General features: G+C 39.0%; 52 protein-coding genes, 4 tRNA genes and 1 pseudogene (1 of these 57 running past the window's edge). 43 read left to right on the top strand and 14 right to left on the bottom strand.

What is annotated here, in order from left to right; all coding sequences use genetic code 11:
* The 14 genes from FCL54_RS20780 to rlmH all read left to right on the top strand — a co-directional run.
* A protein-coding gene (locus FCL54_RS20780) for an adenylosuccinate synthase (protein ID WP_138129064.1) crosses the window boundary here: on the top strand, positions 1-1,249 show its 3' portion. Its footprint begins 38 nt before the window's first position; 1,249 of the gene's 1,287 nt are visible here — the last part of the coding sequence; the start codon falls outside the window, past its left edge; the stop codon is at positions 1,247-1,249.
* Positions 1,250-1,385: 136 nt separating this feature from the next.
* Positions 1,386-1,754, top strand: a complete 369-nt coding sequence (locus tag FCL54_RS20775; protein WP_138129062.1) for a PilZ domain-containing protein — start codon at positions 1,386-1,388, stop codon at positions 1,752-1,754.
* A 491-nt stretch (positions 1,755-2,245) separates the two neighbouring features.
* A tRNA-Lys gene (locus FCL54_RS20770) sits at positions 2,246-2,321 on the top strand.
* 28 nt (positions 2,322-2,349) lie between these two features.
* A tRNA-Met gene (locus tag FCL54_RS20765) sits at positions 2,350-2,426 on the top strand.
* Positions 2,427-2,479: 53 nt separating this feature from the next.
* A tRNA-Asp gene (locus FCL54_RS20760) sits at positions 2,480-2,555 on the top strand.
* Between the two features lie 323 nt (positions 2,556-2,878).
* Positions 2,879-2,954, top strand: a tRNA-Phe gene (locus FCL54_RS20755).
* A gap of 205 nt (positions 2,955-3,159) precedes the next feature.
* Complete coding sequence (gene yycF / locus FCL54_RS20750) at positions 3,160-3,864, top strand: response regulator YycF (RefSeq protein ID WP_138129060.1); 705 nt, start codon at positions 3,160-3,162, stop codon at positions 3,862-3,864.
* Positions 3,865-3,873: 9 nt separating this feature from the next.
* Positions 3,874-5,673, top strand: a complete 1,800-nt coding sequence (gene walK / locus FCL54_RS20745; RefSeq protein ID WP_138129058.1) for a cell wall metabolism sensor histidine kinase WalK — start codon at positions 3,874-3,876, stop codon at positions 5,671-5,673.
* Positions 5,670-7,040 carry a YycH family regulatory protein gene (locus FCL54_RS20740; protein WP_138129056.1) on the top strand — a complete coding sequence of 457 codons (1,371 nt, stop codon included), beginning with the start codon at positions 5,670-5,672 and terminating at the stop codon, positions 7,038-7,040. Before walK ends, FCL54_RS20740 begins: the two co-directional genes overlap by 4 nt.
* The gene (locus FCL54_RS20735; protein ID WP_171016951.1) at positions 7,021-7,920 is read left to right on the top strand and encodes a two-component system regulatory protein YycI; all 900 of its coding nucleotides are present in this window, start codon (positions 7,021-7,023) and stop codon (positions 7,918-7,920) included. The genes FCL54_RS20740 and FCL54_RS20735 overlap by 20 nt, the downstream gene beginning before the upstream one ends.
* A 21-nt stretch (positions 7,921-7,941) precedes the next feature.
* The gene (locus FCL54_RS20730; protein WP_138129052.1) at positions 7,942-8,736 is read left to right on the top strand and encodes an MBL fold metallo-hydrolase; all 795 of its coding nucleotides are present in this window, start codon (positions 7,942-7,944) and stop codon (positions 8,734-8,736) included.
* Between the two features lie 130 nt (positions 8,737-8,866).
* Positions 8,867-10,096, top strand: coding sequence for a S1C family serine protease (locus tag FCL54_RS20725; protein ID WP_138129066.1), 1,230 nt, complete (start codon positions 8,867-8,869; stop codon positions 10,094-10,096).
* Positions 10,097-10,219: 123 nt separating this feature from the next.
* Entirely contained in the window at positions 10,220-10,378 is a 159-nt protein-coding gene (locus FCL54_RS20720) for a CxxH/CxxC protein (protein WP_138129050.1), read from the top strand.
* A gap of 83 nt (positions 10,379-10,461) precedes the next feature.
* Positions 10,462-10,941, top strand: coding sequence for a 23S rRNA (pseudouridine(1915)-N(3))-methyltransferase RlmH (gene rlmH, locus FCL54_RS20715; protein ID WP_138129048.1), 480 nt, complete (start codon positions 10,462-10,464; stop codon positions 10,939-10,941).
* A 39-nt stretch (positions 10,942-10,980) separates the two neighbouring features.
* On the opposite strand, the gene FCL54_RS20710 is transcribed toward rlmH, so the two are convergent.
* Positions 10,981-12,600, bottom strand: a complete 1,620-nt coding sequence (locus FCL54_RS20710) for a recombinase family protein (RefSeq protein ID WP_138129046.1) — start codon at positions 12,598-12,600, stop codon at positions 10,981-10,983.
* Between the two features lie 18 nt (positions 12,601-12,618).
* Here FCL54_RS20710 and FCL54_RS20705 point away from each other — a divergent pair, with 18 nt between their 5' ends.
* Positions 12,619-13,323 carry a hypothetical protein gene (locus FCL54_RS20705; protein WP_138129044.1) on the top strand — a complete coding sequence of 235 codons (705 nt, stop codon included), beginning with the start codon at positions 12,619-12,621 and terminating at the stop codon, positions 13,321-13,323.
* 477 nt (positions 13,324-13,800) lie between these two features.
* Positions 13,801-14,097 (top strand): hypothetical protein, encoded by a 297-nt coding sequence (locus FCL54_RS20700; protein ID WP_138129042.1) that lies wholly within the window; start codon positions 13,801-13,803, stop codon positions 14,095-14,097.
* A 63-nt stretch (positions 14,098-14,160) separates the two neighbouring features.
* Here the strand turns inward: FCL54_RS20700 and FCL54_RS24500 are convergent.
* The 4 genes and pseudogenes from FCL54_RS24500 to FCL54_RS20680 form a co-directional block, all read right to left on the bottom strand.
* A pseudogene (locus tag FCL54_RS24500) lies at positions 14,161-14,486 on the bottom strand (JAB domain-containing protein).
* A 475-nt stretch (positions 14,487-14,961) separates the two neighbouring features.
* Complete coding sequence (locus FCL54_RS20690; protein ID WP_138129040.1) at positions 14,962-15,732, bottom strand: hypothetical protein; 771 nt, start codon at positions 15,730-15,732, stop codon at positions 14,962-14,964.
* 29 nt (positions 15,733-15,761) lie between these two features.
* Positions 15,762-16,280 carry a hypothetical protein gene (locus tag FCL54_RS20685; protein WP_138129038.1) on the bottom strand — a complete coding sequence of 173 codons (519 nt, stop codon included), beginning with the start codon at positions 16,278-16,280 and terminating at the stop codon, positions 15,762-15,764.
* A gap of 42 nt (positions 16,281-16,322) precedes the next feature.
* Positions 16,323-16,526: a hypothetical protein gene (locus FCL54_RS20680; protein WP_138129036.1), complete on the bottom strand. Its 204-nt coding sequence runs from the start codon at positions 16,524-16,526 to the stop codon at positions 16,323-16,325.
* 266 nt (positions 16,527-16,792) lie between these two features.
* Between FCL54_RS20680 and FCL54_RS20675 the strand changes: the two genes are divergently transcribed.
* From FCL54_RS20675 to FCL54_RS20635, 11 genes are all read left to right on the top strand, one after another.
* Positions 16,793-17,059 (top strand): TIGR04540 family protein, encoded by a 267-nt coding sequence (locus tag FCL54_RS20675; protein ID WP_138129034.1) that lies wholly within the window; start codon positions 16,793-16,795, stop codon positions 17,057-17,059.
* 75 nt (positions 17,060-17,134) lie between these two features.
* Positions 17,135-17,920 carry a hypothetical protein gene (locus tag FCL54_RS20670; RefSeq protein ID WP_138129032.1) on the top strand — a complete coding sequence of 262 codons (786 nt, stop codon included), beginning with the start codon at positions 17,135-17,137 and terminating at the stop codon, positions 17,918-17,920.
* Positions 17,913-21,887 (top strand): Eco57I restriction-modification methylase domain-containing protein, encoded by a 3,975-nt coding sequence (locus tag FCL54_RS20665; RefSeq protein WP_138129030.1) that lies wholly within the window; start codon positions 17,913-17,915, stop codon positions 21,885-21,887. The genes FCL54_RS20670 and FCL54_RS20665 overlap by 8 nt, the downstream gene beginning before the upstream one ends.
* Positions 21,888-21,994: 107 nt before the next feature.
* Positions 21,995-22,327: a DUF262 domain-containing protein gene (locus FCL54_RS24695; protein WP_281281404.1), complete on the top strand. Its 333-nt coding sequence runs from the start codon at positions 21,995-21,997 to the stop codon at positions 22,325-22,327.
* A gap of 10 nt (positions 22,328-22,337) precedes the next feature.
* Complete coding sequence (locus FCL54_RS24690; RefSeq protein ID WP_281281403.1) at positions 22,338-22,859, top strand: DUF262 domain-containing protein; 522 nt, start codon at positions 22,338-22,340, stop codon at positions 22,857-22,859.
* Positions 22,860-23,035: 176 nt separating this feature from the next.
* Positions 23,036-24,046 carry a DUF4357 domain-containing protein gene (locus tag FCL54_RS24490; RefSeq protein ID WP_246055383.1) on the top strand — a complete coding sequence of 337 codons (1,011 nt, stop codon included), beginning with the start codon at positions 23,036-23,038 and terminating at the stop codon, positions 24,044-24,046.
* Positions 24,047-24,151: 105 nt separating this feature from the next.
* A complete protein-coding gene (locus FCL54_RS20655; protein ID WP_138129028.1) occupies positions 24,152-24,754 on the top strand; it encodes a hypothetical protein in 603 nt (200 codons plus the stop codon).
* Between the two features lie 61 nt (positions 24,755-24,815).
* Positions 24,816-25,199, top strand: coding sequence for a hypothetical protein (locus FCL54_RS20650; RefSeq protein WP_171016949.1), 384 nt, complete (start codon positions 24,816-24,818; stop codon positions 25,197-25,199).
* A 22-nt stretch (positions 25,200-25,221) separates the two neighbouring features.
* Positions 25,222-26,562: a hypothetical protein gene (locus FCL54_RS20645; protein ID WP_138129024.1), complete on the top strand. Its 1,341-nt coding sequence runs from the start codon at positions 25,222-25,224 to the stop codon at positions 26,560-26,562.
* On the top strand, positions 26,555-27,880 hold the full coding sequence (locus tag FCL54_RS20640; RefSeq protein WP_138129022.1) for a hypothetical protein: 1,326 nt from the start codon (positions 26,555-26,557) through the stop codon (positions 27,878-27,880). Before FCL54_RS20645 ends, FCL54_RS20640 begins: the two co-directional genes overlap by 8 nt.
* A gap of 262 nt (positions 27,881-28,142) precedes the next feature.
* Complete coding sequence (locus FCL54_RS20635; RefSeq protein WP_138129020.1) at positions 28,143-29,336, top strand: aminotransferase-like domain-containing protein; 1,194 nt, start codon at positions 28,143-28,145, stop codon at positions 29,334-29,336.
* 48 nt (positions 29,337-29,384) lie between these two features.
* Here FCL54_RS20635 and FCL54_RS20630 read toward each other — a convergent pair whose 3' ends face one another.
* From FCL54_RS20630 to FCL54_RS20620, 3 genes are all read right to left on the bottom strand, one after another.
* Positions 29,385-30,386: a DUF3231 family protein gene (locus FCL54_RS20630; RefSeq protein WP_138129018.1), complete on the bottom strand. Its 1,002-nt coding sequence runs from the start codon at positions 30,384-30,386 to the stop codon at positions 29,385-29,387.
* Positions 30,387-30,558: 172 nt separating this feature from the next.
* Positions 30,559-31,755: an MFS transporter gene (locus tag FCL54_RS20625; protein ID WP_138129016.1), complete on the bottom strand. Its 1,197-nt coding sequence runs from the start codon at positions 31,753-31,755 to the stop codon at positions 30,559-30,561.
* A 1-nt stretch (position 31,756) separates the two neighbouring features.
* Positions 31,757-32,152 (bottom strand): MarR family winged helix-turn-helix transcriptional regulator, encoded by a 396-nt coding sequence (locus FCL54_RS20620; RefSeq protein WP_138129014.1) that lies wholly within the window; start codon positions 32,150-32,152, stop codon positions 31,757-31,759.
* 192 nt (positions 32,153-32,344) lie between these two features.
* On the opposite strand from FCL54_RS20620, the gene FCL54_RS20615 reads away from it, so the two are divergent.
* The gene (locus FCL54_RS20615) at positions 32,345-32,989 is read left to right on the top strand and encodes a LytTR family DNA-binding domain-containing protein (protein ID WP_138129012.1); all 645 of its coding nucleotides are present in this window, start codon (positions 32,345-32,347) and stop codon (positions 32,987-32,989) included.
* Between the two features lie 142 nt (positions 32,990-33,131).
* Positions 33,132-34,655 (top strand): succinyl-CoA:acetate CoA-transferase ScpC, encoded by a 1,524-nt coding sequence (gene scpC, locus FCL54_RS20610; RefSeq protein ID WP_138129010.1) that lies wholly within the window; start codon positions 33,132-33,134, stop codon positions 34,653-34,655.
* Positions 34,656-34,713: 58 nt separating this feature from the next.
* Here the strand turns inward: scpC and FCL54_RS20605 are convergent, their stop codons facing one another.
* The 3 genes from FCL54_RS20605 to FCL54_RS24165 all read right to left on the bottom strand — a co-directional run bounded on the left by FCL54_RS20605 (position 34,714) and on the right by FCL54_RS24165 (position 36,529).
* Positions 34,714-35,484, bottom strand: coding sequence for an ABC transporter permease (locus FCL54_RS20605; RefSeq protein ID WP_138129008.1), 771 nt, complete (start codon positions 35,482-35,484; stop codon positions 34,714-34,716).
* Positions 35,485-35,487: 3 nt separating this feature from the next.
* Complete coding sequence (locus FCL54_RS20600; protein ID WP_138129006.1) at positions 35,488-36,195, bottom strand: ABC transporter ATP-binding protein; 708 nt, start codon at positions 36,193-36,195, stop codon at positions 35,488-35,490.
* A 193-nt stretch (positions 36,196-36,388) separates the two neighbouring features.
* Entirely contained in the window at positions 36,389-36,529 is a 141-nt protein-coding gene (locus FCL54_RS24165; RefSeq protein ID WP_171016948.1) for a hypothetical protein, read from the bottom strand.
* 189 nt (positions 36,530-36,718) lie between these two features.
* On the opposite strand from FCL54_RS24165, the gene FCL54_RS20595 reads away from it, so the two are divergent.
* The 12 genes from FCL54_RS20595 to FCL54_RS20540 all read left to right on the top strand — a co-directional run bounded on the left by FCL54_RS20595 (position 36,719) and on the right by FCL54_RS20540 (position 53,823).
* Positions 36,719-38,458 (top strand): ABC transporter ATP-binding protein, encoded by a 1,740-nt coding sequence (locus tag FCL54_RS20595; RefSeq protein ID WP_138129004.1) that lies wholly within the window; start codon positions 36,719-36,721, stop codon positions 38,456-38,458.
* Positions 38,439-40,274, top strand: a complete 1,836-nt coding sequence (locus FCL54_RS20590) for an ABC transporter ATP-binding protein (RefSeq protein WP_138129002.1) — start codon at positions 38,439-38,441, stop codon at positions 40,272-40,274. The genes FCL54_RS20595 and FCL54_RS20590 overlap by 20 nt, the downstream gene beginning before the upstream one ends.
* 154 nt (positions 40,275-40,428) lie before the next feature.
* A complete protein-coding gene (locus FCL54_RS20585; RefSeq protein ID WP_138129000.1) occupies positions 40,429-41,793 on the top strand; it encodes an FAD-binding oxidoreductase in 1,365 nt (454 codons plus the stop codon).
* Between the two features lie 110 nt (positions 41,794-41,903).
* Positions 41,904-42,926, top strand: a complete 1,023-nt coding sequence (locus FCL54_RS20580) for an FUSC family protein (RefSeq protein ID WP_138128998.1) — start codon at positions 41,904-41,906, stop codon at positions 42,924-42,926.
* Between the two features lie 143 nt (positions 42,927-43,069).
* Positions 43,070-45,400 (top strand): xanthine dehydrogenase family protein molybdopterin-binding subunit, encoded by a 2,331-nt coding sequence (locus tag FCL54_RS20575; RefSeq protein WP_138128996.1) that lies wholly within the window; start codon positions 43,070-43,072, stop codon positions 45,398-45,400.
* Positions 45,387-46,223, top strand: coding sequence for an FAD binding domain-containing protein (locus FCL54_RS20570; RefSeq protein WP_138128994.1), 837 nt, complete (start codon positions 45,387-45,389; stop codon positions 46,221-46,223). Before FCL54_RS20575 ends, FCL54_RS20570 begins: the two co-directional genes overlap by 14 nt.
* On the top strand, positions 46,220-46,705 hold the full coding sequence (locus FCL54_RS20565; protein ID WP_138128992.1) for a (2Fe-2S)-binding protein: 486 nt from the start codon (positions 46,220-46,222) through the stop codon (positions 46,703-46,705). The genes FCL54_RS20570 and FCL54_RS20565 overlap by 4 nt, the downstream gene beginning before the upstream one ends.
* 386 nt (positions 46,706-47,091) lie before the next feature.
* Positions 47,092-48,270, top strand: coding sequence for a ParM/StbA family protein (locus FCL54_RS20560; RefSeq protein WP_138128990.1), 1,179 nt, complete (start codon positions 47,092-47,094; stop codon positions 48,268-48,270).
* 12 nt (positions 48,271-48,282) lie between these two features.
* Positions 48,283-48,900 (top strand): hypothetical protein, encoded by a 618-nt coding sequence (locus FCL54_RS20555; protein ID WP_138128988.1) that lies wholly within the window; start codon positions 48,283-48,285, stop codon positions 48,898-48,900.
* A 159-nt stretch (positions 48,901-49,059) separates the two neighbouring features.
* Positions 49,060-50,262, top strand: a complete 1,203-nt coding sequence (locus tag FCL54_RS20550; RefSeq protein WP_138128986.1) for a class I SAM-dependent rRNA methyltransferase — start codon at positions 49,060-49,062, stop codon at positions 50,260-50,262.
* A 55-nt stretch (positions 50,263-50,317) separates the two neighbouring features.
* A complete protein-coding gene (locus tag FCL54_RS20545; RefSeq protein ID WP_138128984.1) occupies positions 50,318-51,577 on the top strand; it encodes a DEAD/DEAH box helicase in 1,260 nt (419 codons plus the stop codon).
* Between the two features lie 68 nt (positions 51,578-51,645).
* Positions 51,646-53,823 (top strand): DNA topoisomerase III, encoded by a 2,178-nt coding sequence (locus FCL54_RS20540; RefSeq protein ID WP_138128982.1) that lies wholly within the window; start codon positions 51,646-51,648, stop codon positions 53,821-53,823.
* 56 nt (positions 53,824-53,879) lie between these two features.
* On the opposite strand, the gene FCL54_RS20535 is transcribed toward FCL54_RS20540, so the two are convergent.
* The 3 genes from FCL54_RS20535 to FCL54_RS20525 all read right to left on the bottom strand — a co-directional run bounded on the left by FCL54_RS20535 (position 53,880) and on the right by FCL54_RS20525 (position 55,509).
* On the bottom strand, positions 53,880-54,074 hold the full coding sequence (locus FCL54_RS20535; RefSeq protein WP_138128980.1) for a YgaP family membrane protein: 195 nt from the start codon (positions 54,072-54,074) through the stop codon (positions 53,880-53,882).
* 89 nt (positions 54,075-54,163) lie between these two features.
* A complete protein-coding gene (locus FCL54_RS20530; RefSeq protein ID WP_171016947.1) occupies positions 54,164-55,108 on the bottom strand; it encodes an MBL fold metallo-hydrolase in 945 nt (314 codons plus the stop codon).
* Positions 55,109-55,299: 191 nt separating this feature from the next.
* Entirely contained in the window at positions 55,300-55,509 is a 210-nt protein-coding gene (locus tag FCL54_RS20525; protein WP_138128976.1) for a gamma-type small acid-soluble spore protein, read from the bottom strand.
* Positions 55,510-55,685: 176 nt separating this feature from the next.
* Between FCL54_RS20525 and FCL54_RS20520 the strand changes: the two genes are divergently transcribed.
* On the top strand, positions 55,686-56,495 hold the full coding sequence (locus FCL54_RS20520) for a class I SAM-dependent methyltransferase (RefSeq protein ID WP_138128974.1): 810 nt from the start codon (positions 55,686-55,688) through the stop codon (positions 56,493-56,495).
* Between the two features lie 70 nt (positions 56,496-56,565).
* On the top strand, positions 56,566-57,534 hold the full coding sequence (gene msrA / locus FCL54_RS20515; protein WP_138128972.1) for a peptide-methionine (S)-S-oxide reductase MsrA: 969 nt from the start codon (positions 56,566-56,568) through the stop codon (positions 57,532-57,534).
* The last annotated feature ends 137 nt before the right edge of the window (positions 57,535-57,671 follow it).

Genomic DNA, 57,671 nt, shown 5'->3' with positions numbered 1-57,671 from the left:
CGAAGGAAAGGGTAAGATTACCGATTACCTGTCAGAGAATGCAGAAGTTGTGGCACGGTATCAGGGTGGAAATAATGCAGGCCACACGATTGTGTTCAACGGAAAAAAGTATAAATTACATTTAATCCCATCCGGTATTTTTTATGATGACAAAATTTGCGTCATAGGTAACGGCATGGTTGTGGACCCTAAAGCGCTTGTTGAAGAACTCAAATACCTTCATGATAAAGGTGTTAGTACGGATAACCTTAGAATCAGTAACAGGGCTCACGTTATTTTACCGTATCACTTAAAGCAGGATGCCCTGGAGGAAGAGAGCAAAGGCGCTAATAAAATTGGAACAACAAAAAAGGGGATCGGCCCGGCGTACATGGACAAAGCAGCAAGAGTCGGTATCCGGATCGCTGACCTTTTAGACCGTGAAGAATTCGAAATGAAACTCGAGCGGAATCTTGCAGAAAAAAATCGGCTTTTTGAAAAAATGTACGAAGTAGAAGGCTTGAAAAAAGAAGACATCTTAGAAGAATACTATGAGTACGGCCAGCAAATCGCAGGCTATGTATGCGATACTTCTGTTGTTTTAAACGATGCACTTGATGCAGGACGACGTGTTTTGTTTGAAGGAGCGCAGGGAGTAATGCTTGATATTGATCAGGGGACATATCCGTTTGTTACTTCCTCTAACCCGATCGCTGGAGGCGTAACGATAGGGTCAGGTGTAGGACCGTCAAAAATCCATCACGTCGTTGGTGTATCTAAAGCATATACAACACGCGTTGGTGACGGTCCATTTCCGACAGAACTTCATGATGAAATCGGAGATAAGATTCGCGAAGTTGGTAACGAATACGGCACAACAACAGGGCGCCCGCGTCGTGTAGGCTGGTTTGACAGTGTGGTTGTACGCCATGCTCGTCGTGTGAGCGGGATTACAGATTTGTCCCTGAATTCGATCGATGTGTTAACAGGCATTGAAACACTTAAGATTTGTGTAGCTTATAAGTATAAAGGAAAAACAATTGAGGAGTTCCCTGCAAGTCTAAAAGTGCTGGCTGAATGTGAACCGGTATATGAAGAAATGCCAGGTTGGACCGAAGACATTACCGATGTTAAAGACCTTGGAAGCCTTCCGCCGAATGCCCGCCATTATATTGAGCGTGTATCACAGCTGACTGGAATTCCGCTTTCTGTTTTCTCAGTAGGACCCGATCGCAAACAAACAAATATGGTTCGTGGCGTATTTGCATAACAGAGGCTTTAGGCCTCTGTTTATTTTTTTGATTTATAGAAAGAAAAGTTTATTTTATCGGAAAATTTTGGGATATTTTCCAGGAGGATATGGTAGAATTAAAAGAAAAATATGCTATCTGTAATGGAGTGATTGCATGTCTGCTGATAATCGACAAGTATTTCGTCACCAACTTGATATTCCTATTGAAGGGAAAATGAGACTAAGCAGCAATAAAGCACAGGATGAATACCCTTATACGATCATGATTAACGATGTTGGAGGGGAAGGACTGGGTTTTACGGAAAAAACTGATTTAGCACTTAACACAGAGCTTGACTTTGAATTTAAACTAAACGAAGAAAACCTTTACGCTTCGGGCAAAGTGGTCTGGAAAAAAGGAACCAACGATAGTTTCTTTTACGGGGTGAAATTTATCTTTCAGGAACAAAAAGAAGCATCATTAATATTCCAGGAAGTAAATCGATTAGTTATTAGATTACATAAAAGAAAAATGGAAGCATAAGAACAAGGGTTTTTAAAATAACCCTTGCTTTTTTTATGTAAAGGTGATAAGATATTTTTTGTTGCTAGTTTTCTAGAAAAGCTACAATGAATAAACAACGAGAGCCATTAGCTAAGAGCGAAACTTCGCCGAGTAAACTGCGATTTGTTCCGACGCAGATTACATCGTTAGCATAAACTGGCAGAGAAAGGAACACAGTTGAATAACCTACGAGAGCCATTAGCTCAGCTGGCAGAGCAAAGAGCGACGCTACGCTGAAATGGCGGCGATTTGTCCCGACACAGCCTACATCGGTAGAAATACTGGTAGAGGAAGGGACATCGAAAATGAATAAGCTTCAACTAACCTACGAGAGCCATTAGCTCAGCTGGCAGAGCAAAGAGCGATGCTACGCTGAAATGACGGCGATTTGTCCCGACACAGCTCACTTCGATAGAAATACTGGTAGAGGAAGGGACATCGAAAATGAATAAGCTTCAACTAAACTACGAGAGCCATTAGCTCAGCTGGCAGAGCATCTGACTTTTAATCAGAGGGTCGGAGGTTCGAATCCTCCATGGCTCACCATTTTCTTTCTATCACATATTTTTATCATCGCGGGGTGGAGCAGTTCGGTAGCTCGTCGGGCTCATAACCCGAAGGTCGCAGGTTCAAATCCTGCCCCCGCAACCAATTAAATTTAACTACTGGTTAACTTCATAGCTGAATTAGTACATAAAAATAAAGGTCCCGTGGTGTAGGGGTCAACATGCCTGCCTGTCACGCAGGAGATCGCCGGTTCAAATCCGGTCGGGACCGCCATTCTAAATTTGATTTTTAAGGCTCGATAGCTCAGTCGGTAGAGCAACGAACGTTACATCGTGACAAATCGATGAGTTGTTCCGACACAGCCTGCTTCGATAGCATAAGCTAGTAGAGGAAGGAACAGAGGGTATCAGCACAGCATAAAATGATGGTCACCAATACAAACATGGCTCGATAGCTCAGTCGGTAGAGCAACGAACATTACCTCATGAATAATCGATGAGTTGTTCCGACACAGCCCGCTTCGATAGCATAAGCTAGTAGAGGAAGGAACAGAGGGTATCAGCACAGCATAAAATGATGGTCACCAATACAAACATGGCTCGATAGCTCAGTCGGTAGAGCAGAGGACTGAAAATCCTCGTGTCGGCGGTTCGATTCCGTCTCGAGCCACCACCAATTTATCAAATTAAACATACATTTAACGTACAGAGCATGCTCATTTTTAGGGCATGCTCTTTTGGTTTATTAGGCAGAATAAGTAAAACTGAAATAAGATGCTTGAATGTGATAAAATAGATTCAATTAAACTTAACCATTGAAAAAACTTCAACTTAGATAAAAACTGTTTCTTTTAATTCTAATAAGGGAGCGTTCAATAATGGAAAAGAAAATTTTAGTAGTAGATGATGAAAAACCGATTGCTGATATATTGCAGTTTAATCTGGAAAAAGAAGGCTATCAGGTAGTTTGTGCCTATGATGGAGACCAGGCGCTTGAAAAAGTAGAGCAGGAAAGACCGGATATGATTCTTCTTGATATTATGCTACCAGGAAAAGATGGAATGGAAGTCTGCAGAGAAGTTCGTAAAAAGTATGATCTTCCTATTATTATGTTAACAGCGAAGGATTCGGAAATTGATAAGGTGTTAGGGCTGGAACTTGGAGCAGATGATTATGTGACAAAGCCATTCAGCACGAGAGAACTTATTGCACGAGTGAAAGCAAACCTTAGAAGAAGGCAGCAGGAGCCTGAAAAAGAGACATCCTCTAACAGTGTCATCAAAATAGGAGCTTTAACAATTCATCCGGATGCTTATTTAGTTACAAAAAGAGAAGAAACGATCGAGCTAACACATCGTGAATTTGAACTTCTTCATTACCTTGCAAAACATATTGGACAGGTTATGACACGTGAGCATTTGCTGCAAACAGTTTGGGGCTATGATTACTTTGGTGATGTTCGAACGGTAGACGTCACAGTAAGAAGACTGCGAGAAAAAGTGGAGGACAATCCGAGCCATCCAACCTGGATCATCACTCGCCGTGGAGTAGGCTATTATATGAGAGAACCAGAGCAGGAGTAATACTTAAGCATGGGAAAAGTTACTTTTTTTAAATCAATACATTTTAAGTTCGGAATCATTTATGTTCTTCTTATCTTAATTGCGATTCAGTTCATAAGTGTCTACTTTAATGACCAGCTAGAGGAGCAGTTTATCGAGAACTTTGTTGGTTCTATTAATGAAAGGGCACAGTTGCTTTCTGACAATGTTTCCGGACAATTAAATGATAAAAAGGGCGAGGATACCTCTAAATTAAACACGCTTATCGCCAACTTTCGCAGTGAAGAAATAAGAGAAATACAAATCGTTAATGCATCTGGCAAAATTGTTGCAGCCCTGAATGCTCCTGTTGATTCCTGGTCGACTGAGGAAGCTATAACAAAAGCCTTGAACAATAATCCGCAAAGGGCCAACATTTTTGTGGACGATGGCAATCGCATTTTGAACGTTGCCTTGCCAATACTTGGGGAAAATAGTACGTCTGTAAATGGAGCAGTGTTTTTTCAAGCGGAGATGAAGCAAATTTTTGCTCAAGCAGAAGAAGTAAATAACATTCTAGCTTCCGCTGCTCTCGTTGCCTTACTTCTAACAGGCGTTTTAGGCATCATCATTTCCTTGACGATTACAAAACCAATATCAGACATGCGTAAACAGGCCCTGGTAATGGCAAGAGGAGATTTTACAAGGAAGGTTAAAGTGTACGGAGAAGATGAGATCGGTTCACTTGCCCTTGCTTTCAATGATTTAACCCGAAGACTACAGGAAGCTAATGCTATTACTGAGGGAGAAAGGAAGAAACTGACCTCTGTTCTTGCATATATGACAGACGGTGTTATAGCGACGGACAGGGATGGCATGATTATTTTGCTAAATGACCGTGCGGAAGAAATTTTAGATGTTTCACGTGAAACAATATTGGGATCTTCTTTAGTAGAACTATTTAATTTGGATGAAGAAATGTCCTGGGATGACGTGTACAGCGGTCCAGATTCGATGCTGCTAGATTTAAGTGACGATGATAAATCGTTTATCATCCGTGTCAGCTTTTCTGTGATCAATAAAGAGGACGGACCGATTAATGGCCTGATCGCAGTGTTGCATGATGTAACGGAACAGGAGCAGATTGAGCAGGAGCGCCGTGAGTTCGTTGTGAACGTGTCCCATGAATTAAGAACGCCTCTGACTACGATGAGAAGTTATCTTGAGGCGCTGCATGATGGTGCATGGCAGGATCCAGAGATTGCTCCGAGATTTTTAGAAGTCACCCAGACTGAAACAGAACGCATGATCAGGCTTGTCAATGACTTGCTGCAGCTCTCTAAGATGGATAAGAAAGAATACCGGCTCGAATTTCAAAAACTCGATTTCGTTGCTTATTACCACCACATCATCGATCGGTTTGAAATGTCAAAAGGCGAGCAGTTTGATTTCAAAAGGGAACTCCCGAACAAAGAAATTTATACAACCATTGATAAAGATAAGATGACGCAAGTACTTGATAATATTATTTCTAATGCGATCAAGTATTCTCCTGAAGGCGGAACGATTACTTTCCGCGCATGGCCTGTCGGCAAAAGGCTGCGCATCAGTGTGTCAGATGAAGGAGTAGGGATTCCGAAGAACAATATTGATAAGATATTCGAGCGGTTCTATCGAGTCGACAAAGCCCGCTCAAGGCAATTGGGCGGTACTGGACTCGGACTCGCTATAGCTAAAGAAATGGTCCATGCTCATGGCGGTGACATTTGGGCTGAAAGTAAGTGGGGGAAAGGAACAACCATTTATTTTACGCTCCCTATTAAAGGAATAAGGGAGAGTGATAGACGATGAAGTTTCAGAAGCTCTCAGTAGAGAAAACAAAAACAATCCTCTTGAATTTTCTTGTCCTTTTAAGTATTTTCTTAACATGGCAAGTGTGGACATTTGAACCAGACTATAATAGTTCAGAGGAACCTGACGCCAATGTCAAGGTAGGGGAAATCCTTGATAATTATGCTGAGGTTATTAAGCCCCATCAGCTTGTTTTCCATGACGGGAATAATCACTATACAGCTTATAACCAGAGCATCATAAATCCCATTTATTCGGACCTAGTTAATTTTATGACAGTCGAAGAAATTGAGAGTATCTCTGTTTCAAAAGCAGAAAAGTTATTATCTGATCGAAAAGGTATGGAATTCATCTTTCCTACAATGATTACGGAAGATGTCTTAAGCAAACTGTTCGACTTTAATACACAGGATACCGACATCCCAGACATAACAGATAAAATTATTGTGTTAGAGCCAAGCGCAAATGAAAAGGTCAATGATACCACAGATGTGCTGTTAGTGTATTCTGCAAAAAAAGAGATTTTTCAAGCGACTGTAAAAACTAGCTTACTAAAACAATGGTTTCTTCATCAGCCAGATGGGTTTATAGAGGCATCGTTAGTTTCTAATAATCTTAACAGTGCGTTTTTCGAAGGGATATATGCTCCTATAAATCAAATGACCGATGTTAACAAAATTAAGGGAGTTACAATAAAAACGATAAAGGCAAATGAATATAAGGAAGCGTTGTTTCCTGATCCGGAACTTGTTGAAACAAACGATATTGCCTTTTCTATAGAACAATCGTATACAGATGGCACTAGAAATTTGAAAGTGCGAAATGATGAGATCACATTTACAAATCCAAAGCAAGCAGAAAATCGCTATGTTCCGAATGAACAACCAATCATCAGGGCTTTTGATTTTGTAAATAACCATGGAGGGTTTAAGCTGCCTCCACAGTCAGAAGAATATATGCTTTTCCATTGGAATCGCCCGGAAAAAACGGACCAGGTTATTTTCAGGTCTCAAATTACTGGCATTCCTATTATGGAAAATTATACAATTGAGGTAGACGAGCAAAACAATGATGTATTAAGATATGTTCGCTCATTAAAGTATTTCTTTGTTGTGCCTCCGCAAGCAGTTGAGGTACAGCTCGAAAGTGCTCAACAAATAGCTGAACAGCTTGAAAAAAGGAACATCAAGTTGAGCAGCGTCAAACGGATAGTGGTGGGCTATGAAACTTCGATCGATCAGGAAATCGAAAACAATACCGAATATATTCTTGAACCGGGATGGTATGTACAAGTAAACGATTCCTGGGTAAAGCTATTCCAGAACAACAATGAAGGGGTGGGGAAAAATGGATTGGAGCAGGGTTAAGACAATATTCATCCTTACTTTCCTCCTCTTTGATGTGTTTCTGGCCTATCAATTGATAGACAAAAAAAATACAAGCAGCCAGTTTGAACAATACAAAAAGGCGCCGATACAAAAAACGCTGGCGGATGCTAACATTTCCTTTAAAAAAGCATTGCCGCCTCCAGAAACGCCAACTGTCATGGATTTTATAAGCGGTGACACCCATGTTTTCACCAAAGATAAAATAAATGAAAAAGAAAAAGCAACGAATCAGAAAATCACCCCTGTCCCAGAGAATACAAAAGAAATCACCAAAATAAAATCCGAGATGAAGGGCGATCCGTTTGATATAGCCGATTCTTTAAAGGATGCCAATTTTTCCATCTTTTTAGAAACAAATGTTATCAACGGTTCTGAGTACCGTTTTTCTTACGTAGACCAGGAAGATCCGAAACATCTTGTGTTTTACCAGACATACCAGGATAACCAAATCTTTAAACAGGATCGGGGCAAGCTTGATATTTATTTAAATGATGATGGGGATATCGTTAGTTATGAGCAAACCTATTTAAATGTAAAAACCTTAAAAGAAGACCAGAAGATTGAATCAGCCATCCAAGCATTAAGTTTGCTTCATACGAATCGATATTTGCAAGCGAATGATAAAGTAACAGAGATTAAGCTTGGCTATTCGACATTCAATACGGATGCTGGAGCAAGTGAAGTACTTGTTTTCGTCCCAACCTGGCGGGTACTTGTTAACGGAGAGAAGTTTTTTTACGTAAATGCGGTGGAAGGCACGATTTCACAGTTAGAAACGGAAAAACCGAACGAAGAGGTCAGCGGGAAAGCAATCGACAATGAAAAGGCAATACCTAAGCAACTAAAAAGAAACGAGTAAGTATAGGAGAGGTTTGATAGAATGGCACTTGAATTTAGCGTGCTGGCGAGCGGCAGTACCGGCAATGCTGTGTATGTGGCCACTGAAAAGCAAAGGCTGTTGATTGATGCCGGTCTGAGCGGCAAAAAGCTTGAAGAGCTTTTTAAAAAAACAGGCTTGAACCCGAGTGAACTTGATGGACTGCTTGTCACACATGAACACAGTGACCATATTAAAGGGATCGGTATCTTTGCGAGGCGTTATAACCTTCCGATCTATGCCAACGCCAAAACATGGGAAGCGATGTCTGATTCCATTGGAGCTATTCCAACGGAGCAAAAATTTCATTTTGAAAGAGAGACCGTCAAAACATTTGATAATCTGGACGTTGAGTCTTTTGGCGTTTCCCATGATGCGATTGAGCCGCAGTTCTATGTGTTTCACCATGAGGGAAAGAAGCTTACCCTTGCAACAGATATGGGATATGTTAGTGAAAGAATCAAAGGCACGATCAAAGATTCAGATATGTTCATCTTTGAATCAAATCATGATATCAACATGCTTATGATGGGTAGATATCCATGGAATGTTAAGAGAAGAATCTTAGGTGATATGGGACACGTATCGAATGAAGATGCGGCCCTTGCTCTATCGGAGGTAATCGGAGATAAAACAAAGCGTATTTATTTAGCCCATTTAAGTAAAGATAATAATATGAAAGATCTGGCACGCTTATCCGTTCAGCAAACGTTAGAGCAAAAAGGTTTTACAATAGGGGAAGAGCTGCAGTTATACGATACTGATCCGGCTGTTCCCACAGTGTTAACTGCTGTTTAGTGCCTCCTTTCAGGGTTTTGCGATGAGACGCGGAAAAATATGAAAATTATACCATAATTTAAATCTTTCGGTAGTCTGACTTTATAATTAAAGTGAAAACCCTTATTGAATGGAAGGATTGGTGAGGTCTGTGGGCTTCTATGATGATAATTTTAGCAGTAGGCAGAGAAAGCAAAAAGGGAATCGGGGAGGCATGATTCTTGCAGGCCTGTTCGGCGCAATACTTGGAGCGATGATCATCCTGTTTTCGATTCCTGCACTCTCAGAACTCGGTGTGTTACCTGAGGACTTTGCCGTTAAAACACCGGACCAAGGAGTTGAAAACGGCAATAACGGTAACGGAGCTGAAAGTGGTACCGTTAGAAATGTAAGTATTGATGTTACAACAGATGTTACAGAAGCGGTAGACAAAATAAATGACGCTGTTGTAGGTGTTATTAATCTTCAAAAGTCTGATTTCTGGAGCGAAGACTATGGAGAAGCAGGCGCAGGGTCAGGCGTTATCTATAAAAAAGCTGATGGTAAAGCATTTGTGGTGACGAATAACCACGTTGTCGAAGGCGCGGGGCAAATAGAAGTAAGTTTAGATGAAGAGACCAAGGTCCCGGCAAAGCTTGTTGGAACAGACCCTTTAATGGATTTAGCGGTTCTTCAAATCGATTCAAAAAAAGTAAAGGCGGTCGCTGAATTTGGAAATTCGGACCAGCTTAAGCCCGGCGAACCAGCGATAGCGATCGGGAACCCGCTCGGCTTTTTAGAAGGAACGGTAACCCAGGGCATCATCAGTAACCCAAATCGTACAATTCCTGCAGACATAGACCAGGATGGAGTAGTGGACTGGAACGCGGAAGTTATTCAAACAGACGCGAGTATTAATCCGGGAAACAGCGGCGGGGCATTAGTTAACCTGTCAGGGCAGTTAGTAGGGATTAACTCAATGAAAATTGCCCAGCAGCATGTAGAAGGGATAGGCTTTGCCATCCCGATAAATATTGCAGAACCGATTATCAATGATTTGGAGCGGTATGGGAAAGTACAGCGTCCATTCATTGGAATAGGAATGCGGTCCCTTTCCGAAATTCCAACTTATCACTGGAAAGAATCATTAAAGCTTCCTGATAAAGTGGATTATGGCGTAGTCGTCATGAATGTCGTGCCAATGTCACCTGCTGAGCAGGCTGGCTTAAAAGAGCTCGATGTCATCGTTGATATTAATGGAAACAAAGTTAAGAATGCAGTAGACCTGCGTAAGGTTCTTTATACGAAGACTGACATTGGCGATAAGATAACGATTACCTATTACAGCGGTGGGAAAAAACAAACAACAGAAGTAACGCTTGCGAAACAGCAAAGCTCATGATAAAACAGGGGAGTATAGCTTCCCTGTTTTATTTTATGCGCGGGGAACAACGACTAAAAGGTTGTAAGTGGGTAGATAGACAAATATCCACCTGTTGATAAGCGAAATGCAAGGAGGATAAAGATGATATATTGTTGTGAAGAACACATCGACATGGCTCTCGATGATAGTGTGGATAACAGCGAACAACCGCCAATCATGGATAAATTAAGTGCAGAGAAACAATTATCCACAACATGTGAATATTGCCCAAAAAGCGCTATATATATAGTGTCAAACTAATGTTCTGATGCAAGATGTGGATATAAAATGTGTATATGTGGATAAGTTCTGTGGATAAAATGTTTATAAGGGTGGGACAACTTGTGAATATCTCGATTATTTCGGTTGGGAAGTTAAAAGAAAAGTACTTAAAGCAAGGAATTGCAGAATATAAGAAAAGGCTGACGCCATATGCGAAGGTTGAATTGATAGAAGTACTGGATGAAAAAGCTCCCGAGAACTTAAGTGAAACGGATATGGAGCGGGTCAAACATATAGAAGGTAACAAGATCCTTTCGAAGCTTTCTCCTGATACCCATGTGATCGCTCTGGCAATCGAGGGTGAAATGAAATCCTCTGAAGATCTAGCAGCTAATTTAGACAAACTTGCAACATACGGGAAAAGCAAAGTCGCTTTTGTAATAGGGGGCTCTTTAGGGCTGAGCGATGCTGTGATGGCGCGTGCGAACGACAAGCTTTCCTTCTCTAAGATGACATTTCCTCATCAGTTGATGCGTCTCATTTTGCTTGAGCAGGTTTATCGGGCGTTTAAGATAAATAGGGGGGAACCGTACCATAAATAAAGGTAAACTATTAAGGGACTCAAGCATGTCCCTTTTATATTAACCGTATGAAATTGATCTTGTTGACCAGACATCTAGCTGCTGTTCAAGGTCTGGATAAATCTTCAGCAGCAATTCATAGCTGTCTTCCATTGCATCTATTGTGAAGTCAAAGAATAGGTCCATCTTCGTAATATGTCTGCCTGTACCACGTGGTGCGTCTATACTTACCTGGATGTCTTTAATAATGGAACGGAGCAATATCTTCTGTTCTTCTGGTTTAACCTGTGAGAGTAAAACTTGAAAATCTCCTAATAATCGTTGAACAGAATCATAGTCTACTGGTGAAGTATCAGCTTCTGCTAGTTCCGTATTTCTCGCTTCAAGGCGTTCTTCCAGCTGCTTTTTTTGTTCCTGAGAAGAGATTAGCTTCGGTTTTACAATTTCTTGCGGCAGTTCCTCGTCAAGCAGAGCGTTCATTAGTTTATCAATATGCCCTCTAATCTTGTTAATCTTTGATTTTAGCAGTTTTATTTCCTCTTGAATTGGCTCCATTGAGTGGGTTCTTTGCTTATTTGTTTCTGAAATAATTTTCTTTAAGGTTGATGGGTGTGAGGCTATACGTGAAAGCTCCTCAAATACATGTTGTTCAGCTTTGTCGGCACGTATTGAATTTGGTCGACACGCCTCTTTTCCTTTGTTATGATACTGACCGCAAGTATAGTAACGATATGTCTGACCCGCAGCTCCTTTTGATCGGCTCGAAACCATTCCATGATCACAGATAGGGCATTTTAATAGTCCGCTAAGAATATAGGGTTCAAGGGATCGCGAGGGCTTTACCGACCTTTTTTGACGGATATTCTGCACTTTATCCCATTGTTCTTGAGTAATAATTGGTTCGTGCTCACCATCTGCAAGAATAAAGTTCTCATTTTTACCTCTACGGCGTTTTTCATTCCAATCCTCAACTTGATTAAAGCGTATTTTACCAATATACATTGGATTATCTAAAATTTGTTTAATTGCATTAGTAGAGAAAAGTTTATCACGTTTTGATTTGTATCCTTTTTCATTTATTCGATGTGTAATTGCTTTTAATCCTAGTCCTTGCTCTGCAAGATTAAAAATCTCCTTCACGATAATAGCTTCAGTATCATTAATGACCAAATGCTTATTAATACTATCGTACCCTAGGCAAAGTCCTCCGTTGAATTTCCCTTGCTTTGCTCGTTCTGTCATTCCCATTTTGACACGGCCAACAATGGTGTTACGTTCTAACTCGGCAAAAGAACTTATCATTTGGAACACCATTTTACCCATAGGAGTGGTCGTATCAAAGTTTTCATTTAAACTCATCAATTGAACATTATTACGTTCTAACTCATCGCTGATTTCCAAGGCATCCTTTAGTTTTCTTGAAACACGGTCTAATTTATATACCAGAACAATATCAAATTTTCTCTGACGTGCATTCGACAATAATTTTTTCATTTCAGGACGACCAGCTATGCTCTTACCACTTATGCCCTCATCTATATACTCATCAATAACTTCCATGTTCAATACTTCTGCTTGTCTGTATAGTTGGGATAACTGAGCTTTAATGCTGAATCCTTCGGTTGCTTGCTCTTCTGTACTTACACGAGCGTAAATGACTGCTTTTTTTCCTTTACTCATTAATCTTCCTCCTTATTTTTGAATAATTTTTTCCAAGTTTCGGCAGAAACGGAAATCAGGGAATACATATATGCTCTGGGGCAGCATTCATATATAGAAAAAAGATACAAACAGCATAAAGTTGCGGATGAAACTGTTGCATGGCGTTGTGGTTCAAAAGAAATCCGTTTTTATGATAAGAATAAAAAGGCGAAAGATACCGTTGAAGATGCTTATACTATCAATAATAGTAAAGGGATTCTACGATTTGAAAGTGATATCAAAAAAGCAGAGCTAAAACGGAGATTTGGGTATGCGAATATAGAGTTTGTCATAAAAGACACTAATGTAAAGCGGTTATTGATTGAACATCTTAAAATGGTTGGCAAATGGAATGGAATAACAACTAACGAGATAGATCTTTTTAAAACGATAAAGAATCACGTCAAAAATCAAACAAAGGCTGGCAGTATGATGTGGTACATTCGTGCCAAATCATTAGGTATAGAACTTAATCTTAGTCGTAGTACTATACAAAATTATGAAAAAGAGTTTAAGAAGATGGGAATCCTCCCTGTAATAGCTAATAAGCAATTGCCACCCTTGGAGATTAAACAAGATTTTATAGTAGAAAAGGTTGGTTCAAGTGTTATGTATACTTTTAAAAATATAGCAGCGGGAAAAGATACACTTGAAAAGGTTACAATATCAAAAAATAGGTATGTATTTGCAAAAGTTTGTTAGTAGCTGTTACAAAATAGCATACTAGCAGGTATATATAAAGACTAAGGAATTTTTGTTCAGTAATAAAAGTTGTAATTGTCAGTTAATCCTTATATCAAGGGGAAGTTAGGGAGGGATTGTTTAATTAGCATATTGGGTAACCAATTTATACTTTTTATAATAAAGGAGCCTTTTTAGGGATTTATACGTTTCCATTAAAAAACAATATGCTTTCAAACCGAATCTACCATGCTGTAATAGTCTCTTACCAAGCTACTATGTCAAAGATAGGACAAACAGTAAAGCATATAAAAGAAGGATATAAAGTGAAAAAAGGATTAATCTATGATTCCGTGGCCGATTATTAAAATAATAAAGGGACTAAAGAAATTTGTGTAGTTAACCTGCCTGGGTCTCTCATTAGTTGCAATATTAAAGTCTACCTAAATATTTTCCCTTATGCCTTAATAAACAGTACATAGGAGGAGTGAGTAAATTATGCATGAGTTTTATACTGAAGTAATTGATGAACGGAAAGGAATTTATAAGATGAAGATAGTTGAGTTGCTGAACAGTGAGACAAAAGAAAAAAGTAATTTAGTTTACTTAGCTAAAATGAAAGTAACAGGGGGAGAAGTAGAAGATGTTGAAGTACAGGGATTTATACCAGAAGATGTAAAGCATGATGCAGTATGTCTATTGTTGGATTCAATACATTTAGCTGCTAATGGTGGATTTGACCCCATCGAGATAATCAATATGAATTCAAAACATCCACCTCTAAAACTATTATAAAAGAAATGAGATAAAGAGGAGACAGCAAGAAATTTAACTGTCTCTTCTTTATCTATGAAACTTTTATAGATAACCTTTTTCCTTTAAACTCGTAAATTGTTCTTGCCCAACGATAATATGATCAAGTATTTCAATTCCAACAACCTTTCCGACTTCGTTAAGGCGCTTTGTGACTTCAATGTCCTCTCTACTTGGTTGTGAATTCCCCGATGGATGATTATGTGCAACAATAGCGCTCGCGCACTACGACGGATTAAATGTTTAAAAGTCTCCCGTGGATGCACAATTGAAGCATTCAACGATCCTATAAAATCTGATTCTCGAAATAGAACTTCATTTTTAGTGTTTAGCCCGAGTACTACAAAATGTTCTTGTGTTAGGTACTGCATATCTTTTAGGAACGTATATGCATCTTCAGGCGAACGAATAGTAAAACGTTCTTCTACAGGTGTAGGTTGCATTCTTGCTAATTTTAGAGCAGCTACGATTTGTTTAACCTTTACTTTACCAATGCCTTTTATCATCAATAATTCCTCTTCGGTTACTTCTAACAAATCTTGTATGGATGGATAGCGGTTGAAAATTTCGTTGACGACATAGCCATCTTCCTTTTCACGCATTGTTGTTGCTAATAATACCCTAAAAGTCATTTTATCGAATGTATTGTTCATCATATATTCCTCCATTTATGTTTGATTGAATTAAAATAGGAGAGACGATGATCGTCCCTCCGATTGAAAACACTTTTGAAATACGCTATATTTTAATAAGAGTATTTTGATGTAGATGAGTTCATTGGCGGATGAGCTCATCTTTTTTGTGCATAAAAAAAGCCATCGAATATATCAATATTCCATGAGCAATTCATTCTTTATCCTTTGGCGTATTCAACTCCTCCTCTTCATTAAAAACATCTTTTAAATGAAATAAGTGTTGGATAAAATCAGAGGCCTGTATAATAGTTAGTTTTGTGCTGTGATCAACAAGGTATTTCATCTTAATCATTTCTTTTGCAACTTCATGACGCATATTGAGTTCAGCAGCGATTTGATGTATCTTGATTAGTTGGTGTTTGGTAACAGTTTTATCACCTCCTTTAGTTTTTGAACTTACTGGAAAATCTTCAATGTCTTGTGTGAAGATACCGCTAGAACGTGTCGCTGATAATACCGCATCAATCAATGTACGTTTTTTGGTCATCTTCAATACAGTGTTCACAATCGTATAGGCATCTTGCTGTTGAAATGCTGCTTCTTTGCTGTTGCAGGAACCAAGTCCTTCAGCTTCAATTACTCCATTGTCTTTGCGGGTTAGTATCACCTTCACTTCATAAGCGAAGATACCAGCTTCCCACTGTTCAATACGGTTAACAGCCTCTACTGTCTTTGAAAATCCGAATACATCACAAAGTTTCTCGGCGTCAGGCTTTAACAAAGTCGCTTTAGAGAATCCATTTATCTGCCCGTAGTCAACGCCTTTTATCATAACCTCTTCAACGAACGTTTTGAGTTCCTCAATTCGGTGCTTGGATTCTGAAGAGGATACGACGACATTAGGTAATGCTGATACATCAGAGTTATTACTACTAGAGAATGGAACGATATTGTTTATTTTTAAGTGTTTACCTGTCTTCATATGGTTTTTACCTCCCTCAACTCAATGAATTAGAATCTTTTTTGAATGATATCTGCCAATTTTGCTAAACCATCCGATGTTTTGTGGATGATCAATTTGCCGACTCGATGATTAAGCTGATTCCCCTTGCTTAGTGTTTTGATAGAAATCACTATTGCCTTCGTGACCACATCGCCAGCTGATTCATTTAATCTATCGAGATTGTTAGTTAATTTTGATAGAATATCTTCACCCTCATCTTCCATCGTTGTTGCTGTATCCTTAAGTGCTTTGCTTATCCGGTCAGTAATTGATATATGACTAATAAGTTCATCCTCATACAGAGATTCGATTTCATTTATTGCTGATTGTATTTTGCTTCGATTAGCTAGTAAGTGAGATAGTCTCACATAGTCATTGCGTTCGATTGCTTCCGCTACTTCTTCTGATATAGAAGCAAGTTGGTTTAATAGATTTTGGTGAATTTCCTTAACTTCTTGAAGGGAGACACTCCTCTCCGTTAATAGTCCTAATTTGTATTGCTGTCTTTTCCATACATTTTCTTTCATGATTAATTTCCTCCTTGTAATTTTTTTAAAAAGGTATTCCTGTTATTTATTAAAGTAGTGATAACCCTTTAAGGTCAGCTTTAGTTGTACGCCATCTGACTTGCTTTTCTTAGTCAGAATTAAGTCCTCATCTTCAAGGTTCAGTAAATTTACCTTTTGGATTCCGTACTTCGCCAGAAATTTAGCTGGAACCCATTGGTTTAGTTCTTTTGCCTTCAATAGAATTTTTACTAATGATTGGTTCATCTAACTACCCTCCTTTTTGTATGCGATCCTCTCACCACGCAAGTCGTCTCTGTAAAACAAAAAAACCGATATCTATCCAAAGGGATAAATAACGGTTTATAAAAAGGGGTGGGGCATGAAACGGGTGGGTACCCCTTTCGAGTATTAAAGGATGGAGCTCAGGGAATTTTTGTATATTTTTTCTTATACTGTTGTATTACTAAAGAGCTATATATAAAATAAGATTAAAGTATAAAAAAAGTAAGAAAAATAGGAGTGACTTCATAATGGAAGTTAAACTATTCCACAAAAGGCAAAGAGATTTGGCAGCATCTATTAATGAAGTAATAGATAAATACTGGCAAGACGAGATAGAAGAATCAGAAATGATAAGTTTGATTCAAAAGCTGTATACCATAAATAAAGCAAAATTAGTGAAAGATGGACGATTTACAACTATAATTCGCCAGCAGTGTGGAAAAAAGAGGTTGGATGTAGTGAGCTTTATTCTTCGTTTAAATGAGGAGAACGAAAAGTCTTTTTTATCCGTTTAACGAAATCATCGTGAAATATCAACAATTTCAAAATTACAAGAGTAGGCATTAAATCATGAGAAACAAGGTGTAATTATGAAGAATAATCAGATAAAGTCTAAAAATCGCGTATTAAAGCATGGAGAAGTGTTAACACCAACTTGGGTAGCTAATAACATGTTAGATTTGATTCCCGCTGATGGAATGAAAATAAGTAGTAGGTATCTGGAAAATAGCTGTGGTGAAGGGGCATTTTTAATAGAAGTATTAAAAAGAAAGTTAAAAATGGTATTTGAAAACTACAGTGAAACAAGAGATCGAGAGTTTTATACAATAGTTTCTATAGCTAATATTTATGGTTTAGAGCTGCTAAAAGATAATGTAGAAACTACTAAGGAATGTTTACGTGAAATAGTTATGGAATATTTTATTTATCAATATCAAGAAAATGTTACTACGCAATTCTATAAAGTAATAGACCATATTTTAGACTTCAATATTATCAATATGAATGCTCTGACAAGTCAAATACCTTTATCTAATAATAACGAACTGTTACTTGATGAATGTGGAAATATACTTTACTCAGATGAATTAAGTAGAATCTCCGAATGGCAAATAGAATACAATACAAGGGCTATAAAAAGAGTTGAGTATTATTATCGGGATATTGTTAAGGAACAGGAAGACCTTTTCTATTATGAAAAGATGTTAAAAACGACTGAACCCTTACAACTAAGCTTATTTGATTCTGATGTAGATAGTGACTTATTTGATATTGATACTTACGTTCGAGCAGCTAAGCCAATTAGATTGTTTGAACAAATTTCTTATATGAATTTAATTAATGCAGCTGTTGTGGAGGGTGAAGAGAATGAATGATAAAAATTTCCAAGCTTTTAAGCACAAGCTTATCTATATTTTTACAATCCCAGATGAAGCTCATAAAGGTAGATTAAAAATTGGTGAAACAACCTTTGAAGGTAATCCGTACGATAAAAAAGGCATGAGAGAGAGCGCCAAATATAGAATAGATCAATATACAAAAACAGCAGATGTTAAGTATGAATTATTGCACTTTGATTTAGGAATTACCAATAAAGGCACAGCTTTCGGAGACCATGAGGTTCACAATGTTTTAAAACGATCAGGAATAAACCCGACAGAAGGTAGTAGGGGAAGAGAATGGTTTAATATTGATTTAGATACTGCTACTTCTGCTATTACAGCAGTTAAAGAAGGAAAGATATCACTTGGGAATGTAAAGGTATCTGAAGGTTTTACCCCTATTAAATTCCGTCCTGAACAAGAACAAGCTATAAAAGAGACTCTACAATCAATAAAGAATGGGAAGAATAGAAAACTTTGGAACGCAAAAATGCGTTTTGGTAAAACCGTAAGTGCATTAGAACTAGTAAAACGTGCAGAGTTTAATAAAACATTAATAATAACTCACCGGCCAGTAGTATCAGATGGGTGGTTTGAGGATTTTTATAAGATTTTCAGGTCAGATTATGATTTTGGGTCAAAAGCAAAAGGAGAAACATTTGAAAAATTAGTTGAATCAAATAAACCATTTATATATTTTGCTTCTATGCAGGATTTACGTGGTTCTTCTTATGTGGGTGGAGAATTTGATAAGAACAATCTTATTTTTGATACTACATGGGATTGCGTTATTATTGACGAAGCTCATGAAGGAAATAAGACAGAGCTGGCTAGAAATGTTCATGAACATATAAAAAAATCTTTTACACTCGCATTATCAGGAACACCTTTTAATTTATTTGAGGATTATGAGGAAGAAGAAGATATTTATACATGGGATTACGTTATGGAACAAAAAGCCAAATATGAATGGGATGAAAGTAATTTTGGTGATTCAAATCCTTACGTAAACTTGCCAAAACTATCTATTTTTACCTATAAATTAGACAAGGAATTTAGTGGGAAAAGATATGTTGATATAGAAGACAAAGCATTTAATTTTAGGGAGTTTTTTAGAACCTATAGCAACGATGATCCTAATGTTTCAATAAGAGATAAGTTTGTACATGAAGAAGACGTTCTGAAATTTTTAGATATAATATCCCATAAAGATGAAAGCAATCAAACAAACTTTCCTTTTTCCACAGAGTATTATCGTGAGAATCTAAAGAACACTCTGTGGTTGGTGCCTGGGGTTCCAGAAGCAAGAGCGCTAAGTAAGCTCATGAAGAGCCATGATATATTTGGTAGTTTTGAAATTGTTAATGTTGCTGGGGCAGGTGATAGTGAATCCGAAAATATAGATGCCCTAGAAAGAGTTAAGGAGGCAATCGGCGATGATCCAGAAAATTCATACACGATCACTATCACCTGTGGAAAGTTAACTACAGGTGTAAGCGTTCCTGCATGGACTGGTGTTTTAATGCTTTCAAACACAACTTCTCCAGCTACCTACTTACAAACAGCATTTCGTGTGCAAACACCCGCAAATATAGGAGGTAAAGTAAAAACGGAATGTTTTGTTTTTGATTTTGCACCTGATAGAACACTAAAAATGGTCGCACAGGCTGCGAGTTTAAATACTAAAGCTGGTAGTTTAAACTCACATAAACAAAAAGAGGCTATGAATATTTTCTTGAATTATTGTTCCGTGATAAGCATGGGTAACAGCAAAATGGATAAAATTGATGTTGAACATATGTTGCGTCAGTTGAAGAAAGCTGCTGTTGATAAAGTAGTAACAACAGGTTTCGATGATGTTAACTTATATAATGATGAACTTCTAAAATTAAATGAAGTAGATATTCAAGATTTTAATGATTTAAAAGCAATTATAGGAACTTCAAAACAAGCTAAGAAACCTCTAGATGTTACTGTTAATAATCAAGGTTTTGATGAAGAAGAATGGGAGAAAGCTGAAGAAACTGAAAAGAAACCCAAAAAGCAAAGAACCCCAGAAGAACAGGCTTTATTTGAAAAGACACAAGAGTTACGCAAACAACGTAAAACGATGATTAGTATCCTAAGAGGTATTAGTATTCGTATACCAATGATGATTTATGGAGCAAATATTGATCACGAAAAGGAAATTACTATTTATAACTTTGTACACTTAGTAGATGATGAATCTTGGGGTGAGTTTATGCCGCAAGGAATTACTAAGGAGATTTTCAATAAATTTACCAAATATTATGACGCAGAAGTGTTTGTAGAAGCAGGATTAAGAATTAGGAGGAAAGCAAAAGCAGCTGATGCAGCTCCTACCATCAGGGATCGGGTAATGAAAATTGCTGATATTTTTTCAACCTTTAAAAACCCAGATAAAGAGACAGTATTAACACCTTGGAGGGTTGTGAATAGACATTTAATGGATACACTAGGTGGAGAAACATTCTTTGATGAAAATTTCGAGTATCCATTACATGATGGTGAGGATACAAAGTTAGTTTCAAAAGGTGATATTACTAAAAATTCTTTAGCAAATACAGGTTCAATAATCCTTGAAATAAATTCAAAGTCGGGATTATATCCTTTGCTAGCTTGTTATAACATTTATAAGGAGAAAATTCACTACTGGCGTTCAACAAATCTTGGTAGTAAAGATAGTCACGAAATCAAAAATGAAATCTGGCAAAAGGTATTAAAGGATAATATTTTTGTTATTGCAAAAACCCCCATGGCAAAATCAATCACTGAAAGAACTCTAAGAGGCTATAATAAATGGCATACAAATGTCATTTACTATAAGTCAATAATGGATGATGTTAGTAATAAAAGAGATCAAATTCTTAATATTATCCAATCGATGTTTAACTATAAAGGAGAGAATAAATTGAAATTTGATGTCATTATAGGAAATCCTCCTTATCAAGAAATAGACGGTGGTGCACAAGTAAGCGCAAGACCAATCTATCACAACTTTGTACGTGCTGCTAAAGCTATGAATCCTCAATATATATCATTAATTACACCGAGTAGATGGTATGTAGGTGGGAAAGGTTTAGACGACTTTCGCGATGAAATGTTGAATGACCCTCATCTTAGAGAACTACATGATTGGCTAACACCTGAAGATATCTTTCCGAATACCAATATTAGAGGAGGTGTAAGCTATTTCTTATGGGATTCTAAATATAATAGTAGCGTTAGCCAAACCCGTGTTGTCACTTATGAAAATAATGAAATCATCAGTGATACATTAAGACCTCTTAAGTTTAAGGATTCCGATATCTTTATCAGAGATTCAAAGGCTATTACTATTCTGAATAAAATTAATGTTGATGATAAAAATAGTCTGATGGCATATGTATCTGCCCGTAATCCGTTTGGTTTTTCCACTAATTTTACTAAAAATAGTAAATTTAAACATGATAAAAATCTATCGGAAAATCCAATTAAATGTTATGCGAATAAAGGCATAGTTGGATATATAAGTAATGAAGAAATTAAAAAAAATACCCATTGGATTAGTAATTGGAAGGTTTTAACTCCGTATTCAAATAATATTGGTACTGAGTTGAATGATGACAACTTAAACACAATAGTTGCAAGTCCTAACAGTATTTGTACGGAAACATACTTAGTCGTCGGTGCTGACTTAAAATTAGATAACCATGGTGCGGATGCTTTATCTAAATATATGCAGTCTAAATTTTTTCGTTTTCTACAGAGTTTAGCAAAGAATAGCCAACATGGTACTAGAAATACTTACAGATTTATTCCCTTGCAAGACTTCAAGAGTAATAGTTCTATTAATTGGTCTGTATCAAATGAAGAAATAGATGATCAGCTTTTTAATAAATACAATTTAACAAAAGATGAAGTAGACTATATAAATAGAAAAATCAAGCCAATGAAATAAATTTAACCTCTTAAATGAATTTATATTGTATACAAGGACTGAGAGGGTATTCCCTCTCTTTTGTTGAAATGGAAGGGTTAATCAAAGGGGAATTGGAGGAATGTTTAGTGAAAACAAAATTAACAGCTCAAGAAACTCCTTTACATAAAGTCTTCTCTGATGATTATTTGTTTACTGTTCCATCTGTGCAACGCCCGTATTCCTGGACAACAGACGAGGCAGGGGAACTTTTGGACGACATAATTGAATTCATTAATCACTATGGCATTAGAGAGAATAATATAAGCAATGTTGACCAACCTTATTTTCTGGGAAGTATTGTTTTAGTAAAAAAAGACGGTCCTAAGTCTGAGGTATTAGATGGCCAACAGAGATTGACTACACTTACTATTTTATTCTCTGTACTACGCGACATTCTTAGCGATGACCTTCGCCGATGATATTGAACAAATGGTCGTACAGAAGGGCAGTAAGATCTTAGGTACAAAGGATACCTATCGACTACATCTACGTAAAAGAGATGATGAGTATTTTGAAAAATACATTCAACAAAAAGGAATGACACACAAGGTAACAAAAGACACGCCATTTAAGACAGATAGCCAAAAAGCTATTCGAGACAATGCAATATATTATATGGAACGCCTTAATAAGTTAGATGAAGACACAGTAAAAACACTACCATTAGTATTGGCAACTTTATGTTTTATTGTTGTAGTCTCTACGCCTAATTTTGATTCTGCTTTTCGTATATTTACGGTATTAAATGACAGAGGCTTGGATTTACTCCCAAGTGATATCTTCAAAGCACGCGTTATTGGAGCAATCCCTGATAGTGAACAAGACGCCTACACAATGAAATGGGAGGATGTTGAAGTTTCATTGGGGCGTGATAGATTCAATAAGTTGTTTGATCATATCAGAATGATAATTCAAAAAAGAAAAGGTAGTGCAAATAATAAAGATGAATAGATGATATCTTCTCTAAAGTAACCGGGAAAAACTTCATTGATGATATATTAATTCCTTATAGTGAAATTTATCTAAAACTAGTTGATTATCGATCTTTTTACAGCCATCACCCAAAGATAATAAAATTACTAAGCTTGCTTACTCGCATTGATAATAATGACTGGATTCCTGTAGCAATGTATTATATTCATGAATATAACGAAAAACTGGATGAGTTTTTAAATCTACTTGAACAGTTTGCAGGTAGTAGCATGGTGCTAAGGAAAAATTTCAATTGGCGAATGTCCAAGTACTCACAAATCCTAAGGCAAATGAAAAAAAGAGTTGATATGTTTTCTGAGGAATCTTTATTAAAGGTATCAGATGACGATAAAAGAGCTGTTTTAGAAAAATTAAATGGAGATGTATATACAGAGTTAAAAGATACTGTAAGAAGATACGTACTGCTACGACTAGATTCATTACTTACAAACGGACAACCTTTCTATGACCATTCAGTTATTACTGTTGAGCACGTACTTCCACAAACACCTAAAAAGGATAGTGAGTGGTTGGTAAACTTCTCAAATCCAGATGATTATGTGCATAAACTAGGTAATTTAGTACTTTTAATTAGATCTAAAAACTCCCAGGCCAGAAACTATGATTTTAATAAAAAGAAAACATCTTATTTCCAACCAAAGAGTGGAGTTACTACTTTTGCCTTAACTACTCAAGTTGTTCAAGAAAGAGAATGGACGCCTGGGGTTCTTGAAAAAAGACAAGAGACTTTGATTAACCTGATGCGAAATGCATGGGATCTTCATTTAACCAATAACAGAAGTTCACCTAACAATGGGGATAAAAACAATAACTCCAAAAAGAGTATATATGAAAAGTATTTTATTAATGCAGCTAGGGGAGCAAATGCACTTGGTACCCCTGTATCTAACGGTTTTAAGGTTTTTAAAGGCTCATTATTTGCTGGTTCGGTCAGCGATTCGTATCAACAAGGGTATGTAGATTTAAGGGAAAAGTTAATTGACCAAGGTATGTTTATAACTAAAGATGGTGGTGAGTTATGTCTTGTAGATGATTATATTTTTTCTAGTGCATCAACTGCTGCAGCTTTAGTTATGGGACGTAGTGCCAATGGATTGGCGGAATGGAAGACAGCGAGTGGTGAGCTGTTAAGGGATAATGGATAAAATTAATAAACAAAACAATCATTCATGAAAATTTCTTAAATTGAACAATATATTATATAATTGGTATAAGAAGAACTTTCATAATTCACTTTAAGGAGTGATAAAATGAGCGGTAAGATAACAGGTGCAGACTATTTGTTGCTTTTGTTTTATTTAAAGGGCAAAAGTAGTGAAAAGGCCGAGCCTATTGAAGGCAGAACTAGGATTACAAAAATGATGTTTATTTTTAATAAAGAAATATTTAAAAAGCTAAAATTAAATGAATTTTCCTTTGAAGAAGATCTGCCATCATTTGAGGCGTATCATTATGGCCCTTTTTCATCTGACGTACATGAACAATTAGATTTATTTACTAACATTGAGCTACTTAAAGAAGAAACAAGAAAATTTGGGAAAGTAAATGAGTGGGATTATGATAATGACTTAAAGTCTCTAGAGGATATGGAAGACAATATACAAGAGGATAATAATGACTTACTAGAAGATAACGGTATGACTGTTTCTGTATATAGTTTAACTCCCATGGGGATTGAATATGTTGAAAACGAGATAATACCTCAGTTACCTAATCAAGAAAATCTCATACCTTTTCTTGAGCAATTTAAAAAGCAGATTAACACAACAGACTTAAATAGCTTACTAAGCTATGTATATAATAAGTATCCAGAATATGCATCAAAGTCAAAAATTAAAGGTAAGGTGAAATAAAGTGAACACCGCGTTAAATACCTTATCCAAATTAACGGAATTTCAACAGGTTGAACTTAGTATGAAGATATTAACGGAAAGGAATCTTAAAATTTTTAAAGAGGTTCCTTTATTTTCGTCCTCAATTGATATGATAACAATTAACAACAATGAGGAAGTATCAGCAATAGAATTTAAGTTAAGGAACTGGAAGAAAGCAATAGATCAAGTAAAGAAACACAGTATTGCTGTGGATTATATGTCCATTTGTATATTAAAACCTAAGAATAGAATAACCAGAGAGAAAATAGAAGATGTATGCAAACAGGAAAACACCGGATTGCTATATTTTAACTTAGATGAAAAAGGAAATCCTGAATTATTTGAAGCAGTCAAACCTATAAAATCAGATTTTTATTGGGATGTACAAAGGGAAAGCCTGCTTAACATGCTATTAGAGTCATAAAGGTAGTGGAGAGGAGAGAAATATGGAACAAAATTCTGCTTTGAAAATAATTAGATACGGTACATCAGCTGAACAGAAGTTTATTGATGAATTTAAAAATGAATTTGACCTTTTGGTTATTAATGGAAATATGATATCTCATGCTTCTAAAGCTATTTCTAAATTCGTAGCAACTCGTAAGTTTAGCTATATTATCGATCCACTAACCCACTCTCTTCAACATGATATACAGTACATAAAAGGAAAAAATGGAAAGATAAAAAGTTCAATAAAAAAGATGGTAGATAACTACTCTGATTTTGTGAAGGAGAAAATTATTGATCAGGAAAGAGTATTGGTACCTTCTGATTTTGAAAGTGAATCAATTCTGAAAGACTTCACTTCAAAAGTTCTAGATTTTCAAAAAAACCACGTTATTGAGACCTCTAAGGAAAGGGACTATTATAAGTATTTACAATATACTAAAGTAACATTTGAACCAAAATGGTTAATCGTTCCTTATTTTATGATGAATACTAAAAATTATAAGAAGTGGATAGAGATCAATGTTCAAATGATAAATTATTCTCTTCAAGAGTATGAGTTGGATAGCTTAGCGGCACAACTTGTTATAGAAAAGGATATATTGGAAGACGCCTATTATATTGAAGATATCATAAGTAAGTATTCATCATACGGTATTAGGAACTTGCTTTTATGGGTAGATGATTTTTCAGCATTTGAATCATCAAGATTACTACTTAATAATTTTTGCAAATTAATAGAAGGTCTTTCTGATAATGGAATTAATGTATATAACTTATACGGAGATTACTTTTCTGTGCTACTGTGTCATGAGAAATCCAAGGCAAAATTACAAGGTGTGTGTCACGGTATTGAGTATGGAGAAAAAAGAGCGATTGTCCCTGTTGGCGGGGGGATCCCCGTTAATAAATATTATTTGTATCCAATCCATCAGAGAGTAGAATATGGCCGTGTAGCAACGTTGCTAAGATATTTGGGAATACTACCAGATGATTATCAAAGATATTATTCAGATATATGTAATTGTGAACAATGTACGGAAGTTATTAAAGATAATTTGGATAACTTTGCATACTACGGTGATTCCAAACCGATTGAAATTAAAAGAAAAACAGGTGCAACTATTTCAAGACAATATCCAACAACAGAAGCAAAGGCATTATGTATTAATCACTTCCTATATAATAAATTAAAAGAATGGAATTCAATTAGTACAAATGATTTATTAGATTTGATAGATGAATCTATTAAGTCTGCAGAAGAGTATTCACCTATCTTAGGTTATGACTTAGTAGGGACTTATGAGTTGTGGAAAGAAGTGTTATATACTCATGAGTAAAACAGTTTTTGTTCTTGGTGCTGGAGCTTCAATGATAGAAAATCTACCTTCTCAAGCAGAAATTTTAAAAAGTATATTTAAAAAAGAGGAGTCGGATTTTGCAACTTTTAATCCAACATTACTTAAAACTGGAGAAAGATACAGGAGAGCCCGTATAAATATTGCAGAGTTTATTATCAGGCTTTTTTCTAATAAAAACTATTTTGACTTTATTTCAGACGAATCAGCTTTAGCAGAGATAGAGACTCTTCCGATGGCAGAAAAATATAAGTTATTGGATGAGTTAAAAAAGGATAACGGTTTTTTAGAATCTATCTATGAATATATTGCTGAAAGTAAAAGCCATATCACATTAGAAGACATTTTTACCATACTGGATAAGGCTATTGCTTCTAACGAGCATATACAAGGATATGATACCTCAAAGATTATTCAACTAAGGAACGATTTTGTGTTCTGCATTATTAGGCTTTTTGTTAAGTCCAGTGTAAACCAATCCTTTGATAGTCAAACATATCTAAATTTTATAGAAAAAATTATACAAAAGAGAATTGAAGCTGAACAAACAGGGGATCCGGTGTCAATAATAACACTTAATTGGGATTTTATAGTTGATAAATATTTTTCTCATGTGGTTTCAAGTAATAGCGATTATGAAAAAGCAAAATTAGATTACTGTGTATATGACCATAATTACCACCACTTTTTTGATGATAGTGATATAGAGAGTATACCATCAACTATTTTAAAAAGGCAGGGTTATTACAATGTGAAGTTATTAAAACTTCATGGGGCAATGAATTGGCTATTATGTAAGAATTGTCAAAGGTTATTTTACTCACAAGAAAAATACATAGCATTTGAGGAATTCTATGACACAAGCGCTCCAGAATGCCCTTTTTGCACTAAAAATTATAGTTTATCAGGTGATCGAAATAACACAAAACTAACCAGTGAATTAATTACACCAACTTTGCTAAAGAATTTAGATAATGTTACATTTAAAAACATTTGGAAAAATGCTTTTGTTGAACTGGCAGAAGCAGAAAAAGTGGTTTTTATTGGATATTCTTTACCACAAGCAGATTTTGAGTTCCGATACATGCTGAAAAAGGCAATAAGACCAACTACAAATATCGATGTAGTTTTATATCATAATGATGACCCTAATAAGATAAAGGATTTGCTAAAAGACGAGGGGGATATTAGTAAGTTCACAGCTAATGTTTCCGAAACACGATTCAAATCATTTTTTGGGAAAGATGATATCAACTTTTTCTATGAGGGTATTATTGATTATGTAGAAAATCACTTATAAGTATAATATATGTGTTTATGATTCAGATAGGGAATATTAATTCTATGAGTTTGGTAATTATCCTAATATAACTGGAGAGGTTATAGAAAATACCTCTCCGGTTATTTTGTTAGTTTACCCTATCCAACGTTACGGTGAACCGTACCACAAATAGGTACGGTTTTTTACTTTTTCTTAAAGGAATGAAGGAAAAACTTTAGAAGTCATTTAGAGTAGAATCCCAAATAATCGAAACAAGATCAACAGAAAGGGGCACAACAGAATGGACATCGACTCTTTTTTTTCCGCAAATATTAAAGCAGCGCTTAAGAATGATCCGCCCGGGGAATGGATGCCAGCTCTCCCTGAGAATTGTATACGATTGAGTTCCGGCTACCCGGATCCGGCTCTTGTACCAGCTGATCAGATAAAAAAAGCAGTTGCCAGCCTGATTGAAGAAGAACGCGACCTGCCACTGCATTATCTTGGAAGCCCTAAAGTACCTAAATTAAAGCAACAGATCAAAGGAAGATTATCGGAACGTGGCATTCATGTTTCTGAGGAGGAAGTATTAATTACTTCAGGAGCATGCCAGGCGATCGATTTAATTGCGCGTATTATCATAGATGATCAAACGATCGTTGCTGTTGAATCGCCGACTTACATGGAGGCCCTGGAGATCTTTCAAAACTATACGAAACATTTTATTACTATTCCAGTAGATGAGCATGGACTCGATACGAAGCGGTTAGAAGAAGTGCTTGAAGAGAGAAGAAGGAAAGGGCTGATCCTTCCACGGATTTTATACACGATCCCTACTTTTCAAAATCCAACCGGTACGACGATGGCATTGGAGCGGCGAAAGCATGTATTGGAACTTGCTTCTGAATACAACTTTCTTATTTTAGAGGATGATGCGTACGGGGAGTTATATTTTCGTGAGCAGTCGATACCACTAAAAGCAATGGACCATGAAAGCCGTGTTCTTTATGTTGGTTCGTTATCCAAGGTGGTAGCCCCGGGAATGAGAATCGGATGGGTCACCGCGGCACCTGAATTTATTACTGCTCTCGATTGGTTCAAAAAGGATATCGGCCATCCGTTTTCTCAGGCGACCATGGCTTCCTTTTTAGAAAGAAATGATTTGAAGCAACGCCTCCCAACTTTAAGAGAAGCATACAAAAAGAAATGCGATGTGTTGCTCTCCGCATTGGAACAATACATGCCAGAATCGGTGACCTGGTATGTGCCTGAAGGGGGTTACTTCGTCTGGGCTAGAGTACCCGGAATCGATACGTCGGATTTGTTAACAGAGTCCCTCGAGGAGGGTGTGTCCTTTGTGCCCGGTAAATACTTCTTTAAGGAACAAGAAGAAGGTACGGAGTTTCTTCGCCTATCCTTTAGTTATGCTGATCAAAAGGAAATGGAGGAAGGGATAGAAAAACTAAGTAAAGTTATAAAAGAAAAGCTTTCATAAAAGTAAAAAAGGGCACAAAAAAGGCAGAGGAAGCTCTGCCTTTAAATTCTAGATTTTTCTATTCACTGGTTGAGGAGGTTGTTCTATCCACTTTTCTTTTATAAGTAAAAGAAGGCCCTGGCTGTAATACTTTTGCATATCCTTTGAAATTTTGTTTAATTCAAAAATGATATCTGTTCTTAAACAGGAGGTCATAGCCTGGCTAATCATAATAAAACAGAACATTCCAAGGCAAGTATTAACATAAAACATCATTAACTTATCTGAAAAAGGCGACATTTTTACATCATATAGTTTATAATCGCTTGATGAAGAAACGGGTATATTCTCGTCATCCAGTATTTCTCGAAGGGCATCTGAGACTTTTTCGAGTTCATCTCTACCTTTTCTGAAATACTTTTTTACTTCTTTTTCTGTCGCAAGTTGACTAAAGCCCACAAAAATCATTTTTGAAAACTGGGCTCTCTGAATAATTCTGGATAAGTTAGCAATTTCAGCAGTATTGACTGGCCTTGATCCTCCGAAAAATCCGTTAAGATAACTAACGTTTTCAACAAAATCTAATTCGCTGTTAATCGACACCTGTGGAGGCTTTAAATAGATGCCCTTTGATAGCATCAGTTCTGTTATTTCATTCTGTATCTTTATGTTGTGTTCAATGCTCATTTGAAAATAGTCTCGAATATCTTTTCTAGTGCAATCAGATAACGCACTTGGATATGTAATCATCGATAGCATTGTGAGATCATTGCAAAAGAATAGTATTAATTGATCGGAAAATACTTTTTCTGCATCATCTCTTATGTCTTTTTCAGTAAATCCTAGAGGAACTGCAAGATGATCTTTATTGAAAATCTTCTTGAGTTCGTTTATTTTTTTTTGTGAAAAATTAAACATTTTCTCTACCACTTTTTTGATGTCTTTATCTTTGGTGGTGGAAAGAAAATGTTCAAAAAACCTTAGTTCCATGCTGCTTTTTAAATAACCTGCCCAAATATTAGAGATTTCGTTTGCAGTTAATTCTATAGCTGGATCATTATTGTTAATCATGTTATCCACTCCTTTCTTATATAGTGTTACTTTTAAAGCCGAAATTATTACTCTTGCTGTGTAAAACTAGCATTGGAGAAAAATATTGTGGTTTTTTTAAAAAACAAAAATATAAAAAGCAAAAAAAAAGCAGAAGAAATTAAATGCCTCTGCTTTTTTCCAAATGATTCAATTAATGTACCGAAGCTACTCTGGAAGATTTTTCTTTTATACCATGCATGAAATAATAGAGAACCGTTGTTGCCAGCACCATGATACCCATCATGAGATATAAACTGCGATAGCCGGTAAAGGGTATGAGTAGCCCGAGAAAATAAGGCCCGAATCCAAGTCCTGCATCTAAAAAGATATAGTACGTGGAAGTTGCTAATCCCATTCGGTGTGGTGGTGTTAACTTAACGGCGATGGCCTGTGTGATCGATTGCATATTACCGAATCCAAAGCCTATCAAAATGCCCGACAATAATAATATTACGGCGTTACTGGCGGAGCTCAAAAGCAATAATCCTCCTCCAAAAAATACAAAGGCTGGATACATGACCGCATTAGCTCCTCTAACATCCATCAGGCGCCCAGTGAGCGGGCGGGAAACCAATATAGCTACCGCATATACGATAAAGAAGAAGCTCGCGATTTCCACGAGATCGATCTCGATTGCAAAGAAATTGATGAACGAAAGCACACTTGAGTAGCCAAGTGCCAGAATTAATGTCACTAATGCGATAGGCACTGCTTTTGGTTCAATAAAGCTTGATAGTGTTAGCCCTTTTCTGTCGTCGGAAGTAGATGTTTTCACCTCCGGGATATTCATGAAGGCCGCTATTATCAAGCTGATAACCCCCAGTCCGAGACAAAAGCTAAAAATCGATTGATAAGTTGCATGCTGGCTCATATATAAGCCGATAAACGGCCCTACTGCAGTCGCCAATGTTATGCTCATGCTGTAATATCCGATTCCTTCGCCTTTACGTGTTTTAGGAATAATCTGGGCAACGATCGTACCGGTTGCAGTACTGGCGATGCCGAGTGCTATACCATGTATAAAGCGGGTTAACAGCAGGATAGTGATTCCGGCATTGATAAAATATAACCCTGAAGTCAAAGTGAAAAAGATAAGGCCAATAAAAAGCATTTTCCTGTTTCCGGTCACGTTTATCATACGCCCGATAAATAGCCTGCCGATCAATGTTCCGATAATAAAGATTCCTGTCGCAAGACCTGCCTGGCTTTCTGTGACGTCAAACAATTCTACTGCATAAACAGCAATTGTCACCAACAATAAATAAAAAATTAAATACAAGAAAAAATTCACGGCCGAAACGATGATAAAATCTTTTGACCATAGTTTCGGTTTCGATGACTGATTCACGCTATCTATCTCCCCGTTTAAGAATATTGTTTCGAATTTCACCCATTATACGAATGGTCTCTTGTTGCTCTTCTTCAGAAATTCCTTCTAAAATTTCCTTTTCATATTGATCGATCGTCCGGCGCACTGTTTTGTATAGTTCACTGCCGCTCTCCGTAAGTTCCATTCGCTTTTCACGTTTATCCTTACCGGGGACATGATCGACGTATCCTAATTCTTCTAAGCTGTTAATCGTCCTTGTAATCGTAGGTTTCTCGACCCCCTGGTAGTTAGCAAGCTCGATGAGTGTTGCAGAACCGAAATTAGCGAGGTAATACACGATCGTCCACTGGGCTCTATGAAGGTTATGTTTGCTGAGCTGTATATTCAACCGATTTTCAAACGGCCGATACAACATTAATAGTTGATAAAAAAACTTCTGTGAATTCTTTATGGATAACACCTCCTAAATAGTTAGCTATGGTAATGGTTAACGAGGGTAACTATTTTAATATACCAGTATAAAGCGTTTTTTTCCAGTATTTATCTTCGTTTTGGTATGATGAAGACGAAAGAAATTAAATTTCTATTTAAGAAAGTTGTGTAAATAATGGAGCTTTTTAATGCGAGTACGTTAATAGATGTGATAGGCGAATTGTTTTCCGATGAAACATCGATCGTTTTATCTGACACAAAGGAATATCTGTATTACCAGCCGAGTAAACGAATCGATTTGAAGATAAAGCCTGGAGATCCTATTCTGGAAGGGACGATTACATACAAAGCATTACTGGCCGGCCAAAAGGTCTCTGAGTACATTGATCGTGATGTCTTTGGCGTTCCGTACTATGGGATGGCAGTTCCATATTCGAAAGAAGGAGAAATAAGAGGATGTGTAACAGCTGTTTTTCCGACGCTAACAAATGCGATGTCTGTTATCACGATTAAAAAAAGCGATGGCTGGGTGCCCGTTCCTTTCACAGACGTCATATACATTGAAGCAAAGGAACGAAAAACATTTGTTATTACGAAAGAGAATGTTGGTACACATACAAACACGTTGAATGAATTTGACTTCCTGTTGCCGAGAGATTCCTTTATCAGATGCCATCGGTCTTATATTGTTAATGTAAATTATATTAAAGAAATTTATCCTGACACACGTTCCACTTTTATTTTGAAAATGATAGATGATACCCTTGTCCCGGTGAGCCAGACACATGCGAGTTACTTCAGGAAACTACTTGGTTTTTAAAGGATTCATTGCTGTTTCACACGTTCATTTAGCCTTTTCATCGTCATTTTTAGCAATTTCATTCAAAAATAGCCTTTCCCTGAATGCAAAACGATAAAATAGTTGTAATAGTGAGAAAGATTACAAGGGAAGGTGTCATAGAGTGGAAAACAACTACGAGCGTATTCAAAACACAGCATTAAGAGATAGAGTAGTTTCGGCTGAAACGGCAGCATCCTGGATCGGGAATGGAATGACACTTGGGTTAAGTGGCTTTACTCGTGCGGGTGACGTGAAAGCGGTTCCTTTTGCACTGGTAAATCGAGCTGAATCAGAAGATTTTAAAGTTAATGTATATACTGGAGCTTCTCTGGGCTCTGATATTGATAAATTGTTTGCTGAAGCTGGAATCTTAGGTAAGCGCTTACCATTCCAGGCGGATGCTACGATGCGAAGAAAGCTTAATGAAGGTGCTTTTCATTTTGTGGACCAGCATCTTTCACATACTTCAGAGTTAATCCGTTCCAATGTGTTGGACCAAATTGATTTTGCTATTTTGGAAGCGGTTTCGATTACGGAGGACGGATTCATTATTCCAACTACATCGATAGGCAACTCGTTAGTCTTTGCACAGCACGCGAAAGAGATCATCATTGAAATAAATGTAGCCCAGCCAGAATCATTAGAGGGTATACATGATTTATTTGAACCGGGAGAACAGGGAAAACGAGATCCTATTCCATTAACAAAACCTGAGGACCGAATTGGGGCAAAGGGTATCCAGGTGGATTTGAATAAAGTAAAGGGGATTGTCTTCACGAATCAAATGGACTCCCCGTCGACCATTGTTGCTCCTGATGAAGAAACAGTAATGATCGCCGACCACTTGATCGATTTTCTTAAACAGGAAATCGAAGACGGAAGGTTAACGAAGAGCCTCGCCCCGTTGCAATCCGGGATAGGCTCGGTAGCCAATGCGGTATTCCACGGGCTGTTGAATTCTGATTTCACTGATTTAAAGGTGTATTCAGAAGTGCTGCAGGACGCTGTCTTCGATTTGATCGATGCTGGCAAGGTTCAGTTTGCATCCTGCTGCTCGATTACACTTTCTGAAGGTAAAATGGACGAGGTCTTTTCAAACTTTGAGAACTATCGCGATAAATTAGTTCTACGGCCGCAAGAAATTTCAAACCACCCGGAGATAATCCGCCGGTTGGGGTTGATCTCGATCAACACGGCTTTAGAAGCGGATATCTACGGTAATATAAATTCCACCCATGTACAGGGCAGCAAGATGATGAATGGGATCGGCGGTTCAGGAGATTTTGCACGTAATGCCCGCCTTGGAATCTTCGTAACAAAGTCAATCGCAAAAGGCGGTAAGATCTCAAGTATCGTCCCATACGTCTCCCACGTCGACCATACAGAGCATGATGTAGATGTGATCGTAACAGAACAGGGTTATGCAGACCTTCGTGGACTTGCGCCAAGGGAGCGCGTGGAATTGGTGATCGAGCGATGCGCACATCCGATGTATCGTGAACAGCTGTGGGACTATTACAACGAAGCGCTGACACGAGGAGGCCATACACCTCATGTGTTGGAAAAAGCACTATCCTGGCATATCAATTATGCAAAGGAAGGGACGATGCTGGAGTCTGAAAAGAAAGTTGGCATGAAGGTATAGCCTCAAAAGGGCATTCGCTAAAACAGCGAATGCCCTTTTGCTTTTATCAAGAAACTGATCAATCATTTTCCTTGATTTCAACAAGCTGCATATCTTTGTTAAAGAACGAACGATAAGCGATCGCTGATACAAACATAGACGTAAGTGATACGGAGGCAAATATGCTCAACGAAATAACAATCTGGTAGCGGATTGCCTCGATCGGTGAAGCGCCGCCGATAATCAGCCCTGTCATCATTCCCGGAAGCTGGACGAGACCAATTGTTTTAAGGCCATCTATACTTGGAATCATCGCGGCTTTTATCGTATTTCTGATGATAATATTAGCTGCTTTAGGCGGTGTTGCCCCCAATGAGAGAGCTGCAAGTACCTTTCCCTTATGGACGGAAAAGTCATTTTTTAGCCTCTCCAGTGCCAGAGCGGACGCAACCATGCTGTTACCGATCACCATACCGCTCATTGGGATGACCTGCTGGGATTCAAAGGGAATGATATTAAACCCGATCCACAGTATAAGCACCAGGCCTTCAATGATTGCTAAAACAGTAAAAGTGACCAAAAAGGCATTCTTAATTCCTTTTCCCCTTTGGCCTGCCTGCCAGGAAGCAGCTGAGATCATGACAAGTACAGCTAAGGTAACAGCAATCCAGTCAGTTATTTCAAACAGAAAGGTCAGCACATATCCGATCAGAATGAGCTGGATAATTCCCCTTAACGAAGACCAAATCGTCGTTTTTGCGATACCAAGAGAATAGAGGTAGGAAAGTGAAACCGGTATGAGGACGAATATAATGACAGTGAGCATCGATAGATTGGATATTTCGGGCATTACTTATTCCACCTCCAAAAAGAATTTAAGTTCTTCCGTAGCGGGGGATTCGAAAAGGTCTTCTGTTTTTCCCTGCTCAAGAATTCGGCCATCTGCTATAAAAAAAGTCTGGTCACCCAGCCGCCTCGCCTGTTCAAGATCATGGGTAATCATCAGAATCGTAATCTTTTTTTCCTTTACAAGCTGCAGCAGTTCCTCTTCGACAAGCTCTTCTGTACGGTTATCAAGAGCACTTGTAGCTTCATCCATAAGAAGCACTTCAGGATCGTTTGCAAGCGTTCTTGCAAAGGATACACGCTGCTGCTGCCCTCCAGAAATATCCTCCACATCTTTTGATAAAAATTCTTCCGGAAGCTGAACAAAGCGAAGCAATTCTTTTCCCAGTTCAGGCGTCCATTCTCCCCAGATTTCGGGTCCATACTTTAAGTTTTCTTCCACAGTTCCAGTAAAAAGGTTTGCCGTTTGGAAGACCATGCCTATCTTTTTTCGCAGTTCGGGTACCGGGTACTCTTTCACATTTTTTCCATGGAATAGAATCTCCCCCTCAAGCGGATCATTTATTCTGTTAAGAAGATTGATCAATGTACTTTTTCCAGACCCTGAAGGACCGATTATCGTTACGATCTGTCCCTTTAAAACTGTAAAGTCCATGTTATGTACTCTTTCTGTTCCTACGTTTTTTCCTTCTAAAATCACTTCATTTCCTTTCATTGAATGGGATCCTCCTTCTTTTTTAGATTCTTAAGAGGCCAGCCTATTGTCCTATATAATGAATTCACTTATAAAACGAAAGTAAACATCAGAAGAGAAGATAGAGGCTAGAATTACATTACAAAGGGGCTCAGGTATATTGTGATTAAATAAAGAAGAAGCATCAAGTCTAAACTTCTGATGCTTCTTCCTGTTATAACTGTTCTTTATTTTCCATTTCTTCCCTCATCTGTTCTTCCTGTTCTTCTACGGTGATTCTGTTGATTTGTTCCACTAAATAATGACGAAGGTAATCCATCTCTTCATTGCATTCAGTTTTGTTTTCTTTTTTCATCTTGTAGCCTCCCGACAAAAGTAACAGTAGCTTAGTAAAATTAATTTTCCCTGCAGTTTTTCACTTATGCATGATGCTGTTTTTGTAAAAGTCGAAGCCAACCTTTCCTGGAAGTCTCCTTTTTTCATTTTTTCTGCCATAACCTGTATAATTAGAGTATTATATTTAGAAAATTCAGGTGATAAATGGATGAGAAAAATACTATCTTATGTGAAGACATATCAAAAAGCAGCATGGATCGCCATCTTCCTAATGGCAGTAGAATTGGCAGTAGAGCTTGTGCAGCCGATTTTGATGGCGATCATCATCGATAAGGGCGTTGTCCCGGGTGAGCTATCCACTGTTATGACGTGGGGAGGAGTACTGGTAGGACTGTCCTTGCTCGCATTTGCAGGGGGAATTATCAGCTCTTATTTTGCATCGGAGGTCAGCCAGGGTGTCGGCCATGATTTAAGAGAAGATTTATTTGTAAAAATACAGGAACTTTCCCTGGTCCAGTTTCAAAAATTTTCAACCTCGTCCCTACTAACGCGGTTAACCATCGATGTGACCCAGATCCAGGGCTTTTTATTTATGAGCCTGAGGATCATGTTAAGAGCCCCTTTGTTTATCATAGGGGGAATTATTATGGCTTTTACAGTACATACCGGGTTGGCTCTTATTTTACTGCTTTCTGTTCCGATCCTTTTAGCAGTCATGCTCTGGATCATGACGAAAGGTGTGAAGCTTTTTTCGAGCGTTCAGGAAAAGCTTGATTCTGTGAATACGGTGATCCGCGAAAATTTAATGGGAATTCGTTTAATTAAGGTCTTTAGCCGCCATAAGCATGAAAATAAACGGTTTACTAACGTGAACGATACGCTGGCTGATATAAATAAAAGGGCACTATGGACGATGGAACTTGCGATGCCGATCGTCATGTTCGGTATGAATGCAAGCCTTGTAGCGATACTATGGTTTGGTTCGATCGAGATGAACACAGGTGGAGCGCAGGCCGGCGAAATTGTGGCGATCATCAATTATGGAACTCGAATCCTTGGTTCCTTTTCTGTCTTTTCTTTCTTATTGATGAATTTTTCAAGAGGGAAAGCTTCGGCAACACGTATTACAGGAGTACTTGATGAAAATATTGAAGAACAAAATATACATCATAATGGCGAAAAGAAACATATAAAGGGTGAAATCACATTTCAAAACGTTTCGTTTCGTTATCCTTCCTCTCCTAACCCTGCACTTAAGAATATTTCTTTTTCTGTGAAAGCAGGCGAAACGGTCGGGATCCTGGGGGAAACAGGCTCCGGAAAAACATCGATCATGCAGCTTTTACCCCGATTGGTCGATCCGACATCCGGAGAAATCAAGATCGATCAGCTAAATATATCAAGATACGAAGTGGAAGCACTCAGAACACAAATAGGATTTGTCCCGCAGGAAGCTCATCTGTTCTCGGGATCTGTCAAAGACAACATTTCCTGGGGGAAAGAAGATGCCTCAATGGAAGAAATCTCCCGGGCTGCAAAAGATGCCGGGATCCATGACTTTATTATGACGCTGCCAGAACAATATGAGACTAAACTCGGGCAGCGGGGCGTCAATTTTTCAGGTGGCCAGAAACAGCGCCTTTCCATGGCGAGAGCGTTTGTAAGAAAGCCTTCCATATTGCTTTTAGATGACAGTACAAGTGCTCTTGATGCCAAAACGGAAGTCAAAGTGCTGGAAACGTTAAGAAACCAGGCCTGTACAACATTGATTATCGCTCAGAAGATCAGTTCTGTGAAAGAAGCAGATAAAATTTTGCTCTTACAGCACGGGAAATTGATTGCCAGCGGCACCCATGAGTCTCTTTTAAACGAGAGTGATTATTACCGCAATATCTATAAATCCCAGAGACAAGAGGAAGTGATCAGCTATGTCCCGGCAACAGAATAAAGAGGCGAACACCAATCCAAACAGCCAGCAACTGCCAGGCAGACATAGAGGAGCACCGGTAAAAGCCCCAAAAGTAAAGAATATCACTGGTACCCTTTATCGAATCTGGGGATATATGTCGAACCAGAAGGGATTATTCATACTTGTCCTGTTGATGGTTCTTATCAGTTCATCTTTATCTTTACTGGGACCGTACTTGCTCGGTGTAACCGTTGATAAGCTTATTGCAAACTATGAAACAAGCTCGCTCATCACCATGCTGTCCATTTTACTCGTGATCTACCTTTTCCAATCGTTATCCGTCTGGTTCCAGAATTACTGGATGATCACGATTGCCCAGAATACCGTTTATCGAATGAGAAACCATCTATTTTCCCATTTGCAGCAACTCTCGATGGCTTTTTTTCAAAAAAGGCAAAGCGGGGACTTGATGAGCCGTTTAACGAACGATATGGAAAACTTAAGCCGGACGTTAAATTCCTCTGTTATCCAATTTTCAACGAGTGCCCTGACCATAACTGGGACTATCATCATCATGCTCTGGTTGAGCCCTCTTTTAACGTTCTTAACACTGTTGATCGTCCCTGTCATGTTCGGGGGCCTCAAGTGGATCACAAAACGAACGGGCTATTACTTTAAAGAACAACAGAGAAACTTAGGCGATATAAACGGTTATATGGAAGAAAGCCTGACAGGCCACAATATTATTAAAATGTTTTCGCGGGAGAAAAAAGTCATTGAAGAATTTAGGGTGAGGAATGCCGCTTTGAAGGATTCCGGTTACTGGGCACAGACCTATTCCGGGTTTATCCCAAAGTTGATGAACATGCTAAACAATGTCAGCTTTGCGCTTATTGTCGGAGTTGGAGGCATACTTGCACTGAACGGCATGATTTCAATCGGGGTTATCGTTATTTTTACAACCTACTCACGGCAATTTACCCGTCCGCTAAACGATTTGGCCAATCAGTTCAACATTATCTTATCAGCTGTAGCAGGTGCCGAAAGAGTGTTTAACATTATCGATAAGGAAGAGGAAAAAAGCGATGAAGCAGATGCTACCGATATTTCTTCCATACAGGGGGATATAAAATTTGAAGCCGTTTCCTTCGGTTATGAGGAAGGGCAGGACATTTTAAAAAATGTCAGCTTCCATGCCGGTCCTGGCGAAACAGTGGCTTTAGTTGGCCCAACTGGCGCTGGGAAAACAACGATCATTTCACTGCTTACCCGTTTTTATGATGCGGATGAGGGTGAAATTCTGGTTGATGGCCAAAACATCCAGAACATTACCCGTGAAAGCTTAAGAAAACAGATGGGCGTTGTGTTGCAGGATTCCATTCTGTTCGAAACAACAGTGAGGGAAAATATTCGATACGGAAGACTGAACGCATCCGATGAGGAGGTCGAACAGGCTGCAAAAAGAGCAAACGCGCACAGCTTTATCAGCAAGCTTCCGAAAGGGTATGATACCGTCCTGGACTCGGATGGGAAGAGCATAAGCCACGGACAGCGGCAGCTTCTTTCTATTGCAAGGGCGATGCTGGCCAACCCTTCTGTGTTAATCCTGGATGAAGCAACCAGCAGTATCGATACGATCACCGAGATGAAGATCAACGACGCGCTTGATACGCTGATGGAAGGAAGGACAAGTTTTGTGATCGCCCACAGGCTTAATACGATTAAAAACGCGGATCAAATTCTTGTACTCAAAAACGGAGAGATCATAGAAAAAGGCAACCACCAACAACTGCTGGATCAGAAAGGATTTTATCATGATTTGGTAAAAGCCCAGGAAAACAAAGACGTTATTTAATTTACAACCGTCATCATGTATATGGCGGTTTTTACTTTTTCACTCCTATCAAAAGTCCTATAAAAGATAAATTATACGGGAAATCGCGTTCTCAATAAAGAATTAAAATGATATAATAGTCTTAGTAAATTTTACCTTATAGGAGGTTCTTCTTTTGATTAAAGATCTGGAAGCTAAGCTGGGTAGCCGCATTATCACACCTGACCATGAGGCGTACGACGAGAAAAGAAAAGTATGGAACGGTGCAATCGACCGGAAACCGTATGCGATTGTTGTTTGTGACACGGAAGAGGATGTTGCAGCAGCTGTAAAACTGGCTACAGAGAAAAACTTGAATATTGCAATTCGTGGCGGAGGGCATCATGTTGCAGGAACTGCAGTGTGTGACGATGGGTTAATGATCGACCTGTCGGAAATGCGAAAGGTCGAAGTGGACCCTGAGAAAAAGATAGCGTTTGTGGAAGGTGGGGCAACTCTCGCTGATATTGATAAAGCGACGCAAAACTTTGAGCTTGCTACTCCGACTGGAACCGTTTCAGAAACTGGCGTTGCAGGTCTTGCATTAAGCGGAGGCATGGGTTATTTACGTGGAAAATACGGTTTAACCTGCGACAATATCGTCGGTGCACATGTCGTTACGTCAAAAGGAGAACTGCTGGAAGTTAGCGAAACACAGCATTCCGATCTTTTCTGGGCAATAAGGGGAGGTGGAGGTAACTTCGGAATAGTGACGAAGTTTATGTTCCAGCTCCATAAAGTTGGACCTGCCGTTCTTGCTTTAGATGTCATGTACGACTATAAGGATGCAAAAGCGATTTTATTACAGGCTCAGGAGTACCTGAAGCAGGCTCCGGATGAGGTTTCCTTTAACATAACTGCCGCCGAGTTGCCGCCTGTACCGTTTTTACCTGAAGCACTCCATCATAAAAAGGTTGTGATGCTTACAGGAATGTATGCGGGCGAACCGGAGCAGGGTGAGAAAGTGATCGAGCAGCTGCGCCAAATGGCCGAGCCGCTTGCCGATCATACTGGAATCATTCCATACGTGGAACTGCAAAGTAAGTTAGATGCGATGGTTCCGGATAGTGTGCCGGTCTATGGAACTTCGTTGTACTTTAAAGAGCTGGATGAGAAAACGATCGATGCAGTCCTGGGTAAAATTGATAGCGCCCCTGCACCCACAGCGTTGGTTCAATTATGGGCACTTGGCGGCCAAATGAATAAGATACCTGTTGATGCTACACCTTTTGCCGTCCGAGATGCCAGCTTCATCCTATTAGTCGATATGATGGCAATGGGAGTAGACGAAAAGATTTGTGAAAAGTGGGTAGAGTCATTGTATCAGGGGCTTCTACCTTATTCCCATAATAAAGCTTCTTACCTGAACGGAATCGGTTTAAGCGAGAATGTTACCAAAACAGCGTATGCAGTGAATTATGATCGACTTGTTGCTGTTAAAAAGAACTACGATCCAGGGAATGTATTTAGGTTCAACCACAACATCGACCCAACGAAATAAACTTCTCCGTCAAAAGGCAGGGTTACAACCTGTCTTTTTGATTTGTATAAAATATCTCTTTTCCTTAAAAAATATGATGAAAGGACGAATAGTGAGAGGAAGCAGCTTTCATGAAAAAAAGGAATTCTCTGCAAACGAAATGGGAAAATAAAAAGCATCTGGTATGGAAAATGGCATTGGCATCAGGTATTTCCTGGGAAGCCGCAAAGATTGCCGGATCATCTCATCCCTACCTTGCTCCTTTGTCCGTCATTTTATGTTTGCAAACTACTATAGGTAAGTCTATCCATTTTTCTTTACATCGTATTATCGGGACGGTTATCGGAGTTTCGGTGACTGCTCTAATCGCCAGCCACTTAAGTGTAAACGGTTGGACGCTCGGGCTTTTAATCTTAGGAGGAACCCTACTTGCTAAGCTTTTAAAGCTAGATGAGACAGCGCTCCACCAGGTAGCCCTGACAATCTTATTGGTGTTTGTTTTTGAGAACAAAACAGCCCATTATCCTGTTGATCGGATCAGGGATACGGTTATCGGAGCCTTAACTGCAGTTGTCGTCCACATGGTAGTATTCCCGCCGAACTTCACCAAAGAGGCGATTACGAAATATAACAGGTTTTCAAATTTATTAGCAAATTCCTTTTACAATACGGTAACCTGGCTGGAGGGAGGATGTGCTAAATCAGAAGGAGACGCACTTCAAAAAGAAGTGAGAAGCATGCTTTCAGAATTGCACCAAACGAAAGATGGAATAAAACAAGCCTTAAACAGTTTAGAATTTAATCCTCTCTCCAGAAAAAAGAAAACTGAACTTCTGGGATATAAAAGGAAATTAAACCAATTAAGCACAGGGCTCGTCTATCTTGAAGGAGCTATCGAAACTTTACGATCATGGTCAGCAGCAGGAACGATGACGGCTGTGAATCGTACGACATGGGCCAATCAATTTCAGTCCATGGGTTCCTTTTATCTGACCGACAAAAATTCTTCTGAGAGGAATAATGTTATTTTATCTGCAGAGAAGCAGGTTACTCTTCCATATGGGACAGAATCCCAGCAATATAATATCTCCTTATACGAATCAACCGATCGTTTCCTTAAAAGCCTTTACATCCTTCCAAAAAACAAATCCTGATCAAGACGCTTGCTGATGGCAGGCTTTTTTCATTGATTTCTTTCAAGTGATAATACTTTTTTATGCGTTATATACATAGTAAGAGAGTATTGAAAAGAAATTACAACACGGCTTTAAAGAAAAGAGAGGAAGGAGGGGTCTTGATGTACATCATTGGGAAGAGCGTATACCGAAAGGAAGCGGTTGATAAAGTCACAGGGGAAGCGATATATACAAACGATATTCAATCCCCGGGCATGTTACATGCCAGAATGCTGCTCAGCCCATACGCCCATGCGAGGATAATTTCTATCAATACCGAAAAGGCCTGGAAGATACCCGGTGTTAGAGCAATACTTGCTGGGGAGCGTTTTCCTTTAACAGGGGAAGAAATTCGCGATCGTCCGCCGATTGCTGTCGATAAGGTACGTTATTTTGGAGAAACAGTTGCCCTTGTCGTCGCTGATAACCCTGTACAGGCAAAAAGAGCGTCAGAACTAATCGAAGTAGTATATGAACCTTTGCCCGTTGTAAATTCTCCGACAGAAGCGATGCAGGCCAATGCTCCTCTTGTTCATGAAAATATAGAAAGCTATGAAAAAGTTGAACGTGTTAATCCTGAACCGAACACGAACATTGCCAATCGAACCAAGATCAGAAAAGGAAACATTCAAAAGGGATGGTCAGAGAGCGATGTTACAGTAGAAGGCACTGTGTCATTTTCTCCCTCAGACCACGCAGCCATGGAAACTCGATGCTCTATTGCAGAGATAAGGCAAGACGGGTATGTTGTCATCACAACTTCCTCACAGGCCCCATTCATGGTAAAAAAGTTGATCAACCTTTATTTTGGCATCGATACAGGTAAAGTTATTGTGAACACTCCGCTCGTTGGAGGTGGGTACGGGGGGAAGGCAGCAGTACAGTTAGAAATCCTTGCTTTTTTAGCATCCAGAGCGGTGGGCGGAAAAAAGGTAAAACTGTTTAATACAAGAGAAGAGGATCTCGTGACATCTCCTTGCCATATCGGTCTTGATGCTAAAATAAAACTTGGATGTACCAGGAACGGATATTTAAAAGCCGCAGAAATTTTATATTTGTTTGATGGAGGTGCTTATTCGGATAAAGCGGTTGATGTTAGCAGGGCTGGTGCAGTCGACTGCACAGGCCCATATCATATCGAAAATGTATGGTGTGATTCATTATGTATCTATACCAATCATCCTTATGCGTCTCCATTTCGCGGATTCAGCCATTCTGAACTGTTATTCGCTTTTGAAAGAACAATGGATATGCTGGCACAAAAGCTTGGGTTGGACCCTCTTGAACTTCGGAGGAAAAATGCGATCCTTCCTGGCCATACCACCCCTACACAGGTGCGGTTAAACACTAGTAATCTCGGGAACTTGCCTGCGTGTATCGATAGGCTGAAAGAAATAATGAAATGGGAGGAAGGGCAGAGAAGTATCCAGCCTGATGGTTTGATCCGGGCAAAGGGGATTTGCTGCATATGGAAGACTTCGACGATTGACACAGACTCAAGCTCAGGAGTCATTTTAACATTTAACCCGGACGGCAGTGTCAATCTGATTTCAGGAGTAGTGGAGATCGGAACAGGAACGAAAACGATTCTAGCACAGATCCTCTCAGAAAGGCTTAAGATGCCGATTGAGCTGATTCATGTCCGTATGAAGGTAAACACACAGACAACCCCCGAACACTGGAAAACAGTAGCCAGCAGAGGCACCTATATGGCTGGAAGGGCAGTGCTTGAAGCAGCGGAGGATGCGGTTGAACAAATTAAGAAAGTTGCTGCATGTGTGCTGCACGGTGCGGTTTCAGACCTGGAAGTTGCTGGCGGAAGGGTGTTTTTAAAAGATGAACCTTCAACAGGAATAGAGCTAAAAGATGTCGTCTATGGATACACCTATCCAAACGGGAATACGATCGGCGGGCAAGTTATCGGGCGTGGAACTTACACGCTTCGTAGAATGACATATTTAGATCCTCAAACAGGAGAAGGAAGGCCTGGACCAGAATGGACAGTCGGTGCCCAGGGAGTAGAAGTAGAATTTAATAAGAGGGATTTTACTTATAAGATTATCAGGGCAGTGTCGGTGATCGACATAGGAAAAGTTATAAACGAAAAGGCTGCACAGGGCCAGGTAATGGGTGCCATGGCGATGGGATTATGTTTCGGTGGACGGGAAAGCTTTGTGTTCGACGAACAGGGAAGAGTATTAAATGCGCAATTTCGCACTTATCGACCACTAAGATATGGAGAAAACCCTGAGTATGTTGTAAGTTTTGTCGAAACTCCTCAGATAGATGCACCATATGGGGCAAGAGGGGTAGGGGAACATGGGCTTATCGGCATGCCGGCCGCACTTGGAAATGCATTGTCGATCGCTGCAGAAGTGAATTTAAATCAGCTGCCTCTAATTCCTGAGTTAATCTGGAGGGCAAAGAAGGGGAATCAGCATGCTCTCATTTGATTTTGATTATCATGCACCCTCCACCCTAAAGGAAGCCGTTTCCATCTACCAAATTCTAGAAAGACAGGGTAAACAACCACTTTTTTATGGCGGAGGAACAGAGGTCCTCACGTTAGGAAGACTAAATCTCGTTTATTCTGATGCACTGATCGATATTAAGAATATACCGGAGTGCCGGGTGCAAATGCTTACGGATAAACATTTGGTGCTTGGTGCAGCCCTGACGTTAACAGCTCTTACTGAGAGAAATTTATTTCCCCTTTTAAGCAAAACTGCCAGGGGAGTTGCAGATCACACTGCAAGGAATAAAATTACACTCGGCGGGAACATCTGCGGGGAAATCTTTTACCGGGAGGCAGTCCTCCCATTTTTGCTAACCGACAGCTATGCAGTCATAGCCGGGAATGAAATAAGGACAGTATCGTTTGATGAAGTTTTTAATCAATTCCTGCAGCTGGGGAAAGGGGAATTTTTAGTTCAACTCATCACGAATAGAAATGACCTCCGCCTCCCTCAATTTCATATAAAAAGAAGGAAACAATGGAATATTGGTTATCCTTTGGTCACAGTTGCAAGCATAAAAAAAGCAGGGACCGTGAGAATTGCGATCAGCGGGTTATGTCCTTTTCCTTTCCGTTCAAAAAAGTTAGAGGAAGCGCTAAACAATAACGATATTTCGATCGAATCCAGAATAAACGAGGCGATTCAGCATGTTCCTTCCCCTATTTTGCATGACGTGGAAGGTTCAGATGAATATAGGATATTTGTTTTGAAAAACACGTTACAGGATGTTTTAGAGTCCTATCAGGGAGGTGAGTCATGAAAACTTCTTCTTCCCCTTTTAGAGAGGTTTCTCTTCATGTGAACGGCGAAATCAAACCTGTGCTTATAAAGCCTTCAGATACGCTTTTATACATCCTTCGAGTAAAGCTTGGCTTAACCGGTTCTAAGCCTGGCTGTTTGAATGGTGATTGTGGAGCATGTACGGTAAACGTTGATGGTATGGCTATGAAATCCTGTTTAATGTTTGCAATAGAAGCTCCTGGCAAAAGGATCATAACAATTGAAGGATTGAAAGGTACTCCTATCCAGCATGCATTTATTAAGGAATTTGCTTTTCAATGCGGGTACTGCACTTCTGGCTTTATCATGAATTGTTACTCCTTAGTTGAAAATTATCCCGATGCGAACGATGAGCTCATCACCGAAATGCTTGAATCAAACATTTGCCGATGCACCGGGTACCAGGAAATTGAAAATGCAGTTAAATCGGTCTTATCCTCTAATAAAAATTTAGAAAAATGATAGAAAGAGCAGGGGATGTCCAACAGGATGTTCCTATTTTTTTACATCCAAAACTCAATGTATACAAAAATGATTACAAGTTTACAAGTTGTATACTCGCTGTAAACAATTTTGTAAACAAGTAAACAAAATGTATACATCTCGTGTACAATAACGTTTACATGTGTACAAAAACGTATACATGGCTTTGCATCAACGTTTATAGGCATGAAACCTTATTTTGTATACAGTATTGTGTACAAGTAAACATATATGTACACATGTAAACGAAAGTGAACACAACTTTGGTCTCATTGACTGGTAGGTAAACATTCTATAATCTTTACTTAAATGGTAAAACTAACCTTTGATTATCAATGGTTAATAGAATGAAAGGAATGGTAAACATGAGTAATGCAAGGATTGCTGCGATTGATGTAGGTAATGATTCCGTTAAAGCCCTATTTGGAAAATTAGATTCAGAATTGTACATACCAAACGTAATTGCGAGGGATATCGAGGACCGCCCTGTAATAGGAATAGAAGATTTGAATGAGAAAGATCCTCTAGATGGTATTCATATCCGTGTCCACTCCCCTGCTTTAAAAGAAAATAATGCTATCTATCGAGTTGGAAATCTAGCAACGAAAAGTGATAATGCGACAGAGCTTGATCCTGGAAGCAGTAAGTCAGAAGAAGACCAGACACTTATTATGCTTTTTGCTTCTATAGCTCTTGATGCAGCGAAACATGAAGGCATGTTTAAGAAATCGAACAATGTTATTGATGCAAGTTATACTCTCGGAACAGGTTTGCCGCTACGAGAAGTTAAAGAAGGCAAGGATGTTGGTTACCGCTCTCAATTGCTCGGTTCTGTGCACCAGGTGGAATTTTTAGTGACTCCGAAATATCAGGGAGTAAAGGTAAACATTAAGTTTGACGAAGTGAAGGTTTATCCGGAAGGTTTTGCTGCCTATATTAACCTGGTTATGGACAATGATTTGAATATTATTAACAAAGACTTAATCGATAAAAGAATATTGATCCACGATATCGGAGGATTATCTACTGATATCGCTGTGATTAAAGACCGCAACGTAGATGATGACAAAGCTCAAGGGTTTAACCTCGGTGTGTCCGAATCCCTCGAAGCAATTAGAGAAGAAATCAGATCAAAGCACGGCGTTGAGTTAGATAGCCGCAGAGACGTAGTTGAAATTTTAACAAAGAAAAATGACAGGAACCATATTATGGTAAAGGGAAGCCGTACGAGCGTTCACGATATAACTGACCGTATTTTGTTAGAGCTTGCCAAGAAACAGTATCGCCTTCTCCGCAATGTCTGGCAGAAAAACTCTCAAACTGAAATCTGCTATTTTGTAGGCGGCGGTTCAATGGTTTTGAAAGATTATCTTAAGACGCTAAACAACAACCTGGACGGCTATAACATCGACTTCTTTGAAGATGAAAAAGAAAGCATCTGGATGATGGCAAATGCTTACTATAAGTTGATCTCTGACTTCGATCGAAAGACTAACAAAGGGAAAGACGCGAAAGAGAAAGATAAAAAAGCAGTTAAAAGCTAATAGGGTGATTTTATGAAAAATAAAGGAAAGAACGGGATCGAGAGAGGACAGGCTATTACTTTCCGAATCCCTTCTGATACACCAGACCATATTCTGAAGCAACTACAGCGGTTAAAGGAAAAAGAAAAGAGGAACTTTTCCAGTACGGTTGCACAGTTTGTGGTCGATGGTGTTAATAAATCACTAACAAATGATAGAGAGGCAATCACGGTTCCTCTGCCAAAAGCTCTAAGCCAGGCACAGCGTAATTGGCTGAAGCATGAGCATTCTGAAGCGATATTGGGAAGTATTTTGTATCAGCTGTTGGCTGATCCCATACGCTCTACTTCCATCCTGGCCTCTCTTAACAGCAATGCGTTAGATATTGATGAAGCGCTTTATTTACAAGAGAGTGAAGAACTCACTACAAAGAAAACACCTGAAAGCAGCATTGTCCAGTCCGATAAAGAGAATGTAGATTCAAGTCTGAACGAAGTGGAAGAGAATGATACAATTGAAGACGATCTGATGAATTTCGATTGGGAAACAGCGAAACAGGAATTTGCAAGTTCCGAAGAAAATAAAGAGCTTGATGAGGAAGACGACACAGAAGATCTTCTTGGAGGATTCCTGTCCCGCATGAATAAGTAGATTGATAGAAAAGGAGCAGCCTTTAAAATGAGAGCTGCTCCTTTTTGTTTGGCATTCTGTGCAAACAGGGCTCAGCTCTATGATATGATTGCTAATGAGTAAAGCAGGTTTCGGGTAAACTGTTAAACAGGCCTCATTATATAAGGGAGGATGGTCGAGTTGAATAACGAAGTTCGGCTGAATGTAAAATCTAAATTTATAAATAAATTTAAAAGCGGTTATCCGCTTATTTTTAAAGAGGCGATATTGAACATTAACGATTTGAATAGAGAAGGGACTCCTGTAACTCTTGTTGACGAGAAAAGTAAAAGGTTTATCGGAAGAGGCTATTATGGGAAACAAAATAAAGGGTACGGATGGGTACTAACGAGAAAAGAAAATGAAAAAATAGACCAAAGCTTCTTTGAAAAAAAATTAAAGCGTGCACTGGATGCGAGAAAAAAGTATTTTGAGGATAACAGCACGACCGCATTCAGGGTTTTTAACGGTGAAGGGGATGGAATAGGAGGCTTTACGATCGATTTCTTTGATGGATATTATCTTATCAACTGGTATAGCGAAGGGATTTATGCCTTTAAAGATTTTGTCATACGTTCCCTTGACCGGCTGACAGAATACAAAGGGATATATCAAAAGAAAAGGTTTGATACAAAGGGGCAATACATTGAAGAAGACGACTTTGTAGCCGGAGAAAGAGCCGGTTTTCCGATCATAGTCAAAGAAAGCGGCGTTAACTTTGCCGTTTATTTAAATGAAGGGGCGATGGTTGGCGTATTTCTCGATCAGCGGGAAGTAAGAAAGGCGATTCGCGATAAGTATGCGGAAGGGAAAACAGTACTTAATACTTTTTCTTATACGGGTGCATTTTCTGTTTTTGCTGCTCTAGGCGGAGCTTCGAAAACGACGAGTGTGGATGTCGCCAACAGAAGTCTTCCAAAAACGATCGAACAATTCAGCCTGAATGGAATCGATCATGAAGCCCAGGATATCATTGTAGAGGATGTATTCAAGTATTTTAAGTATGCAGGCAAGAAGAACTTAAAGTTTGATATGGTGATCCTTGATCCTCCGAGCTTTGCAAGGACTAAAAAGCATACATTCAGTGTAGCGAAAGATTATAAAAATCTTTTAAAAGAAGCGATCGCTATAACAGAAAACAACGGGATCATTGTTGCTTCCACAAACTATAGCGGCTTTGATATGAACAAGTTTAAAAGCTTTATTGATAAAGCGTTCAAGGAAATGGACGGAAAGTATAAGTTGCTTGAAGAGTACTCCCTCCCAGATGATTTTAAAACGGTGAAAGAATTTAAAGAGGGAGACTATCTTAAGGTTGCCTTCATAAAGAAAATAAAAGGCTGACCAGGAAATCAGAAACTACTTCGGCATAGCAATATTAAGAAAGCGGTGGCTTCCTTTGGGATTTATCGAACTTGGCGTTAAAGAAAAATTACTGAACAAATTAGCAGAACAAAGGATTGTTAACCCTTCTCCTGTACAGGAAAGAACGATTCCGGTGCTTTTAGAAGGCAAAGATACAATCGTGCAGGCGCAGACAGGAACAGGGAAAACAATTGCTTTCCTTATTCCAATTCTGCAGCAACTTGATCGAAAAAAGAATCATGTCCAGGCCTTGATTCTTGCCCCTACACGCGAATTAAGCTTGCAAATTTCCTCGGAAATGAAAAAGCTGGTCCCTGAAAATGATTCGATCAACATTCTGCCGGTTTATGGCGGCCAATCGATCGAGACACAACTTTCAGAGCTGGAACAAAACAATATCCATGTCGTTATCGGCACTCCCGGAAGGATTTTAGATCATTTTCGACGTGAAACGATTCAGCTTTCCAGGGTATCGAAACTTGTTTTAGATGAAGCAGATCAAATGCTCCAGATGGGCTTTCTGCCGGAAGTAGAAGAAATTATAACGAAGCTTCCAACAAGCAGGCAAACGATGCTCTTTTCAGCAACGATGCCCGGGCCAATTCGCTCGATCGCCAGGGACTATATGGAAAATCCGGAAACGATCATTGTCAATGCTGAGAAAGAACAACTGACAGTGAAGGATATAAAGCAGATCGTAATCGAGACAACCGATCGAGAAAAGCAGGCTACATTGTTTAAAACAATCGATCAATTCCATCCGTATCTGGCGATTATCTTTTGCCGCACAAAAAGAAGGGCTAAAAAGCTGAACGAAGCAATGAAAGAATCAGGATATTCTACGGAAGAATTCCATGGGGATTTATCCCAGGCTAAACGAGAGCACGCAGTAGAGCAGTTTCGAAATAACAAAGTACAATTCTTAATTGCGACAGACGTAGCAGCAAGAGGGCTTGATATTGAAGGAGTAACACATGTTTTCAACTATGATATTCCTCAGGATACTGAGAGCTATGTCCATCGAATTGGAAGAACGGGAAGAGCTGGCGGCAAGGGGCTTGCGGTTACCTTTGTAGCTCCCAGGGATACAAAATATCTAGAACTAATCGAAAAAGGGCTTCATAAGGCAATAAAAAGGAGTAGGTTAGAACTTCCTAAAAAAACGGATGAAACTAAGGAAGAGGATAGGAACGGAATACGGAACAGCTATCCTGGAAAGCGCAAAAACTCCCGTGAGGAAGCTTTTTCTTCAAGACGATTGAGCACTCCAAAAAGGCGCAGGAAAAGAAAATAGCATCTAAAGGCGGGAACCTGTTATAGTGGAGACAGCGAAACGCAAAAGTAATCGAGAGGATTTGTATTATGAGTAAAACATTAGTATTAGCAGAAAAGCCGTCAGTCGGAAGAGATATTGCCAGAGTGTTGAACTGTGGCAAAAAAGGCAACGGTTTTTTTGAAGGGAACGACTATATCGTTACATGGGCCTTAGGCCATTTAGTAACCTTAGCAGAACCTGAAGCATATGACGAAAAATATAAAACATGGAAGTTAGAAGATTTGCCGATGCTTCCTTCTCCTTTAAAGCTAGTGGTGATAAAAAGAAGCGGAAAGCAATTCAGTACGGTGAAAGCCCAGATGAACCGAAAAGATGTCAGGGATATCGTGATCGCGACAGATGCTGGCCGTGAAGGGGAACTGGTGGCAAGGTGGATCATTGAAAAAGCGAGAGTCCGGAAGCCTTTAAAAAGGTTATGGATCTCTTCTGTAACAGATAAGGCGATAAAAGATGGGTTTAAGCATTTAAAAGATGCGAAAAAATACGAAACGCTATACGATTCCGCCGTAGCACGTTCAGAAGCTGACTGGTATGTCGGGATGAATGCAACGAGGGCGTTGACAAGCAAGTACAATGCACAGCTATCCAGTGGAAGGGTGCAGACGCCGACACTTGCGATGATCGCCGAAAGAGAAGAAGAAATAAAACGTTTTAAGCCAAAAACCTATTATGGCATCACGGCTGTGGCGGACGGGATCAAACTGAACTGGCAGCATGGGAAAACAAAAGATACGAAGACTTTTGATAAAGCGGAAAGTGATAGGACCCTTGCCGGTCTGCAAAAGAAGCAAGCAGAAATAACCGGGATTCAAAAAAGCAATAAGAAGAGCTATTCTCCGCATTTATATGATTTAACAGAACTGCAGCGGGATGCCCATAAGATTTTCGGTTATTCTGCAAAAGAGACGTTATCCACCATGCAAAAATTGTACGAGCACCATAAGCTTGTTACGTATCCGAGGACAGATTCCCGCTATTTATCGAGCGATATCGTATCTACGTTGAAGGAACGGTTACAGGCATGCTCGGTCCAGCCGTATCGGAAATATGCTTCAAAAGTATTGCAGCAGCCGATAATGGCCAACAAGTCATTTGTGGATGACAGCAAAGTTTCTGATCACCATGCGATTATACCAACAGAACAAACACCTGTTTTGAGTTCGTTAAGTGATAAGGAACGCAAAATCTATGATCTTATCGTAAAAAGGTTCATAGCAGTTCTTTATCCGCCGTTTGAGTACGAGCAAACAACGATCTCGGCACGAATCGGAAATGAGGATTTTACAGCGAAGGGTAAAAGAATACTCTCTCCAGGCTGGAAAGCAGTGTATGAAAATGATTTTGAACAGGACGCAGACCAGGCTTTGCCTCAGCTAAACAAAGGCGATACATTGAAGGTCCTGTCACTTACCCAGACAAAAGGGGAAACGAATCCACCGGGTTTGTTCAACGAAGGAACGCTTCTTTCAGCGATGGAGAACCCTGCAAAGTATATGGCAGGAGAAAACAAGGAACTGATCAAAACCATCGGCAAGACAGGCGGGCTTGGAACAGTTGCAACGCGTGCTGATATCATTGAAAAACTATTTAAAAGCTTTTTAATTGAGAACAAAGGCAAAGACATCACGATTACGTCAAAAGGCAAACAACTGCTTGATCTTGTTCCGAACGATTTAAGGTCTCCATCCCTGACCGCTGAATGGGAACAAAAGCTAGAAGCGATCGCAAATGGCTCCTTAAGTAAGAAAGCATTCATCGAGGAAATGAAGCAGTATGCAAAAACAACGGTCAATGAGATTAAAAACAGCGATAAAAAGTTTAAGCATGACAATGTTACGGGAAGCCATTGCCCTGAATGCGGCAAGCTGATGCTGGAAGTGAAAAGTAAAAAAGGCAAGATGCTCGTTTGCCAGGACCGGGAGTGCGGTTACAAAAAAGGAAAGAGCAAGATCACGAATGCAAGATGTCCGAACTGCCGGAAGAAGCTCGAACTCCACGGACAGGGCGAGGGACAAACCTTTGTATGCAAATGCGGCCACAGAGAGAAGCTGGAAACCTTCAACAAAAGAAGGCAGCAGGAAAAGAACAGCAAAGCATCAAAGAAAGACGTTTCAAAGTATCTTAATAAACAAAAGCAAAAGAACGATGAGCCGATCAACACTGCGCTGGCGGACCAGCTGGCAAAGCTAAAATTGGATAAATAATATAAAAAACTTTCTCCGACTGGTTGTGGAGAAAGTTTTTTAGCATTTTTCATTACTCAATGCTTTACTTTACAGGTTTTAATATGCAACAGGGAATAGATTGGGCAGTATCTTGTAAAGGCGGTGAAAAGTAAAATAATTCCCAGGAGTCCACCGTATTTTATATTGCTGTCGAAGAAAAATAACGCTAACAGAGCCAAACCCAGCAAAGTTCGAATAATACGATCAAACAGTCCTACGTTATCGATCATTTTCCTCACTCCATTTGTTTTTTCTTAAGTATAGAGCAAGGGAATAGAAGCGTCTGTGATGTTTAGCACAATTTTGCTGATAAATGGATTTAACTGTTTTCCTGGTTAAGGAAGGTGTATACCCGTGATAGGTTTTGCTTGTACCCGTTCACGCCTGTCCAGCCTTTGTATTCTTCAGGTGGTTCCAGGGCGATGAATTCTTCCAGTGCGTTTCCGGAATTTGCTGTTTCAATCAAATGACTGAGATATTTGAGGATGATGAGGAAGTATTCTTTCGTACCGATTTCCCCATGGCCTGGTACAACCGTTTGAATATCATATTTCATTACTTTTTCTAGAATAGAAACAAATTCAAGCGGGTTATCGATAGGAAAGTGAAGTCCTTCTGTTGCAAGGTCTCCCATAAATGCAATTTTTTCCTCAGGAATGTACAGGAAAGAATCGCTTGGAGTATGGCCTCCCCCAAAGCAATATAGCTCCGCCGTTCTTTCTGAACCGTGAAAGGTTAATTTTTTATCGAATGTTAAATTCGGAAGCGTGATCGTGAGATTATCCAATGATTCGAAAACTGCCTTCATTTCGATGAACTGATTCGAAAGGCTTTTTAAAATGACGGGGTCTCTCTCTGTTTCCAGACGCTTTTCTAAACCATCAAGATATTCTTGAAACATCTGTTTTTCCTTTTTAAGGTCTGGAATGCTGTTTTTTTCTTCGATCAATTCCTTTGTTTTTTCTGTGGAAATAATAACAGTGTCTGCAAAAACCTGGTTTCCAAACGTATGGTCACCATGATAATGGCTATTAACAAGATATGTTACCTTCTTACCTGTTAGTTTTTCGGCGGCTGCCCGGAGCTCCATCGCTGCTTTAGGAGTTGAAAAGGCGTCAAAAACAATTACGTCTTTTCCAGTATCGACAAATCCTCCGTTGCTCCATGTGCCTGTACCGCTTTTAGACATAGCAGCATAGACTCCTTCTGCAAGTTTTTCAAGTGTAAAGAAGGTCGAGTCAATCGCTTCTTCCTGTATGTGCATGGTTATCCACCCATCGTTCATTTATTTGGATTATCACTAGTTAATTTCGCCTGTAGGAAAGAAAATCCTTTGTTTTTCTAAATGAATAAAAAGTGCTGATTTCAACGAGTATACAAGGAGGATGAGAGTGACAATAGCCTTGAATATAGATAAAGAAAAGGAGCAAAAGAATATCTTCTGCTCCTTTATGCTTACTCGTGCTTATCTTGCATCGATTGCTGGTTATTTTCGATTACATGCTCGACGTTCGTATCACTGAACATCCGGGTGTTATGCCCGCCTGTAGTTCGGGCTAGTAGCTCTTTTACTTCGTTATAGGACATGCCCGACCGTTCATTTTGTCGTTTTACTGCATCGATGTTTGTTCCTGCGACTGTCTGATTTTCACTTTGCTTTTTCATAACACACCTCCTTCTTTTGTAAGATGACCCTGCTGTACTTTTTACATACGGAAGGAAATAAAATGTTTTCGGTCAAAAGAAGGTTGGAGGTTTTAAATAAATTAAAGGATATTCTACTTTTATGTTCGAAATAAGTTTTCTAGCTTTTTAAGTATTAATTAAGGCAGGGAGGGAAAATGAGGTTGGACAAGAGTGACCAATTGTTTCAACGTACAGCAAATTATTATTCAAGATACCGTCCCGATTATCCGGACGAATTAATTAAAATGATCATGGATGAATATCAAGACTGCACTGGAGGGAATATGCTTGACCTTGGCTGTGGCACTGGCCAGCTGGCGTTTGCTTTACATTCCTATTTTCTCCAGATCACAGCAATCGATATAAACGATGAGATGATAGAAGAAGCAAAACGGTTAAGAAAAGCAAAAGGAATAAAAACGATCTCATTTAAAACGATGGCGGCAGAGGAATTGAATCCAACAGGGAACAGAGATTTAATTGTTTGCGGAAATGCATTCCATTGGATGGACCGGGAAAAAGTTTTGGAGACTTGCTATGAAAGTTTGCGGCCGGGTGGCGGAATGGTGATTTTAGCGGGAAGAAGTATATGGAATGGAAATGAGCAGTGGCAAAAGAAAATTGTCGAAGTGATCCAAAAATGGCTTGGAGAGAATCGGAGAGCCGGCGGTGGAACTTACGCTGACAAGTCCAGGCTCCATGAAGATTTTATTGAAAATTCGGCTTTTACGCTTGTTGCTCAAGGTGAGTATCTGTATACGCATGAGTGGACTGTCGATACAATTATAGGAAATTTGTACTCGACTTCCTTTTGCAATAAAAGCCTATTGGACGATAAAGCAGAAGCGTTTGAGACAGAATTAAGAAAAGAGTTATTGCAGCTTAATCCTACTGGGGAATTTCAAGAGAGGATGGAAATTACATATTTCTTTTTGAGAAAGAAGCACATTTCAAAAGGCAGATAACTGGAAAAACCAGACCGATTCAAGCTATGGTAATACTATGCATTTCTTAGCTTAAAAAAGAGGTGAGCATATGACCGATACGAATAAACAATTTGAAATAGCTACTTTTGCCGGAGGTTGTTTCTGGTGCATGGTACAGCCTTTTGATGAACAGCCCGGTATTGAGAAGGTGATGTCAGGCTATACGGGTGGCCAAAAGGAAAATCCTACGTATGAAGATGTGATTTCTAAAACTTCGGGCCATTATGAAGCAGTCCAGATCACCTATGATCCGGATGTGTTTCCGTATGAAAAACTGTTGGGGCTATTCTGGCAGCAGATTGACCCGACAGATCCGGGCGGCCAGTTTTATGATCGGGGAAAATCCTATCAAACAGCAATCTTCTACCATAATGAAGAACAGAAGAAAGAAGCCGAGGAATCCAAAAAAGAGCTTGAACAAAGCGGAAAATTTTCTAAGCCTATCGTCACCGAAATCCTGCCAGCGTCTCCTTTTTATGAAGCAGAGGAGTATCATCAGGACTATTACAAGAAAAATCCGATGCATTACAAACGCTATAAGCAAGGGTCAGGACGGGAAGATTTTATTAAAAGGCACTGGAGTACCAAAAAGGATTTTAACGAATTAAAGCAGCGTTTAACGGATGTGCAATATAAGGTAACGCAAGAAAACGGAACAGAACCTCCATTTCGAAATGAGTATTATAACAATACAAAAGAGGGGATCTATGTGGATGTTGTTTCCGGAGAGCCTCTTTTCAGCTCGACTGACCAGTATGACGCAGGGTGCGGATGGCCAAGCTTTACGAAGCCGATCCAAAAACAGGGGATCAAAGAAAATATAGATTTCACCCACAATATGATTCGAACTGAAGTGAGAAGCACGGATGCAGATTCCCACTTAGGGCATGTCTTCGAAGATGGACCAGTTGATAAGGGCGGTCTGCGTTATTGCATAAATTCAGCAGCAATGCGTTTTATCCCTAAAGAGGATCTCGAAAAAGAAGGATATGGCCAGTACAAGAAATTGTTTGATTAAAGTAAAAGGGCAGAGAGGTTTCTCTCGCCCTTTTGTTGTTAAGGTGATATTATCCCCTTTAAGTAGACATTCAAAAAAACCTTCATGATACCATGAAGGAAAGAATGATACTTGGAGGGGGTTTTTCTATGGCCAAG

The organism is Exobacillus caeni (assembly GCF_005747095.1).
GTDB lineage: Bacteria > Bacillota > Bacilli > Bacillales > Guptibacillaceae > Exobacillus > Exobacillus caeni.
Note: the sequence above shows the minus strand (reverse complement) of the source record. Positions and strands in the feature narration are given on the sequence as shown.

Coding starts and splice junctions, on each gene's coding strand:
- FCL54_RS20525 (WP_138128976.1), bottom strand. CDS start 55,509: ATGAAAAAGCAAAGTGAAAATCAGACAGTCGCAGGAACAAACATCGAT.
- FCL54_RS20720 (WP_138129050.1), top strand. CDS start 10,220: ATGATATATTGTTGTGAAGAACACATCGACATGGCTCTCGATGATAGT.
- FCL54_RS24690 (WP_281281403.1), top strand. CDS start 22,338: ATGGTCGTACAGAAGGGCAGTAAGATCTTAGGTACAAAGGATACCTAT.
- FCL54_RS20580 (WP_138128998.1), top strand. CDS start 41,904: ATGAAAAAAAGGAATTCTCTGCAAACGAAATGGGAAAATAAAAAGCAT.
- msrA (WP_138128972.1), top strand. CDS start 56,566: ATGACCGATACGAATAAACAATTTGAAATAGCTACTTTTGCCGGAGGT.
- FCL54_RS20590 (WP_138129002.1), top strand. CDS start 38,439: ATGTCCCGGCAACAGAATAAAGAGGCGAACACCAATCCAAACAGCCAG.
- FCL54_RS20735 (WP_171016951.1), top strand. CDS start 7,021: ATGGATTGGAGCAGGGTTAAGACAATATTCATCCTTACTTTCCTCCTC.
- FCL54_RS20675 (WP_138129034.1), top strand. CDS start 16,793: ATGGAAGTTAAACTATTCCACAAAAGGCAAAGAGATTTGGCAGCATCT.
- yycF (WP_138129060.1), top strand. CDS start 3,160: ATGGAAAAGAAAATTTTAGTAGTAGATGATGAAAAACCGATTGCTGAT.
- FCL54_RS20540 (WP_138128982.1), top strand. CDS start 51,646: ATGAGTAAAACATTAGTATTAGCAGAAAAGCCGTCAGTCGGAAGAGAT.
- FCL54_RS20700 (WP_138129042.1), top strand. CDS start 13,801: ATGCATGAGTTTTATACTGAAGTAATTGATGAACGGAAAGGAATTTAT.
- FCL54_RS20560 (WP_138128990.1), top strand. CDS start 47,092: ATGAGTAATGCAAGGATTGCTGCGATTGATGTAGGTAATGATTCCGTT.
- FCL54_RS20730 (WP_138129052.1), top strand. CDS start 7,942: ATGGCACTTGAATTTAGCGTGCTGGCGAGCGGCAGTACCGGCAATGCT.
- FCL54_RS20685 (WP_138129038.1), bottom strand. CDS start 16,280: ATGAAAGAAAATGTATGGAAAAGACAGCAATACAAATTAGGACTATTA.
- FCL54_RS20635 (WP_138129020.1), top strand. CDS start 28,143: ATGGACATCGACTCTTTTTTTTCCGCAAATATTAAAGCAGCGCTTAAG.
- FCL54_RS20575 (WP_138128996.1), top strand. CDS start 43,070: ATGTACATCATTGGGAAGAGCGTATACCGAAAGGAAGCGGTTGATAAA.
- FCL54_RS20690 (WP_138129040.1), bottom strand. CDS start 15,732: ATGAAGACAGGTAAACACTTAAAAATAAACAATATCGTTCCATTCTCT.
- FCL54_RS20630 (WP_138129018.1), bottom strand. CDS start 30,386: ATGATTAACAATAATGATCCAGCTATAGAATTAACTGCAAACGAAATC.
- FCL54_RS20605 (WP_138129008.1), bottom strand. CDS start 35,484: ATGCCCGAAATATCCAATCTATCGATGCTCACTGTCATTATATTCGTC.
- FCL54_RS20680 (WP_138129036.1), bottom strand. CDS start 16,526: ATGAACCAATCATTAGTAAAAATTCTATTGAAGGCAAAAGAACTAAAC.
- FCL54_RS20535 (WP_138128980.1), bottom strand. CDS start 54,074: ATGATCGATAACGTAGGACTGTTTGATCGTATTATTCGAACTTTGCTG.
- FCL54_RS20650 (WP_171016949.1), top strand. CDS start 24,816: ATGAAGATATTAACGGAAAGGAATCTTAAAATTTTTAAAGAGGTTCCT.
- FCL54_RS20620 (WP_138129014.1), bottom strand. CDS start 32,152: ATGTTGTATCGGCCGTTTGAAAATCGGTTGAATATACAGCTCAGCAAA.
- FCL54_RS20655 (WP_138129028.1), top strand. CDS start 24,152: ATGAGCGGTAAGATAACAGGTGCAGACTATTTGTTGCTTTTGTTTTAT.
- FCL54_RS20600 (WP_138129006.1), bottom strand. CDS start 36,195: ATGAAAGGAAATGAAGTGATTTTAGAAGGAAAAAACGTAGGAACAGAA.
- FCL54_RS20520 (WP_138128974.1), top strand. CDS start 55,686: ATGAGGTTGGACAAGAGTGACCAATTGTTTCAACGTACAGCAAATTAT.
- FCL54_RS20565 (WP_138128992.1), top strand. CDS start 46,220: ATGAAAACTTCTTCTTCCCCTTTTAGAGAGGTTTCTCTTCATGTGAAC.
- FCL54_RS20775 (WP_138129062.1), top strand. CDS start 1,386: ATGTCTGCTGATAATCGACAAGTATTTCGTCACCAACTTGATATTCCT.
- FCL54_RS20670 (WP_138129032.1), top strand. CDS start 17,135: ATGAAGAATAATCAGATAAAGTCTAAAAATCGCGTATTAAAGCATGGA.
- FCL54_RS20640 (WP_138129022.1), top strand. CDS start 26,555: ATGAGTAAAACAGTTTTTGTTCTTGGTGCTGGAGCTTCAATGATAGAA.
- FCL54_RS20710 (WP_138129046.1), bottom strand. CDS start 12,600: ATGAGTAAAGGAAAAAAAGCAGTCATTTACGCTCGTGTAAGTACAGAA.
- FCL54_RS24490 (WP_246055383.1), top strand. CDS start 23,036: ATGTATTATATTCATGAATATAACGAAAAACTGGATGAGTTTTTAAAT.
- FCL54_RS20740 (WP_138129056.1), top strand. CDS start 5,670: ATGAAGTTTCAGAAGCTCTCAGTAGAGAAAACAAAAACAATCCTCTTG.
- FCL54_RS20555 (WP_138128988.1), top strand. CDS start 48,283: ATGAAAAATAAAGGAAAGAACGGGATCGAGAGAGGACAGGCTATTACT.
- FCL54_RS24165 (WP_171016948.1), bottom strand. CDS start 36,529: ATGAAAAAAGAAAACAAAACTGAATGCAATGAAGAGATGGATTACCTT.
- FCL54_RS20645 (WP_138129024.1), top strand. CDS start 25,222: ATGGAACAAAATTCTGCTTTGAAAATAATTAGATACGGTACATCAGCT.
- FCL54_RS20595 (WP_138129004.1), top strand. CDS start 36,719: ATGAGAAAAATACTATCTTATGTGAAGACATATCAAAAAGCAGCATGG.
- FCL54_RS20665 (WP_138129030.1), top strand. CDS start 17,913: ATGAATGATAAAAATTTCCAAGCTTTTAAGCACAAGCTTATCTATATT.
- FCL54_RS20570 (WP_138128994.1), top strand. CDS start 45,387: ATGCTCTCATTTGATTTTGATTATCATGCACCCTCCACCCTAAAGGAA.
- FCL54_RS20530 (WP_171016947.1), bottom strand. CDS start 55,108: ATGCACATACAGGAAGAAGCGATTGACTCGACCTTCTTTACACTTGAA.
- walK (WP_138129058.1), top strand. CDS start 3,874: ATGGGAAAAGTTACTTTTTTTAAATCAATACATTTTAAGTTCGGAATC.
- FCL54_RS20615 (WP_138129012.1), top strand. CDS start 32,345: ATGGAGCTTTTTAATGCGAGTACGTTAATAGATGTGATAGGCGAATTG.